This window comes from Niveibacterium sp., from assembly GCF_041909475.1.
Lineage (GTDB): Bacteria > Pseudomonadota > Gammaproteobacteria > Burkholderiales > Rhodocyclaceae > Niveibacterium.
Genome location: NZ_JAYRDJ010000012.1, coordinates 1 through 43455, shown reverse-complemented (window position 1 = coordinate 43455; position 43455 = coordinate 1). Strand labels below are relative to the sequence as shown.

Genomic DNA, 43455 nt, shown 5'->3' with positions numbered 1-43455 from the left:
TCACGAGGTAGGGCTTGATCGAGTGGTACTGCTTGAAGAACTGGGTCATATCCACGATCAGGTCGCGGATCACCGGCAGCCCTGGCAGCGGGCGCAACTGCACCGGCTCCTTCAGCGAATCGATGTCCGTGAGGCACGCCAGACCGTTCTGGCCGTTGATGTTCATCGCGTCCGAGCCGCACACGCCTTCGCGGCAGGAGCGGCGGAACGAAACCGAATCGTCCTTGGCCTTGAGCTTGACGAGTACGTCCAGCAGCTTGCGGTCGGTTGCGTCGACTTCGATCGACACGTCCTGCATATAGGGCGCTGCGTCCTTGTCCGGGTCGTAGCGATAGATCTGGAATTTCATAGTACGGTTTGCCACGCGTAGTTCCTCCGATGGCAGATCAGTACGCGCGCTTCTTCAGCGCGATGGTGTCGACGGTCAGCGGCTTCATCACCACCGGCTTGTAGTCGATGCGATTGCCGTCGCGATGCCACAGCGTGTGCTTGAGCCAGTTGGCGTCGTCGCGGCCGTCCGGCGTTTGCGGTGTATCGGTCGCATCGTCACGCACATGCGCGCCGCGCGATTCGGTACGGTTGTTCGCCGAAATCATGGTCGACTTCGCGACCTCGATCAGGTTCTCAAGCTCCAGCGCTTCGGTCAGTGCGGTGTTGAAGACCTTGGACTTGTCCTTGATCTCGGTGCGCTGCACCAGCTTCTCGACTTCGAGGATCTTCTCGACGCCGGACGCCAGCATGTCCTTGAAGCGGAACACGCCGCAGTGCTTCTGCATCGTCTGCTGCATCTGGGCACGTACCTCGTGCACGTTGGTGCCGCCGGTCTGCGTCAGCAACCGATCGACACGCGCCACCGAGCGGTCGATCTCCGCCTGCGGAATGTCGGGCTGTGCGTTGCTCTGCCCCTTGATGTACTCGACCATCGTCTCGCCCGAACTCTTGCCAAACACCAGCAAGTCGAGCAGCGAGTTGGTGCCAAGGCGGTTGGCACCATGCACCGAGGCGCACGCGCATTCGCCAGCAGCGTAGAAGCCAGGCACCGAGCCACCATCCACGACAACTTCGCCACGGTAGTTGGTCGGAATACCGCCCATCTGGTAGTGACAGGTCGGCACGACGGGAATCGGCGCGCGGATCGGGTCCACATTCGCGAACTGGATCGAGATCTCGCGGATGCCCGGCAGACGCTTGTTGATGACGTCCGGATCGAGGTGGGTGATGTCGAGCAGCACATGGTCCTTGTTCGGACCACAGCCGCGCCCCTCGTTGATCTCGGTGACCATTGCGCGGGAGACGACGTCACGCGAGGCAAGATCCTTCGCGTTCGGCGCGTAGCGCTCCATGAAGCGCTCGCCCGATGCGTTGCGCAGGATGCCACCCTCGCCGCGCACACCTTCGGTGATCAGCACGCCGGCGCCGGCGACGCCGGTCGGGTGGAACTGCCAGAACTCCATGTCTTCCAGCGGAATGCCGGCCCGTGCAGCCATACCGAGGCCGTCACCGGTGTTGATGAAGGCGTTGGTCGACGAGGCGAAGATGCGACCCGCACCGCCGGTTGCGAACAACGTCGCCTTGGCCTGGAACACCACGATTTCCGAGGTTTCCATCTCCATCGCGATCACGCCCAGCACGCGACCATCTTCGCCGCGCAGCAGGTCGAGCGCCATCCATTCGACGAAGAACTGGGTGTTCGCTTTGACGTTACGCTGATACAGCGCATGCAGCATCGCGTGACCGGTGCGGTCGGCCGCCGCACAGGCGCGGCGAACCGGCTTGTCGCCAAAGTTCGACATGTGGCCGCCGAACGGGCGCTGGTAGATCTTGCCCTCGTCGGTGCGGTCGAACGGCATGCCGAAGTGCTCAAGCTCGACCACCACTTCCGGCGCCTTGCGGCACATGAACTCGATCGCATCCTGGTCACCCAGCCAGTCCGACCCCTTCACGGTGTCGTACATATGCCAGTGCCAGTGATCCGGCTCGGAATTGCCGAGCGAGGCCGAAACGCCGCCCTGCGCTGCAACGGTGTGCGAACGGGTCGGGAAGACCTTGGACAGCACGGCGGTCTTCAGACCAGCCTCGGAGAGCTGGATCGCGGCGCGCATGCCGGCGCCGCCAGCGCCAACGATCACCGCATCAAACGTACGCTTAGCGACTTTCACTTACAGCCTCCAAAGAATCTGGGCTGCCCAGCCCGCATAGCCGATCAGCAGGAAAGCGACGACCGAGTGCGCAATCAGGCGCACGCCGACCGGCTTGATGTAATCCATGAAAATGTCCCGCACGCCAACCCAGGCGTGGAAGAACAGTGCAAGCCAGAACAAGAAGGTCGCGAAGCGCATGAACCCGCCTGCGAACATCGCACGCCAGGCTTCTGCAGAGAACTCCGGCAGACAGAACAGATTGACGACGAAGAAAACGGTGTAAAGCGCCATCACGGTGGCGGTCACGCGCTGGGCAAGCCAGTCGCGCAAGCCGTAGTGGGCACCAACGACGATTCGGTTTTGCATGGCTTACCCCAGGAAAATCTTGGCGCCGATCAGCACCGTCAGTGTCAGGCTCACGGCCAGCACGGCACCGGCACTCTTGCGCGCCGTCGGCAGATCGAGCCCCTTGTGCATGTCGAGCAGCAGGAAGCGGATGCCGGCGCAGAAGTGATGCAAATAAGCCCACAACAGGCCAAACAACACCAACTTCACCAGCGGATTCGCAACGACCGACTTCGCTTGTGCGACGGCCTCTGGCCCGCCAACGCTTGAACCAAAGAGCCACAGCAGCACCGGCAGCATCAGGAACAGCCCGGCACCGCTGACGCGATGCAGGATCGACACGAATCCGGGCAGCGGCAGGCGGATCACCTTCAGGTCGAGATGCTTGGGTCTCGGTTTCTTGATTGTTGTATCTGACATGCTTCACCTCTCACAGGGGCGCGTCACTCGACCCGCCGTTCTCTTGCCTGCAACTGGCCACGGGCCAAGCTGCAGCCTCAACTCAGTTCGTTCAGGTAGTAATGCTCCGCCGTGGAATACAAACCACGACGCCATTCCACCGGTTTATCCCCATAGGTATAGGCCACCCGCTCGACCGACAGCAGCGGGGACGCCTCAGCCACGCCCAGCGTCTCAGCGACATTGCGATCGGCTGCAACGGCACGGATCTTCTCGCGGGCGTGCAACATCCGTACGCCGAAACGCGACTCGAACAGGCCGTAAATCGAGCCCTGCCAGTCACGCAACATTTCGATATTCAGGCCGGAGAAGATCTCACCCGGCAGGTAGATCTCATCCACAACGATCGGCTTGGATTCGTGCTTGAGCACGCGGCGGATGATGATGATCGGCGCGGACAACTCGATGCCAAGGTTGCGCGACGCTTCCTGGCCCGCCTTGGCACGCCAGCAGTCGAGCGGCTCACTCTTGAGCGGGACGATTTCACCCGACAGCGGCGTCAGGCGCAGAAAACGGAACAGTGCGCGCGGGTCGGCGTGCGAAGCAACGAAGGTACCTTTGCCCTGACGGCGGATCAGAAGGTTGTCCGCAGCCAGCTCGTCGATCGCTTTGCGAACGGTTCCCTGACTGACCTGGAAACGCACGGCGAGCTCTTGCTCGCTCGGGATAGCTTGACCGGGGCGCCACTCCCCCGACTCAAGCGCCTGAATCATCAGGCGTTTGATCTGCTGGTAGAGCGGGCTGAAGGTGGGCGACAGGTTCACCATGACCGCATTCAAGCACAGAAAAACCAGTGTGTCTATAATGCATCTCCTGTCTTATATAAGACATAAGTTAGCTTTTGACACTGTCTGAATTCTGGCCTAGGATGATAGCCACATTGCCGACGGCAGGCGCCGCGGCGCCCTCTCAGAACCTGCGCGCAGGGCCGCGCTCTCCAGCATAGATAAAGGAGTCACACATGGCCAAAGCTCCCGTTCGCGTCACCGTCACCGGTGCCGCCGGTCAGATCGGTTACAGCCTGCTGTTCCGCATTGCCTCGGGCGAAATGCTCGGCAAGGATCAGCCGGTGATCCTTCAGTTGCTGGATCTGCCCCAGGCCCAGAAGGCGGTCAAGGGCGTGATGATGGAGCTGGAAGACTGTGCGTTCCCGCTGCTCGCCGGCATGATCGCAACCGACGATCCGGCCGTCGCGTTCAAGGACACGCAAGTCGCGCTGCTGGTCGGCGCACGCCCGCGTGGCCCGGGCATGGAGCGCAAGGATCTGCTGACCGAGAACGCCAAGATCTTCACCGTGCAAGGCGCAGCGATCGGCCAGTACGCCGACCCGAACGTGAAGGTGCTGGTCGTCGGCAACCCCTGCAACACCAATGCCTACATCGCCAAGGCGACCGCCACGAAGTACGGCCGCGTCAAGCCGGGCAACTTCACGGCCATGCTGCGTCTGGACCACAACCGTGCGCTGTCGCAGCTGGCTGCCAAGTCGGGCCGCGATGTGTCGAGTCTGAAGAGCCTCGTCGTGTGGGGCAATCACTCGCCGACGATGTACGCCGACTATCGCTACGTCACCTCCAACGGTGACAACGTGAAGGCGCTGATCAACGACGAAGCCTGGAACCGCGACACCTTCCTGCCGACCGTTGGCAAGCGCGGCGCCGCGATCATCGAAGCGCGTGGCCTGTCGTCCGCCGCTTCCGCCGCTAACGCCGCTATCGACCACATCCGCGACTGGGTGCTTGGTTCGAACGGCGAATGGGTCACCATGGGCATCCCGTCCGATGGTTCCTATGGCATTCCGGAAGGCATCATCTACGGCTTCCCGGTCACCACGGCCAATGGCGAGTACAAGATCGTGCAAGGCCTGGAGATCGACGAGTTCTCGCGTGATCGCATGAACTTCACGCTGAAGGAACTCGAAGAAGAGCGCGCCGGCGTCGCCGACCTGCTGGTGTAACGCGGAAGGCGTCTGGTCAATGGACAACACGCGCCCCGGCTCTTCTCACTCACCCTCCGCGGGTGAATCGCCGCTTGGCGAACGAGGGGGCGCGCCATTACATCCTGATGCAGTGCTGTTCGCCGGCAGCCGACCGCTGCCGGCGATTCCCGCAGTCGATCACTACTGCGGGTCGGAAAAGAACATGCGCAAGGCGATCGCCTTGCAGCAACAAATGGGGCCGGTCTTCGACATCACGCTCGACTGCGAAGACGGCGCGCCCACTGGCGCGGAACGCGCGCACGCCGAACTTTGCGGCAGCCTGATCGCAGGTGCCGATAATATTTTCGGACGCATCGGCGCACGCATTCACGATGTCACGCACCCGAGCTGGCACGACGACCTTGAGATCATTCTCGGTCGCGCGGCAGACCGGATTGCCTTCCTCACCGTGCCGAAGGCACGCGGTGCGGCAGATATCGAAACCGCGCTGGCAGCCCTGCGCAACATCGAATCGCGCCTCGGGCTCAAACGCGAGATCCCGCTGCACGCGCTCATGGAGACGCACGGCGCCTTGCACCAGGCATGGCAGATCGCCGCCCTGCCCGGTATCGAAACCCTGGACTTCGGCCTGATGGATTTCGTGTCGGAACATCACGGTGCGATTCCGGGTACTGCGATGCGTTCCCCTAGCCAATTCACGCATCCAATAGTGGCGCGTGCGAAGTGCGAAGTGGTCGCCGCTGCGATTGCGCACGGTGTGATTCCGACGCACAACGTGACCACCGTGCTCGACGATGCGCAAGTCGCCTTCGACGATGCCCGGCGTGCACGTAACGATTTTGGTTACCTGCGGATGTGGAGCATTCACCCCGCACAGATCGAACCGATCCTGCAAGGCATGCGGCCGGCCGCCGATGAAGTCACCGAGGCCGCTGGCATCGTTTGTGCTGCGCAGGATGCGAACTGGGGACCGATCCGGGTCGGCACACGCCTGCACGATCGCGGTTCGTTCCGCCACTACTGGAATTTGCTCGTGCGCGCCCGGTCTACCGGGATGACGCTGCCCAGCGAGGCCGAGCAACGGTTTTTCACCCCCAACCCCAATTAACCGAATGCCGAACGGCATCCTGACAGCAAACCGGAGGACCTCACCGTGCTAGAAGCCTACCGCCAACACGCCGCCGAACGCGCCGCCCTTGGAATCCCGCCGCTTGCGCTGGATGCCAAGCAAACGGCCGACCTGATTGAACTGATCAAGAATCCGCCGGCAGGTGAAGAAGCCTTCCTGGTCGACCTGCTCACCTACCGTGTGCCGCCGGGCGTCGACGACGCAGCCAAGGTGAAGGCCAGCTTCCTCGCCGCCGTTGCGCACGGTGACATCAAGGTCGCTCTGATCTCCAAGGCCAAGGCAACCGAGTTGCTGGGCACCATGGTCGGCGGCTACAACGTGCATCCGCTGATCGAACTGCTCGACGATGCCGAAGTCGCCAGCGTGGCCGCCGAAGGCCTGAAGAAGACGCTGCTGATGTTCGACTTCTTCAACGACGTGGCGGACAAGGCTCGCGCTGGCAACGCCAAGGCGAAGGAAGTGATTCAGAGCTGGGCCGATGCGGAGTGGTTCACCAGCCGCCCCGAAGTCGACCAGAAGATCACCGTCACCGTGTTCAAGGTGCCGGGCGAGACCAACACCGATGATCTGTCGCCGGCGCCGGACGCCTGGAGCCGCCCGGACATTCCGCTGCACTACCTCGCGATGCTGAAGAACACCCGCCCGGATGCGGCCTTCAAGCCCGAGGAAGACGGCAAGCGCGGCCCGATCCAGTTCATCGAAGACCTGAAGAAGAAGGGCAACCTGGTTGCCTACGTGGGCGACGTGGTCGGTACCGGTTCGTCGCGCAAATCCGCCACGAACTCGGTGATCTGGGCAACAGGCCAGGATATTCCGTACGTGCCGAACAAGCGCTTCGGTGGCGTTACGCTCGGCGGCAAGATTGCACCGATCTTTTTCAACACGCAGGAAGACTCGGGCTCGCTGCCGATCGAAGTCGACGTGTCGAAGCTGGAGATGGGTGACGTCGTCGACATCCTGCCGTACGACGGCAAGATCCTAAAGAACGGCGAGACGGTTGCCGAGTTCAAGCTCAAGTCCGACGTGCTGTTCGACGAAGTGCGTGCCGGCGGTCGTATCAACCTGATCATCGGCCGTTCGCTGACCGGCAAGGCGCGCGAGTTCCTCGGCCTTGGCGCTTCGACCTTGTTCCGCCTGCCGAAGCCGCCGGCCGAATCGAAGGCTGGCTTCACGCTGGCGCAGAAGATGGTCGGCCGCGCGGTCGGCCTGCCGGAAGGCCAGGGCGTGCGCCCCGGCACCTACTGCGAACCGAAGATGACGACCGTCGGCTCGCAAGACACCACCGGCCCGATGACGCGCGACGAGCTGAAGGATCTGGCCTGCCTCGGCTTCTCGGCCGACCTGGTGATGCAGTCCTTCTGCCACACCGCGGCTTACCCGAAACCGGTTGACGTGAAGACGCACCGCGAGCTGCCAGCCTTCATCAGCAGCCGTGGCGGCGTTGCGCTGCGCCCGGGCGACGGCGTGATCCACAGCTGGCTCAACCGCCTGCTGCTGCCCGATACCGTGGGTACCGGCGGCGACTCGCACACGCGCTTCCCGATCGGTATTTCGTTCCCGGCGGGCTCGGGCCTCGTCGCCTTCGGCGCCGCCACTGGCGTGATGCCGCTGGATATGCCTGAGTCGGTGCTGGTGCGCTTCAAGGGCCAGATGCAACCCGGCATCACGCTGCGCGACCTGGTGCACGCGATCCCCTACTACGCGATCAAGGCCGGCCTGCTGACCGTTGCGAAAGCAGGCAAGAAGAACGTGTTCTCCGGCCGCATCCTCGAAATCGAAGGCCTGCCGGATCTGAAGGTCGAGCAAGCCTTCGAGCTCTCCGACGCGTCGGCTGAACGTTCGGCCGCCGGCTGCACGGTCAAGCTGAACAAGGAACCGATCATCGAGTACCTCAACAGCAACATCGTGCTGATGAAGAACATGATCGCCGACGGCTACCAGGACAAGCGCACGCTTGAACGCCGCATCAAGGCGGTCGAGGCATGGCTGGCCAACCCGAACCTGCTCGAAGCGGACAAGGATGCCGAGTACGCCGCGGTGATCGAGATCGACCTCAACGATCTGAAGGAGCCGGTGCTCTGCTGCCCGAACGATCCGGACGACGCGAAGCTGCTGTCCGAAGTCGCCGGCGCGAAGATCGACGAAGTGTTCATCGGTTCGTGCATGACCAACATCGGCCACTTCCGTGCCGCGTCCAAGCTGCTCGAAGGCAAGCGAGATATCCCGGTAAAACTGTGGATTGCGCCGCCGACCAAGATGGATGCTGCCGAGCTGACCAAGGAAGGCCACTACGGCGTCTTCGGGAGCGCCGGCGCACGCACCGAAATGCCCGGCTGCTCGCTGTGCATGGGTAACCAGGCACAGGTACGTGAAGGTGCGACGGTGGTCTCCACCTCGACGCGTAACTTCCCGAACCGCTTGGGCAAGAACACCAACGTGTATCTGGCTTCGGCCGAGTTGGCCGCGATCGCATCTAAGCTCGGACGCATCCCGACGGTCGAGGAGTACCACGCTGACATGGGCGTGATCAACGCTGACGGCAGCAAGATCTACAAGTACATGAACTTCGATCAGATCGCCGAGTACCAGGACGCAGCAAAGGCCGTCGAAGTCTGACCGCCAATGACCTGAGCCTGAACGCCCTGCATCGCGAGATGCGGGGCGTTTTTCTTTTGTTCCTTCAGATCACGCCTTGCTCGTGCAATGCATCGAGCAGCGGGCGCTCCTTGCCCAACAGCCGCGCCAACAGATCGCGCGTATCGCTACCGAGGTTTGGCGGTGCGCGGCGGTAGGTGGGCGGCGTTTTCGACATACGGATCGGGCTCCCTACCAGCGCTACCTTGCCAGCGGACGGATGCGCCATTTCGATGCGCATGCCGCGGTGGCGAACTTGGGGATCATCGAAGACCTGCGGAATCGTGTTGATCGGGCCGCAGGGCACGCCCGCCGCCTCCAGCGCTGCGATCCACTCCGCCGTGGTGCGCCTTCGGGTGACGTCATGTATCAGTGGAACCAGTACATCGCGATGGCGTACCCGCGCCGCGTTACTCCCGAAGCGTGCGTCACCGAGCCAATCGGTGCGGGCCTCGATACAGAAGCGAGCAAACTGAGCGTCATTACCGATCGCAAGGATCATGTGGCCATCGGCGGTTGGGCACGCGTCGTAAGGGACGATGTTCGGATGGGCGTTGCCGACACGTGCAGGCGCTTTGCCGCTTGAAAGGTAATTGAGCGCCTGATTGGCCAGCGCAGCCACTTGCACATCCAGCATGCCGAGATCGATATGCTGCCCTTCCCCGCTGCGCTCGCGCCACGCCAACGCGGCGAGAATCGCGTTGCTGGCATAGAGCCCGGTCATGACATCGGCCAGTGCGACACCGACCTTGGTCGGCGTGCCATCCGGCGCGCCCGTGACGCTCATCAGCCCGCCCATGCCCTGAATCAGGAAGTCGTAGCCCGAACGCTCCGCGTAAGGCCCATCCTGACCGAAGCCCGTGATCGAGCAGTAGATCAGGCGCGGGTTGATTGCCGCGAGCGTTTCGTAATCGAGGCCGTAGCGCGCGAGCGTACCGACCTTGAAGTTCTCGACCAGCACATCGGATTGCGCAGCCAGTTCGCGCAGCAGTGCCTGACCCTCCGCGCGGGTGAAGTCGACAGTGATCGATTCCTTGTTTCGGTTCGCGCACAGGTAGTAGGCGGAGACATCGGTGTCTTCGCCCGCTTCGTCCTTCGCCCACGGAGGCCCGTAGGTGCGCGTGTCGTCGCCGCGGCCGGGCCGTTCGATCTTGATGACCTCGGCGCCAAGATCGCCGAGCAACTGCGTCGCCCACGGGCCCGCCAGCACGCGTGACAGATCCAGCACCCGCACGTGCGAGAGGGCGCCGACCGGGCGCATCGGCGCGCTCGCCTGCGCGCCCTTCTTGCGCACCCCTTTACGGGGCAAGACACCCCTGAGTGCCGGATCAGTCTCCAACATGCTTACCTCGTCTTCCGCGTTCGCGATGCAGTTGTCTTCTCAGCGTCGCGCACCATCACTCCAACATTGCGATGGTCTTGCCGGCGGGGTCCTTGATGCGCTGCCACGCGGCGCCGAGCTGGTTCACCGTTTCGCCCGGCAGCGGAACATAGCCGCCGTCCAACGCAAACTTGCCGCCGTTCTGGCAAGACCAGCCAAAGAACTTCACAACGGCGGCCGCCTGCGCAAGCTTGTCCGTCGTACGCTGCAGCATCACGAAGCTGGCGCCTGCGATCGGCCAGGCCTCGGGTGCCGACTGGTCGCTCAGCACCTCGCCGAAGGCGCTCTTCTCCCATGCCGCGCTACGCGCTGCGGCCGCAAGGCTCTTCTCATCCGGGGCAACGAACGTACCGCTGCGGTTCTGCATGCTCACGTAGGCCAGTTTGTTCGCGCGGGCGTATCCGTACTCCACATAGCCAATGGCACCCGGCAAACGCCTGACGAAGTTGGCGACGCCTTCATCACCCTTACCCCCGAGGCCAACGGGCCACTGCACGGCGCTGCCCACCCCAATGCTGTCGCGCCACTCCGGGCTCACCTTGGCGAGGTAGTGCGTAAGGAAGTACGAAACGCCGGCGCCATCGTCACGCCGCACGACAACGATCGACATGGCCGGCAAGGACACGCCCGGATTGATGTCTACAATGCGCGGGTCGTCCCAGCGGGTCAGGCGGCCGCGGAAAATGTCTGCCAGTAGCGGGCCGGTCAGGCGCAGTTCGCCGGCCGCCACTTTGGGCAGGTTCACGAAGGGCACCGCGGCGCCAACGAGTACTGGAAACTGCACCAGGCCACGTTTGTCGAGTTCAGATTCGGTCAGCGGAATATCGGACGCGCCGAAGTCCACGCTCTTCGAAGTCACTTCCTTCACGCCGCCGCCAGAACCGATCGATTGGTAGCGAATGGTGTTGCCGGTTGCCTTGCCGTAGGCCTCCGCCCACTTCAGGTACACCAGCCGCGGCGACGATGCGCCGGCCCCCGTCACCTCCGCCGCCTGAACGATGATCGAAACCCCGGCGATCGCGCATGCCGCGACGGCCCGACACAACAGCGTTTTCATTGTCGTTCCTTTCCGTTTCCGTTCCACCCGGCCTGCCCGATCGCGCGCTTACGACGCATTGCGATACGGGTCGTAGACCTGATCCAGCACGCCACCATCGCTGAAGTGCGTCTTGAACGCCTGCTGCCAGCTGCCGAAGACCTCATCCACCCGGAACAGGCTCAGGGGCTTGAAACGTTTGCTGTACTTCTCGGCGATTGCGGCGTCTGCGGGCCGGTAGTAGTACTTCACCAGCAGCTCTTGCGCCTCGGGCGAGTACAGGTAGTTGAGGTAGGCGTCGGCAAGCTTCCGCGTGCCCCGTTTCTCGACCATCTTGTCGACCAGCGCAACCGGCGGCTCGGCCACGATCGATACGCTCGGGACCACGATCTCGTAGTCGTCCGGCGCAGCTGCAACGAGCTGAAGCGCCTCGCTCTCCCACGTGATCATCGCGTCACCGATCTTGTTTTTCGTGAAAGCGTTGTTGGCGCCGCGCGCGGTGTACTCAAGTACACGGTTGTTGCCGTACAGGCGCTTGAGGAAGAGCTTCGCGCTCGCATCGTTGCCACCCGGCTGCTTGAGCGCATAGCCATAGGCCGCCAGATGCCCCCAGCGCGCAATGCCGGAGCTCTTGGGATTCGACGTGACGACGTTGATGCCCCAGCGCACGAGGTCGTTCCAGTCCTTGATCTGGCGCGGATTGCCGCGGCGCACGAGGAACACCACGGTCGACGTGAAGGGCGACGAGTGGTTAGCCAGCCGGCCTTGCCAATCGCTCGGCATAAGGCCCGCGGCGGCGATCGTGTCGATATCCAGTGACACCGCCAGCGTCACCACATCCGCCTCTTCGCCGTTGCGAATCCGTGCGACCTGGTTCGTGGATTGCGCGTGTGTCTGCTTGATCGTCACCGCCTCGCCGGTCTTCCCGCGCCAGTAGCGCGTGAACGCGGCGTTGTACTCCTGGAACATCTCCTGATTGATGTTCGACGAAGCGTTGATCAGGGTGGTGTCGGCACGGGCAGTTGCGCCCGCGCCGCACACACCCACCAGCCCCAGTACCAACCCAACCTGCCACACCCCTGCTCTTGCTGCCCAGCTTGTCATGTTCCGTCTCCTGGCTTGACCCTGCGCGTTGCCCGACTACTGAAGGCTCACGACCAGTGCCGCCTCAAACTTGTGCCACCGCAGTGGCAGGATGTAGGCCTTGACGCTGCGCGGCACCTGGATCGCACGCGCGTTGCCCGACACGACGACCGGCACCGAGATCATGAAATCCGGCCCGAAGTAACGACGTGCGTTGCCCGAAATGGTGTTGGCCACCTCGCCAACGAGATCGCAGAGATTGGTATCCGACACATCGGCCTCGCCCACGTGCAGCAACAGTTGCCGCAGCAGATCGCGATGCGCGGTGACGTACACGCAGCCCTGGCGCTCGCCGGAGATACCGATCACGCCGGTAAAGTCGTAGATCGGCAGCGCGCTTGCATCGCCCAGATACGGGCTTCCGACCTCCGGCGCCTTGCCCGTCTGGCGCTCGAAGTACTGGCTCACGATGTCGATGAAGACACGCAGTTGTTGCTCATCCATGAGCGTCCTCCCCCAGAAGTTCCTCCATCGCCTCGGTGAGGTCGGTTTCGGAGAACGGTTTGCACAGGAAGCCCTGAGCACCTTCCTTCAGGGCCTGGATCGCCGTGGCCTTGTCCGCCAGCGCTGAGACCACAAGGATGCTGATGCCCGGATCGATCTTGCGTAACGCGCGGATGCACTCCAGCCCATCCATGCGCGGCATGGTCAGATCCATCGTCACGACATCCGGTTTGTGGGTGCCGAACAGCTTGACGGCCTCCTCGCCGTTGCTTGCCGTCGCTACCACTTGCATATCGTGTTGCGTGAGCGTTCGGGTGATCTTGCTGCGGATGATGTTCGAGTCATCCACGATCATGAGCTTGAGTGCCATCAGGCCACCTCCTTGATCGGGGCATCAATGTGGTCGTCGCGCGGCTCCACTTTGACCGGCAGCTGCACACGGAAATGGCAGTACTCACCACTGGTCGTGCCGATGCGGATCCGGCCGCCGAGCCGGGTAATCAGGTCTTTCACTGCATCAAGGCCGACGCCGCGCCCTGCGTCTTCGTCCACCTGATCGCGGGTGGAAAGGCCGGGCTCAAAGATCATCAGCGTCAGCTGGCGCGCATCAAGCGCCTTCGCCGCGTCGGCCGCGATGCGCCCGGAGCGGATGGCAGCGGCGCGGATCTTTTCAGGGTTGATGCCGCGTCCGTCATCCCGGAAGCTCAGCTCGATCGTGCCGTCGCCTTGGTCGGAGACGTACACCGACAGCCGCCCCGCCTCGGACTTGCCACGCATCTTGCGATCCGCCGGCTTCTCGACCCCGTGCACCACGGCGTTGCGGATGAACTGATTCACCGTGGTATTCACCGCGTCGCGCAACTGCGGGTTGAGCAGTTCGATATCGAGGCCTTGATAACTCAGCTCGACTTGCTTCTCGTGCCGCTGCGCGAGCTGTTGCGCGAAGCCGCGCCACTGCCGCACGAAGGCCTGGGCCGCCAGTTCGGGGTCATGCGCCGGTTTGGGCGGCTCGACACTGACGACGCCACGCACCTGACCGATGCGTGCAATCACATCCTGGATTGCCGCGATCTCGGCATACAGCCCCTTTACCCGCACCGCGACGGGCAGCAAGTCTTCACTGGAGCGGCGAGTCAGCACGCGCAACTCCTGAAGCACATTCTCGAAGGCGTGCAGTGACTGCGACACCGCTTCGAGCTGCAACGCCGCGGCGTCGCCCTTCAAGCGGTGGGCGATGCGCATCATGGCGTCGACCCGCGGCGTGGATACGCCGGTCGTCGGGCTCGCGGTGCGCAGATCCTCGTTGATCTGATTGAGACCGTCGCTCGCAGCCCGCAGGAAGTCCTGCAACTGCCGCGGATCAGCCTGGAGGATGTTCACCATCATGCCCATCTGATCCTGCACGCGGCGCTCGCTGTCCTTCAGTTCGCGCTCGAGCTTCACGCGGCGAGTAATGTCGTTGACCGTAACCAACAGGTGCGTGACCTTGTTGCCCTGCAGCACCCGGTTGAAGCGGATCTGCAGGAAGCGCGACTCCACCGCCCCGCTCGGCTTCACAGCGCTGATTTCAATGCAGTCGAGCGGGTTGAGGCTGGCGACGAGCTTTTCCTTCACGTCGTGCCGCAGCAGCAGCTCGATGTACTCCTTGGTGGTGTCATAGGCCTTCGGTGTCACCAAGGGCTTGAGCAGATCGAGGAAGTTTTCGCCGCCCTTGGCCTCCACGCCGATGATGCGCGACAGCGCATGGGAGGTTTGCGACCCCATGCGGAAATCCGGGTCGAGCAGGAAGAGCCCCTCCTGTGTGGTCCGCAGGATGTCTTCGGTTTCACGCTGCGCGCGCTCCACCGCCTGGTCGCTCTTGCGCAACTGGCCGAGGAAGCTGTAGAGGATGAAGGCGAAGTTGATCAACGCGGCCGCCATGCCGGCCATCTGCACCGCGCGCAGCCTTGCGGCCTTTGCCGCAGACAGGGCTTCGAGGCGGCTCGTCAGCAGATGCGAGCTTGCCAGCAGGTTCAAGTTGTTCGGAATCAGCACCTGCAATAGCGGGCCGACATCCGGGCGGTGGCCATCCTTTGGCTGATTCAGCGACTGCACTTCGCTGTTGATCGGCGCCCAGAGATCCTTCACCAAGGCGAACATCGCGGCCGCCTGCTCGTCCTGGCTCGGGGTCAGCGCCAGTTCTTCGGCCATGTCCGGTAGCTTCGCGCCGCCATCAAACGTGTTGATGATCGCGTTGAAGCGATCGGCGGTTGCGATGAGGTCCTTGACCTCGTTCAGGCTCGATCGGCCGCTGCTGTCAAAGGTGCCCTGGGTGGCATCCTGATCGATCAACAGCGCTGTCTTGGCGAGCTTTTGCACCAGATAACGGTGCTGGCCAGCGAGGTTGATCGAGATCGCGTCCGCCGTCAGCTGGCGGGATATCACGAAGGTCATCCCGAGCACGCCAACGTCGAACACCAGAAACAGCGTGATCAGAATGACGATCGAGCGGTATTTGCCCAATCCAAGTTTCAGCATTGCCTACGCCCCTTCCATGAAGGCGGCGCCCTTGCGATTCGTCGTGCGCGGCAAAGTCCGTGCAGCGATCGAACCGCCCCATCCAACGGTTTATCGAAAGAAACCACCTTGCGAACCCGCCACGCAAAGTGCCTTCAATTGCAAACCGTCAGCTCAAACGGGCGCCTCCATTCTGATTTAGGCGTGAATATTTAACGCCGCTTGTCGAATTAATTGCGAAGCGACAAACGGCACTTTATGACAAATGAACGGTCGCGCTTTTGCACCACGAAATGACACAGAGCGTCATTCAATTTGAGCAATCCGGCACCGATCAAGGCTCGTGGAAGAAGCCATAAAGCACTGTTTTGCATGGCTGTTCTTGTCGTAATCAGCTTGGTAAAGCGACTTTGTACTGCACGGCAAATGAACACCAGGACCATAGATATGGGCGCATATCCCATTTAGATGTCATTTTCCGTTTTCTGAATTGGCATGTAGGTATTTATCCGTCATGCATGGATATCAATTCCTACAGTTGTTACTCAAAATCAGGAAGCACAAAGCACTAATCACCCTTATTCGTTTCGTTTGCACAACCAACCAATTCCGAATTACATCTCCTTAATTGCCAAAAAAAGGGCGCCGATGGCGCCCTTTTTTTCAGCAGAAGAACTGACAACGATCAGGGCAAACTGATCACCGTCGTGTCGTCCATCACCAGTGGATCAGTCGCTCCATTACCGCCCCAGAACGCCCATTCCTGGGTTGTTGGCGACAGGCCACGATAGCCACCGTCATAGTCCCAGGTCGTCACGTAGACCTTCACGCCAGACAGCGACGACAGCTTCCCAAGCGACGCGTCGGGCAGGATGAAGCTGACCGTATTCGTCGCGGTATCCACCTTCAAGCCGGCGGCGGGCGAGGCGTTCGTCCCCTCGTTACTGGCACTCGCGCCCGATGAAGTGAAGATGGCGTTCGACCACCCGTGCGCACGAAGGCGGTAATGCCACTTCATCCCGCCTGGCAACACAGCGTTCTGCAAAGGCATCGCTGTCACACCGCCCGCTTTTCCGGGCACTTCGATGAAGATCGTAAAGGCCACGTGATCAAAGCCGTTCGCCGGATTCCAGACGGTTGTGACCTTGTTCGTCTGCACGTCGATGCGCATCGCCCCGCCAGCGCCGGATACCGTGACTTTGCGCAAGTCGAGCTGGCGGTTGCTGCCCCAGGAATCGTTCGTCGGGTACTTGTAGACACCCGTCGGCCCAACATCATCACCGGCCGGGTCCACCACCTCGGCAAGCTTCACGAACGGACGATCGACGAAGAAGCTACCGCTGTTAGAGAGCACGGCGGAGGCTTCGCTCCAGGCGACGATGCTGTGGCGGATCGTCGGGTCGATCATCGTTGCGGTGTCCACCGTTGCCGACCAGCTGCCGTCGCCCGCCGGGGTAACGGTCTGAGCGTGCGCCACATCGCCGTCGATCACCAGTTTGAAGTTCGCGAGTTCGGTTGAGACACCGCTGACGGTGAAATCACCCGCCTCTTTCACGTCATTCAGAGCCGTCATGCTGATCGTGGCGGTCGGGTCCACCGCACTCGCTGTGTCCGCCGTCGCAAGCCAGACGTAGGCACTGCGGGCGGGCAGCTTCATCGAGAGGCGGCCGTTCTTGTCAGCGAAGGCCTGCGTTGCGGTGCCGCTTGCTGCAAACAGCGGCTTCAGCACGGCGTGAGCCGCAAGCCCGGTTTCAAGGTTGTCGAGCAAGGTTTCGCCGTCGGCGGTGTTGAACACCACAAAGGCGGTCGTGCCGTTCCAGCTCATCTTGTAGGCGAACACGCCAGCGGCAGCGCCGTTCTCCTTCAGCACCGTCGGCGTACCGCGCGAGAACACCTTGTTCGCCTTGCGCAGCGCACTGACTTGCGCGATGTACTGGTACAGCGGGGCGGTAGTGTCGAAGTTGTCCTTCCCTCCCGACTTGTAGCCCGCCTTGAACATCGCGGCGCGCTGTTCCTTGAAGGCTTGTTCGGTGCCGTAGTAAATCACCGGGATACCAGGCAGCGTCATCATCATCAACAGGTTCTGCTTGAGCCCGGCCTCTGAACCCCCTGCGAGGAATCGATCCACATCATGGTTGTCGAGGAAGCTCGGCATCAGGTGGGGCCGCTTGTGCGTGGTCATCACGTCGCGTATGCGGTAGCCGAGTTCCGCAGTCGGGCGACCACGCGCAAACACATCGCCTGCCGACGTGTAGAGCGGGAAGTTGATCATGCCCGGCAGGATCGTCTCGCCGGTGACCGGATCGGTCATGTAGCTGTCGATCTTCTTCGCCTTCGAGTCTTCATAGGCACGATCGGAAGCGAACCCCTCGCCGAAGGAGAGGAAGTTCTCGCGGCCCGTTGCCTTGGCGGCAGCGACGATGCCGGGGTTGGTCGTGTCGGTCGAGTACAGGAAGTCCTTGAAGGTGTCGGGGGGTACGTAGAACGCAGTGTCGATGCGGAAACCGTCGACACCCACCTCCTTGATCCAGTACGCGTAACTCTTGCGCAGCGCGTCGCGCACCGTAGGGCTCTCGGTGTTCAGGTCGTCGAGGTCGGAGAGTTGATAGTTCTTCTCCTGCGTCGCGTCCTGGAAGTCGCTGATGCTGGGCGTCCAGTGGTAGATGCCAGCCTTTACATGGTCCGCGTTGCGCGGATCGTTCAGATCAAAAGGCGACTGCGTTGGCGCGGCGCCGGGTTTGGACGCGGTGTTCATCACAAGGAACTTGGTCGGGTCTGCCGCGTCGTAGCCACCCCGATAGCTGAAGAAATTGCCGGTGTGGTTCAGCACAACGTCCTGAATCAGGTACATGCCCGACTTGTGCAATGAGGACGACAGGCTCTTGTAATCGGCCAGAGTCCCCATGTGCTTGTCGACTTCCATGAAGTTGCTGGCCCAGTAACCGTGGTAGCCGCCGTAGTTGTTGAGCGGATCCCACCACTGGTTCGCCACCGGCGGGGTCACCCACACCGCCGTTGCCCCCAAGCCCTTGATGTAGTCGATCTTGGCCTCCACGCCACGCAGGTCGCCGCCGCTGTACTTGGCGCCATCGGCCGGGTCGAACTCCCCCGCCCCCTGGTCGTTGTTGCTCGGATCACCGTCGTTGAAACGATCGGTCATCACGAAATAGACGATCTGATCCTGCCACTCCGGTGAAGCCACATGCAGCAACTGCGGCGGTGGCAGTGGATCACAGCACCCCGGGGGGTCGGTCTTGTCGTTGCCTCCGCATGAGGCAAGCAGCGCAGCGGCTACTGCGGTCATGGCCACTGCGGGCCAAGGATGGAAACGCTTCATTCAGCTTCACTCCTCTGGATTGAACGAAACGGGGCACAAGCCCCCGCGCGCCGCAGTAAGCGGCAGCGCTGCGCGTAATCGGGAGTGACAGCAAGCCGCGGCGATCCATGAGCCGCGAACGGGCCGGCAAGAACGAGCCGGACTGCGAAGGTGGCACGCAGGGTCGAAGCGCGAACTGAGGTTCGCTCCCGATACTCCGCGCGCCGGATATGCTTTTTAGATTATCAGAAGGATGTTAGTAGGTGCACGATGGGCTTGCAAGCACCTTACCCGGATTCTTGAACTTGAAGCGAAGCAGGTGTAAGGCCGGCGCGTTGCCGCCGGCCCGCGAGATGGATACGGATTCAGCAGCGGCCGATGACCGATGCGGTCGCGATCAGCTCGTCAAGCAGTGCAAGCGAAGCACGCCCAGAGCACGCAAACGGGTCGAGCACAGGGCGCTCGGCATACTTGAGCAGCAAGGAGGGGTTCACGCGCGCGATATTCACGTGCCCCATCGTCCATGCGCCAAAGCGGCGCTCCGGAATTTCCTCGAAGCTCAGGATGCGCACGTTCGTATGCCGATCGTCGCGCACGATTGTGTTGAACAGCTCGCACACCTCATCGCGGCCGCCCTCGAGCACTTGCAGGAACAAGTCGTCGCTGTAGCAGAGCATGCCGGTGATGCCGAGCTTGGGGTTGTGGTCGCGGGATTGGGCAAGAATCGCATCTACAACCGGGGCAGTCAGTGGTGATGCCGCGCGGCTGGCATAAAGCAAACGGACAAGCATCTGGGCCTCAGTTTTTCAGGTTGATGAGGGAGAGGAACTCGCGGCGCAGTGCCGCGTCCTTGAGGAAGGAGCCGCGCATCACGCTGTTGATCATCTTGGTCTCGGAATCCTTCACACCGCGCCAGTGCATGCAGAAATGATCTGCTTCCATGACCACAGCAAGACCGTCCGGGCTGACCTTTCGCATCAGAAGCTCAGCCATCTGGGTGATCGCCTCTTCCTGAATCTGAGGCCGGCTCATAACCCACTCAGCGAGTCGCGAGTATTTCGACAAGCCGATCAGGTTCGAGTGCTCGTTCGGCATCAGCCCGATCCACAGCCGGCCCATGATCGGGCAGAAGTGGTGGCTGCATGCGCTTCGCACCGTGATTGGGCCAACGATCATCAGTTCGTTGAGGCGTTCGGCGTTCGGGAATTCTGTGACCGAAGGCGCCGGCATGTAGCGGCCGCGAAACACTTCGGTGAGATACATCTTCGCTACGCGGCGTGCGGTGTCTTGCGTGTTGTGATCGCTCTCGGTGTCGATCACAAGGCTCTCCAGCACGCCTTTCATCTTGCCTTCCACTTCATCGAGCAGGGCTTCGAGATCGCCCGGCTCGAGAAAGGCAGAGATGTTGTCGTTGGCGTGAAAGCGCTGTTTGGCGCGATAGATCCGTTCGCGAATCCGCGCCGACACCGGCTGGATCGCAGCGGCATCAGGCTTCTGTGAGGCGTCGCTCATGATGGGCCGTTCTGGGGTAATGATGGATGGAGTGTCGTACAACGGCGCTTCGACCGCAAACCCGCGCCATTCGTTCCATCGCCCATCAGAACTCGCCAACCCGCAGATCCATTCATAAGGCGCCACGCTCGGCGTCTACCGCTGAGAGGCGTCAACTGGCGCTCACCGCAACCTGGCGCTGTGCCGCTTCGCGATCCAGAATCAAAGCGGAGGGCTGCCCGTCGTGGCGCCAACGCTCATCGTGGCAGCGCGCCCCGACCTCGGTTGGGTGGGTCGCTTTTGAGGGAGCTCGGGAGGCAGAGAGATGAGAGCAGTTCAACACGCTCAGCATCCGGAAATACTCCGGGATACGACGGACTTCTCGCTCGTACTTGGCGGCCCGTTGTTCCAGGCGCTTCGTCGCGCACATCTGTCGGATAACGAACTGCATCTTGTCGGGCAGCGGATTGGTGTTATCGCGCTGATCTGCTGGCTTCCGCTACTGATGCTGTCTGCGCTTGAAGGCAATCTGCTGCCAGGCAAGCTGGCAGTGCCCTTCCTGTATGACTTCGAAGCGCACGGCCGCTTCATGGTCGTCGTGCCCTTGCTGATCGTCGCAGAACTGATCGTGCATCAGCGTATGCGCACGCTGGTCAGGCAATTTCCGGAGCGCAAGCTGGTTCCAGAAGCTTCAATGGATCGCTTCCACGCGGCGATCGCCTCCGCCTTCCGGCTGCGCAACTCAAGCATCGCGGAAGTGGTACTCGTCGCAGTGGTTTATGGGCTGGGCATTGCGCTGATATGGCGCCACTTCATCGCATTGAATGCGAACACCTGGTATGCCACCCCAAGCGCGGGCGGTTCGGCGCTCACGCTCGCGGGTTTGTGGCTTGGCTGCATCAGCCTGCCGATCTTCCAGTTCCTGCTGCTGCGCTGGTACTTCCGGCTCTTCATCTGGATGCGCTTCCTGTGGCAGGTGTCGCGTATAAAACTCGCGTTGTCGCCAACTCATCCGGATCGGCTCGGCGGCTTGGGCTTTCTCTCCGGCACCGCTTTTGCGTTCATGCCCTTACTGCTGGCGCACGGCGCCTTGCTGGCTGGCAACCTGGCCAACCGCATCCTCTACCTTGGAGCCCCGCTGTTGTCGTTCAAGTACGAGATCATTGCGCTGGTAGTCGTATTGCTCGGGGTCGTGCTGCTGCCCTTGCTGGTCTTCGCACCGCAGCTTGCGGAAACAAAACGCAGCGGCCTGCTCGAATACGGCGCGTTGGCGCAGCGCTACGCGCGTGATTTCGAGACCAAGTGGCTGCGAGGCGGCGCACCGGCCGGCGAAACGCTGATCGGCAGCGCGGACATTCAGTCGCTCTCCGATCTGAACAACAGCCTGCAGGTGATTGCCGGCATGCGTGTTGCCCCCATCACGCGCGACACGCTGATCCGACTGGCCGCCGCCATCGTGGCACCGTTGAGCCCGCTGGTGCTGACGATGATGCCGCTGGAAGAGCTGATCACCCGTTTGATCAAGATACTTTTCTAGCGCCAGCAGCGCTCGCCGATCAATGGAAGTCACGGCTCGCTGTCGGTAGCGCGCCAAGCCACGGGGTCAGATCCACCAGCCGCTTGGCCTGCACGTGCACCACCTCACCGTCGCGCTGCAACTGACCATACACACCCAGTAGCCGCGCGCCGAGCAACTCTCGGCGTTGCCGCTCGGACAGATCAGCGTAGACGACGATATTCGCCTGCCCGGTTTCGTCCTCTAACGTCACGAAGATCACACCGCGCGCTGTGCCCGGGCGCTGGCGGCCGATCACGATACCGGCGGCGCGAACCAGTGCGCGATCCTGCATCTCGCGGATCGTACCGGCGGGCAGGAAACGCCGCGCAGAGAGGCGCTTGCGCAACAGCGCGAGCGGATGGCGGCCAAGCGACAAACCTGTGGCTGCGAAATCCGCGACGATCTCCTCACCTTCGCTCGGTGCGGTGAACCGTACCGGCACCTCGGCCGGCGGTGTGCTATCGAACAGATCACCCTGCCGCTGCACGCCGCTGACCTGCCAAGCCGCCTGCCGCCGATGCCCGGCGAACGCCTTCAATGCCCCTGCCCCGGCCAGCAACTCCAGCTCCCTCGCGCCCTGCATCGCACGATGCGCCAGATCGTCGACGCAGCTGAACGGCCCCCGTTCGCGGGCGGCAACGATGCGCGCCGCGGCCGCTTGCGGATAGCCGCGGATCTCGCGCAGGCCCAGCCGCACCATCGGCCTCACTTCGGACCGCCTCGCACCGGATGGATACTCGAAACCGCTATCCCAATCGCTGTGCATCACATCCACCGGCAGCACCTGCACGCCGTGGCGGCGCGCGTCCTGCACCAATTGCGAAGGCGCATAAAAACCCATCGGCTGGCTGTTGAGCAAGCCGCACAGGAAGGCCTCCGGCTCATGTCGCTTCATCCAGGCCGAGCTGTAAGCGAGCAGCGCAAAGCTCGCCGCATGCGATTCGGGGAAACCATAGTCACCGAAGCCCTCGATCTGCCGGCACAGCGCCTCGGAGAATTCGGGCGGATGGCCGCGCGCGGCCATGCCTGCGCGCAGCTTCTCCTTAAAGCGATCGATATGCCCCTTTTGCCGCCACGACGCCATCGCGCGCCGTAGCTGGTCCGCCTCACCCGGAGTGAAGCCCGCAGCCACCTCGGCGAGCTTCATCACCTGCTCCTGAAAGATCGGTACGCCAAAAGTGCGAGTCAGCACATCGGCCACCTCTTTCGGCAAGCGATTCATGGCGGCCTGCGCCATCGCTGGGTCAGCGCGATAGGCAAGATACGGATGCACCATGTCGCCCTGGATCGGCCCCGGTCGCACGATCGCCACCTGCACCACCAGGTCGTAGTAGGTCCGTGGCCTGAGGCGCGGCAGCATGCTCATCTGCGCACGCGATTCAACCTGGAAGACGCCAACCGAATCGGCGTGGCACAACATCTCGAAGGTGGCGGCATCCTTGTGCGGCACATCGGCCAGGCCAAACTTTCGCCCGCGCCGCTGGCTGACCAGATCGAGCGATCGCTTGAGTGCAGTGAGCATGCCCAGCGCCAGCACATCGACCTTCAACAGCCCCAAGGTTTCCAGGTCTTCCTTGTCCCACTGGATCACCGAGCGATCTTGCATTGCGGCGTTTTCCACCGGCACCAAGCGAGCCAATGGCCCCTGCGAAATCACGAAGCCACCCACATGCTGAGAGAGGTGGCGCGGAAAGCCCATCAGCATGTTGGTCAGTGCAAGCCATTTCGACACGCGCGGGCTCTTTGCATCGAGCCCGATTTCGGCGAGCCGCTCGGGCAGTTGCTCACGCTTGTCCCACCACGCCAGAGAGCCAGACAACGCATCGATCTGCTCGATGCCGAAACCCAGGGCACGCCCCGCGTCGCGCAACGCACCCTTGGTGCGGTAACGGATCAGCGTGGCGGCCAGTGCGGCACGTTCCCGGGTGTACTTTTCGTAGATGTACTGGATGACGATTTCGCGGCGCTCGTGCTCGAAATCCACGTCGATATCTGGCGGCTCGTTCCGTTCGCGCGACATGAAACGCCCGAACAACAGGAAGGCCCGCGTTGGGTCGACCTCTGTGATGCCCAGCGCGTAGCAAACCACCGAGTTGGCCGCCGAGCCGCGCCCCTGGCACAAGATACCTTCACGCTTCGCGAAGCAGACGATGTCATACACCGTGAGGAAGAAAGCTTCGTACTTGAGCTCTGCGATCAGCGCGAGTTCGTCTTCGACACTGCCCAGCACCGTGTCGGGCACCCCTTTGGGATAGCGCTGCGCGAGGCCCGCAAAGGCTTCGCGCCGCAGGTAGCTGGTCGGCGTTTCGCCGTGCGGCACGATTTCGTCCGGGTATTCGTATTTGAGTTCTTCCAGCGTGAACTTGCACTGCGCTGCGATACGGGTCGATTCCTCCAGCATCGCCGCCGGGTACAGGCGCGAGAGGCGCAACGGCTGCCGCAGATGACGTTCAGCATTGGGGTAGAGTTTGTCACCCGCCTGGAAGACCGTGGTGTTCAGGCGGATCGCCGTCAGCACATCCTGCAGCGGGCGGCGCAAGCGTGCGTGCATATGCACGTCGCCACTCGCCACGCAGGGCATGTCACAGGCGTCGGCAAGTGCTTGCAACGCAGCCAGCTTCGCTGCGTCGTCCGGCCCGCTGTGCAGTTCCACCGCCAGCCAGATGCGGCCGGGGAAGCGTTGCGCGAGCCAGCGACCGTCTTCCGCGCTCAAGCGCTCGTCCGGCACCCACAGCGCGAAGCAGTCCGGCACCGCGCCGCTCGGCGGTACCGATTCCAGATCGCCGCGCACCAGTCGATATTCGCCTTTCTCCGCACGCCGACGCCCGAGCGTGATCAGCGCCGAGAGGTTGCCGTAGCCGGCGCGGTTCTTCGCCAGCAGCACCAGCTTGAGGCCACACTCGAAGCGGAACTCAGCGCCGTAGATCAAGCGGAAAGCAATCTCGCCGCCCGCCGCGTCGCGCAATTGCCGCCAGGTATCGAAGGCCCTCACGGCACCGGCAAACGAACACTCATCGGTAATCGCCAGCGCGGTGTAGCCAAGCTGGTGGGCGCGCTCGACCAGTTCTTCCGGGTGCGATGCGCCACGCAGGAACGTAAAGTTCGAAATGCAGTGAAGTTCGGCGTAGGCCGGCAGCGATGTCATGCGAAAAGCCCCTGCAGCCACCAACCCGCGGCATCGCGGTAAATCCACAGCCACTCGCCACGTAAGGAACGGGCAACGTGGTAATCGCGCCGGATATCGCCGAGCCCTTCGCCGGCATCCCACCAGCCACTCTCGATCCGCTCGGGGCGGGTGAGCAGTTGCAGGGGGCCGTCGTGATGTGGGCGACCCGCGCGCTCTGGCAAGGAGCGCGGTTCGCGCAGCAGCCACAACGGGCGCAGCGGTGCATCGCCTGCCACCGCAGCCTGCGGCCAATCAACCGCGACGGTGCTGCATTCGGGGCGGTGCCCCGCTACCGTTGCAAGACCATGCACCGCTTCACGCCCCAATCGCGCGCGCAGGCGTTCGATCACTGGCGCAATGCCTTGCGCACCCGCCTCACCGAACATCGGCACGCTCTCACCCGGCATCGCCTCGATTCGTTCTGCCACGAGACGCAGGCCCACCACGGGGGCTGCAAGTTCAAGCCGATCGAGCCGTTCGCGCAGCACCCGCAGCAGCCGCTCGCCATCGCGAGTAGGCGCAGCAAAGCCGAGCACGAGTTGCGAATCCGCCACGTCCTCATGCTCCAGTTCCAGCGTGCATTGCTGCAGACCGGCCCCTCGCGCGTTGAGCCAACCAGCCAGCGCCTGCAGCAAGCGGCGCGCGCCAAATAGCAACATCGGCGCCTGCTCGACCCGCGCAGGCAATTCGAGGTATTCGGAAAAGCGTTCGGGGAAATCAAAGCCGCGTCGCAAATCAGGCAAATTGCCACGGGCTTGCGCTAGCTGCGCCGGCAAGGCGGGGCCGAAGCGGCGCGCGAGCGTTGCTGCCGGCAAAGCCTGCAGGGCCCCGATGCGCCCGATCCCGAGCACCGCCAACCGGCGCGCAGAACGCTCATCGAGCCCCATCACCGCTACCGGAAGCGCTGCCAGCTGCGCCTGCTCGTCGGCAAGTGTTTGCGTCAGCTCGGGCGGCACGCCCGCACGCGCAAACCACTGCGCTGCGAGCGGCGTACTCGCCAAACCAAGGCTGACCGAATAGGCCTCGGCCGCAACGCCCGCCTCGGCTTGCTGCAACAGGGGTTCGAGGCCGCCGAACAAGCGCAGGCTGCCGCCGATGTCGATCAGCAATTCGTCCGGTGGCGCCAGGCAGACTTGCGGGCTGAAACGCCCAGCCCAGCAGGCCAGACGCGCCAATGCGGCCGATTCGCGCAACGCATCGCGTTCGCAGGCGCTCAACTGCGGCGCCAGGCCCAGGGCGCTCGACAACTTCTGCCCCAACTGCACACCCAGCGCCTCGGCCGAGGCATCCGTCGCGATAACACGGCCGCGCGCCACCGCCACCGCCGGGGGCCGGGCCGCGAAAACTTCGATCGGAAGACGAAACATGCGTAGCGCTAGCCAGCGCATCGAGAGCCTCCCGGGAACCACGCCTGCGCGCAGTCATCACGCCCGGCAAATGTCCGCGGCGCCAGCGAGAACAGGCCTTCGGCCGCAAACGAAAATCGATTGCGAGCCGGGCACCGGCTAAACCCGGGCGCCATTCTTCACCCCTGCAAGCGGAACACCTGTGGCAACACCCTGCGCAACAGTTTGCAAAGGGCTTGGGGTCTGCCGCGCCGCCAAACGCGTCCAATTGATTGGCCGTTCGACCGGCAGGATCAGTGGCGCCGCCAGCGGTGGCCCACGGCGTTTGACGATATGCAGCGCCAGCCCGGTCGCCTCTGCCGCGAGCGAGATCCGGAGCGGCGCCGGCGATGCGCTGTCGACAAATCGATCGGGGCGAAAAACAAAAGCGAGCGCTTGCTGCCCCGCCATCGCCAGTTGCAGGCGGCGCAACGCCCGTGCATCCGATTCCGGCAACCAGGCCAGTAACGCGGCAACCGCGCCACTCGCGAGCAGTTGTTCGCACGCCCAGGCTGCATCGTCGCGTGCAGCCTCCACCACGATCAGGCGTGAAAGACCGGGGCCGAGACCTTGCCAGGCCGGTGCATGCGGCAACCAAGGCGGCGACACCAACAGCACCCAGCCGGCTTCCGCATCGAGCGCACGCAGCGCCGGTCGCAGCAAGGACAACTCTCCAAGGCCACCGCCCAACCCGGCCTGCGGCAACAGTAGTTCGGTCAACGCCCCCCGTGGCCAACCGCCGCCGGGCAGCAAGGCATCAAGGCTGGCAAAACCGCTCGCAAGCCCAGCCTGCTCTGCACAGCCCAGAGCGTCGCCGCGCCACAGATCGGCGCGCTGCAACAGGGCGGAAAGAGGAAACGGGGCGGCAGACATGGCAGAAAGCGCTGCAGACGTGGAAACGGTGGCTCAGTGGCATCGGCAAGGCAGGCCTGCTCATGGCACAAGCACACGCGCTCTCAGGGCAATGCTGCATGCGGCCGAGTGCCGAGACGCGGACCTAGCACCGCATGCCACGCCGGGGCAGCGGGGCGATAAGCGCGCTGCCGTACGCCGGGCAAACATGCAGGGGCTGTGCATTGGCGTTTGCATCAGAGGCATCGCCGATGCCTGCGAAACGCTTAGAAACTGCGCCCGTCGACCTGAACCCGCGGCACGCTGGCCAGATCAAGATCCTGCAGGCAGCGCAGGTTGACCGCCGCGGTTTCCTTGCCATCTGGCGAACGCCCAAACCCGAAAGGGGAGCAGCCGCAGATCGGGCAGAAGTGATGCTGGATCACATGCCGGTTGAAGGTATAGGTACTCATCGCGCTCGGCGGCGTCAGCAGGCGAACCTGCTCGCGCGAGACGAACCAAAGGCAATAGCCCTTGCGGCTGCAGTGCGAGCAGTTGCACTCGATACCCTGCTCGACTTCGCCTTCAACTTCGTAGGCAATCCGCCCACAGTGACAACTGCCGTGATAGTGCATGTTCGCTGCTCCGCTCGATGTCGCACCAAGGAGGCGGCGCGACAACTGTATTTTATTACAGTATTCGAGCGAAGCAAGCGGTCGTTTTTGGGGGTTGCCGCCCGCGCTACGGGTTGCCCGCTGTCACCGCCGCCCGCGGCAAGACCTTGGCGGCCAAGCGCGCATCACCCTTGAGCAGACCGACCTCGTCGCTCAGGATTCGCGCGCTTTCGGTCAGCAGCACATCCGGTTCTTCACGCTTTTTCTTGGCCTTGTCGGTGCGCGTCTTGCCCGCAGGGCGTTCGCTATCCAACAGGCCGTCATCGGCATCGTCCGGGTCGAGCGCGATAGCGCCACCTGCCACAGCTTTGCCTTTGCCGGCCTTGCCTGTCGCCTTTGCGTCTTCCGCCGCACGCTGTTTCTGGCGCGCATCCTGCGCATCGCGCTCGGCACGACGATCGGCTTCATTGAGCGAAACGGTCATGCGTTTGCGCAGCGCGGCGATCTCGTCCGCATCCTCACTCAGACGCTTGAGCGCACGGTCGCTGCTCAACCGCAACTGGTAGCGCGAACGCAGATCCGGAATCAGCCCACCGAGTTCGCCCGCCGGGGTGAAGCCCGCGGGTTTGATCTGGATCGCCGGCAAGGCGTTATCAAAGCTGGATTCGCCCAGACGCTCGACATCACTGAGCAGCGGGAAGGCAATGTCCGGCTTCACACCCCGCAGTTGTGTGGTGTCGCCATTGACGCGGAAGAACTCCGCCACCGTCAGTTTGACTTCGCCGTAGACCGGCTTCTCGGATTTGAGCAACTGGTCGAGGCTGACCACCGTCTGCACCGTGCCTTTACCAAAGCTCGGCTCGCCCAGCACCACACCGCGTCCATAATCCTGGATCGCTGCAGCGAAGATCTCCGATGCAGACGCCGAGAAACGGTTGATCAGCACCGCCATCGGCCCGCTCCAGGCAAAACCGGGGCGGGTATCCGACTCCACCACCACCTTGCCTTGCGCATCGCGCTGCTGCACCACCGGCCCCTGATCGATGAAGAGGCCGGTGATCTCCACCGCCTGCCGCAACGAGCCACCGCCGTTGTTGCGCAGATCGACCACGACGCCGTCGACCTTGTCCTTCTTCAGTTCGCCCAGCAGACGCGAGACATCGCGCGAAGCGCTGCGGAATTCCTTGTCGCCCTGGCGCCGCGCCTCGAAGTCCTCATAGAAAGAGGGCAGCGTAATCACGCCGATCTTGCGCACCGAAGCGCCCTCTTTCACCTCGATGATCGATTTGCGCGCCGCCTGTTCTTCGATGCTGATCTTCTTGCGCGTGAGCTGAATCAGCTTGCGCTTGCCATCGAGCCCAGCATCGCCCGGCAGCACATCGAGCACCACCACGGTATCGAGCTTGCCGCGGATCTGGCTGACCACGTCATCCAGCCGCCAGCCCAGCACCTCCGTCACTGCCGCATTCGTACCCTGCCCCACGCCGACGATCCTGTCGCCCACTTTGAGCTTGCCCGACAGCGCAGCCGGGCCGCCGGGCACCAGTTCGCGAATCGTCGTGTATTCGTCGCGCGTCTGTAGCACCGCGCCGATCCCGACGAGCGAGAGCTTCATCGAAATATCGAACTCTTCCGATGCGCGCGGGCCGAGATAGTTGGTGTGCGGATCCACCGCAGTGGCGTAGGCATCCATGAAGACCTGGAACACGTCGTTCGCGTTGGTCTTGTCGATGCGGCTGAGGAAGCCTTCGTAACGCTTGTCCAGCGTGGCGCGGATCGCGTCGTCCTTCTGCCCGGCCAGGCGCAGCCTCAGCCAGTCGTTCTTGACGCGCTTGCGCCACAGATCGCGCAACTCGTCCTGCGTGCGCGGCCACTCGGCCGCCTTGCGGTCATAGTCCAGCGTCTCCTTCTCGGTAAAGTCGAAGCCCGCCTTCAGCAACTGCCGCGAGTAGGTGTAGCGCTCGATCTGGCGATCGCGATAGGTGTTGAACAGCGCGAACGGAACGCGCATGTCTTCGGCGAGGATCGCGTCGTCCAGCCGCTTGCGCGCGGCGGAGTAGAGATCCACATCGCGTTGCAGGAACAGCACCTTCTCCGAATCCAGCGCATCTAGGTAGTGGTCGAACACCTTCACCGACAGCGCGTCGTCCAGCGGCGGCGCCGAGTAGTGATAGCGCGACAGCAGGGTCGCAACCATCTTCGCCGTCGAAGCCTGATGTTGCTGCGGCGTCAGCGGCGTTCGCGCAGGCGACTCCAGCGCCCAGGCAACGGACAGCGAGCACAGCCACAGCACGACACACATCAGGGTTTTCTTCATTCAGTTTCTCCGCTTTCGCACCGGCCCACCGCCGGTCTTTCACTGTCACCTGCTACCCGACACCGGATTTCAACGATGCCTGAGCGCCGAGCGTATCGCAGTTCATGAACACGCCCCAAGGGCAGTCAGCACAGACTACCCAAGCGCCCACGGCGCAGAGCTTACCCACTTTGGTAAATCGAAGTTCCCGCGGGCACAGTCACAAACGTAACGTCTTGTCGTAGCCGGTGAGTTCAAGGTAGCCACGCCCGATTTCACGGCCACCCTCCAGCGCCCGCACAGCGCCTTCCCAGTAAATCGCACCGGTCGTGCTGCGGGTGTCGAGTTCCTGGTCGTCCATCAGCGGCGTCAGGCTGATGGTACGGCCGGCAAAGCGCACGCTCTGGCTCACCGGCCAGCGCACGCCCGAACGCGGGCTGTGCCATTCGCGCTGCACCTGCCACGCAACGTCCGCCGGGCCGAAGTGCTGGATCACGCCATCGGCGCGCTGCAGCGTGCCGCCGTGCCACAGCGCGCCACCGTCGTGGCGGCGCATGCGGAACAGCATCAGCGCCGATCCGTCGTGAAGATTGATGCCGGTCCAGTCCCAACCCGCTGCATCGGGGTGCATCAGGCTGCTGGACCATTCATGGTCGAACCAGGCCTTGCCGGATACGTTCAACGCCCGTTCGGCGACGCGTACCCGCCCGCGAACCGGCAGTTGCGGCAGGCTCACATACTGGCTGGCGTGTTCCGCCCCCGGCGCTTTCTGGCTGTAGCCGCCCTCGCCGTGCAGCAGCGGAGCCCCGGTCGGGCCGAAAGCAAGCTGCAGAGCGAACTCGCCTGCATCGACATCCGCCTTGAAGTGGGCCGCCTGTCGCCACAGGCGCCAACGGTCGAGCCGCACATCGCAATCGCCCTCGCTCGCCCCAACCAGGCCAGACATGCTGCGTGCGGTGCGGGCGGCATGCAGCAGATGGCCCGCTTGAGGCCTGGCCAGCGCCGCATGCGCAACGACGAGGTGGTGCGGCGCGAAGCGGCTCGGGTTGGCCTCGGCGATGCCGGGGCGAATCTGGAAGAAAGTCAGCTGGAAGCCGAAGGGCGCCAAGCCCACCGCTTCAAGCCAGCCGGTGAGATACCACCATTCGATGCGGTGCGCGGGGTGAGCACCGTGATCCTCCGGAAAGCGCAGCGTCTGCGGCTGCACCGCCGGGTACGCCACCGCGGCAACCGCAGGCGCGATGGGCACGATCGGCGCGGCTGCGATCAAGCCCAGCATGCGACGACGCAGCGGCTGCATCAGGCATCCTCCCGCACTGCGCGCACCGCATCGAGCCGCATTGCCTGGCCGCCCGCGAGGCGCGCTGCCAGTGCGGCGAAGCCGAGCATCGCGACGGCGAACAGCGCAAGGCTGGCGCCGGGGACCGCAAAGTCCATGCTCCAGTGAAAGCTCTGCCGATTCACCACGAAAATCAGCAGCACACTGATCGTCGCCCCCGCCAGCATGCCGCCGAGCACACCGATACCCGCCACCAGGGCGCCTTCCAGCGCAAGCATGGTGCCGATCTGCCCACGCGTAACGCCGATGTGGCGCAGCATGCCGAACTCGCGCCGCCGCGCGGCCGCCAGCGCCGCGAAACTCGCCGCAATGCCGAAGAGCCCGATCAGCACCGCGCAGGCCTCCAGCGCGTAGGTCACCGCGAAAGTGCGGTCGAACAGCGCGAGGCTGCTGCGCCGGATCAGCTCGGCGCTGGCGATCTCGACACCGGGCCCGAACAGCGCTCTGACGCGCTCGCGCAGCGTATCCGGCGCCACACCCGGCGCGGCCCAGATGGCCACGTCGTTGGCACGCATATCGCCGGTCAGCGCCTGGTAGCGGGCGAGGTCGATCAGGATGGCGCCGCTTTGCCGCGCGTAGTCGCGCCAGATGCCAGCGACCTCAAAGCGGTGCTCACCGCCGCCAATCGGAATCCGCACCCGCTGCCCGGTTTGCCAGCCGTAGAGATCGCTCATCGCCTCTGAGACCCAGACACAATCGCCGCTGCAGGGCCGCAGTTCGCGCATCGGAAACACCCGGTCGGCGCCTTCCGCAGGCACCGCTCGGGCGACCAGAGCCACCGGAAGAGCACCCCCATCGAGGCGGATCTGTTCGTGCCGGATCGGCTCAAGCCGCGCGAGCCCCGGAAGCGCCGCGAGCCGCTTCAGCGCATCCGGCTCCAAGCCTACCGCGACTGCGCCCTGCGCGCTGCGCAGATACAGATCCGCCGGCAGCACCCGCGCCAGCCAGGCATCCACCGAATCGCGGAACGACGCCACCATGATGGCCATCGCCACCGACAAGGCGACGCTCGCCAGCACACCACCCGCCGCGATCACCGCATGGCTCGGCGCCGCGGCAACGCGGGCACGCACCAGGCCCAGCAACAGACCGGGCCAACGCGCAAGCCAGCGGGTAAGCAGATGAGCCAGCGCTGGCAGGCACACCACCGCACACGCCAGCACACAGGCAACCGCGAGGTAACCGCCGACCGGTAAGCCGCGAAATGGCGGTAGCGCAGCCAAAGCCACGGCCATCGTCGCCAACACCGCCGCCGCGCGATGATGCACGCGCGCCGGTGGCAGCAAGGCTTGATGGCTGCTTCGCAATGCCGGTGCGATGTCCGCATTGGCGGCGCGCCACGCTGGCCACCACGAGCCCAGCGCCGAAGCCGCGAGGCCCAGCAGCAGAAACGCGGCGCTCGCGAACGGATCGAACTGCAGGGTTGGGCGCGACCCGGCAAAGTACCCGGCCCCCAGGTCGCCACCCAGCGTGTGCAGCGCGAGCGCGGCAAGGCCGTGCCCGACAGCTACGCCGAGCAGGCCGCCGACCAGCCCCACCGCGCAGCCTTCCGCCAGCACACCGCGGAGCAGCTGAGCACGCGTCACGCCTAACGCACGCAGCAACGCGAACTCGGTCTGGCGCCGCACCACCGACAGGCTCTGCGTAGCGAATACCAGAAACGCGCCGGTCGCCAGCGCGATAACGGCCAGCATCGTCAGATTGGCGCGGTAGGCGCGCGACATGTCGGCGGCCTGCAATTCCCGCTGTGCGGGCGGCACCAGCTGCAAGCCAGGCGGCAGCAACGCCTTCAGCGCGGTGCGGGCGGCGGGTGTGTCGCCGCCGGTCGCCCAACGCAGGTCGATGCGCGTCAGGCGGCCAAGGTGGCCGAAGCGCCATTGCGCAGCGGCGATATCCATCAGCGCAGCAAGCTGCCCTGGGCCAAATCCGTTCGCCACACCGCCGATGCGAAGCACGACGGCTTCGCCGCCCAGCTGCAAGCGCAGCGTCCGCCCCGCACGCAAGCCGAAGGTCTGCAGCGCGGCGGGGGACAGGTAGATCGAATCCGGGTCGAGCAGTGCCCCGGCGTCCAGTGTCGGGCCGGTATCCGGGCGCAGCGCGGGCTGGATCTGAAGCGATCGAAGCAGATCAAGCCCGAGCACCCGCAGCGGCGCATCACGGCCGGGCAGGCGTACATCCAGTTCCACCACCGGGCTTGCAACCGCCACGCCCTCGCTGAGCGCGACCCGCGCGAACAACGCGTCGTCAAAGCCATTGCGAGGCCCGACGATCTGCAGGTCGGCCTCACCCGACAGCACGCGGACGCCATGCGCGAATTCGTCGAGCGCGGACCGATTGACCACGCTCACGGCCACACCCAAGGCCACGCCGAGCATCACCGCGAGCAGGCTCAAACTGGTGGCGAAGCGGCGCCGGCGCAAGCTCGATACGAAGAGGCCAAGCAGCAGTTTCATGCGGCGTGCAGCCCGCCATCGGCAAGCCGCAGCACGCGGTCCGCCACCGTCGCCGCGTGCTGCGAATGCGTCACCATCAGGCACATCGCGCCCTGCTCGCGCACCTGCTCGGCGAGCAGCGCCAGCACGCGAGTCGCGTTGTCCGGATCGAGGTTGCCGGTGGGTTCATCGGCCAGCACCAGCGCGGGCCGATGCACCAGCGCGCGCGCAATCGCAACACGCTGCATTTCGCCGCCCGAGAGTTCCGTCGGCATGCTCGCCGCACGCGCCACAAGCCCGACGCGGTCGAGCATCGCCGACGCCGCCACACCGGCCGCCCGCGCGCCGTGGCCGTTGAGCCGCAGCGGCAGCGCCACGTTATCGCCCACCGTCAGATGCGGCAGGATGTGGAAGGACTGGAATACGAAGCCGAGGGCATGTCGGCGCCACAGCGTCAGCGCCCGCTCGTCGAGCCCGCCGAGCGCCTGACCGGCGACAAGGATCTGACCGGCGTCCGGCGGTTCGAGCCCCGCAATCAAGTTCAGCAGCGTGGATTTTCCAGTGCCGGACTCGCCCATCACCGCAACGAACTCGCCGACCTTCATGTCGAGCGACAGCCCGGCGAACAGCACGCGCCCCGCAACGCGCTTGGTCAAGCGAGAAATTTCGAGTTGAACCGCCACCCTGCCCCCTGCCTGATTCCATATCCTGGCGCAGCAAGCGGTGCCACACGGCTCCGCTATACTGCGCCCCCCATGCCGGTCGATCACTACGAGAACTTCCCTGTCGCGTCCGTCCTGTTGCCGCGGCATCTGCGCCCGGCTGTGGAAGCCCTGTACGCCTTCGCTCGCAGCGCCGACGACATCGCCGACGAAGGCGATGCGCCGCCAATCCAGCGCCTTGCGCAGCTGAATGATTACCGGCGCGAGATCAACGCAATCGACCGCGGCGAAACGCCAAAGTTGCCGATGTTCGCACGGCTGGCCGATGCCGTACGCGCCCACCAGTTGCCCACCGTGCTGCTGCGCGATCTGCTCGATGCCTTCAGCCAGGACGTCGGCAAGACGCGCTACGCCGATTTTGCCGAGCTGCGCGACTACACCCGCCGCTCCGCCGACCCTGTCGGGCGCCTGATGCTGCGGCTGTTCCGCGCCGACACGCCGCAGCACATCAAGTGGTCCGACCAGATCTGCACCAGCCTGCAGCTGATCAATTTCTGGCAGGACGTTGCGATCGACTGGGCCAAGGGCCGCGTGTATCTTCCGGCCGAAGATCTCGCCCGCTTTGGTGTCGATGAGCACCAGATCGCTGAAGGTCGCATTGATGCCAACTGGCGCGCGCTGATGGCCTTCGAGGTCGAGCGCACCCGCGCGATGATGCGCGAAGGCGCCGCGCTGGCGCTGGCCCTGCCGGGCCGCTTCGGCTGGGAATTGCGCCTAGTGGTTCAAGGTGGCCTGCGTATCTGCGAGGCGATCGAGACCAATGATTACGACGTGTTCCGCCGCCGCCCCAAGCTGGCACGGACCGACTGGCTGCGCCTGATCTGGCGCGCGCTGCGAATGAAACCATGACGCCTGACGAATACTGCCAACAGAAAGCCGCTGCGAGCGGATCTTCCTTCTACTACAGCTTCCTGTTCCTGCCGCCAGCGCGGCGCCGCGCGATCACTGCGCTGTACGCCTTCTGCCGCGAAGTGGACGACGTGGTGGACGAAACCCTCGATCCGCAGTTGGCGCTAACCAAGCTCGCCTGGTGGCGCAAGGAGCTGGCTGCGGTGTACAGCGGCAGCCCGCAGCACCCCGTTGGCAAGGCACTGCAGCCGATGGTGCAGCAGTTCAACCTGCCGCAGGAGCACCTGTCCGAGATCATCGACGGCATGGAGATGGATCTCACGCAGTCGCGCTATCTCGACTTCAAGGGGCTATCGCTTTACTGCCATCGCGTTGCAGGCGTCGTGGGCCTGCTCGCGGCCGAGATCTTCGGCTACAGCAACCGGCAGACGCAGAAGTACGCACACGAACTCGGGCTCGCGTTCCAGCTCACCAACATCATCCGCGACGTGGGTGAGGACGCCGGCCGCGGCCGCATCTACCTGCCGGTGGAAGAGCTGCAGCGCTTCAATGTGACCGCCCGAGAGATCACCGATCGCAAGCATTCGGACAATTTCCGCGCCCTGATGGAATTCCAGATCGATCGCGCCGAACAGCACTACGAGCAAGCCATGGCGCTGCTGCCGAAGGAAGACCGCAAATCGCAGCGCGCCGGCCTGGTGATGGCCGCGATCTATCGCACGCTGCTGCGCGAGATTCGTGCCGATGGTTGCCAGGTGCTGACCCAGCGCACCTCGCTCGGGCCGATCCGAAAACTTTGGATTGCGTGGCGCACCGCAGTGCGCGCATGAGTCTCAGGCGCGCGCCGGACTAACCGTAGCGGCGCGCAGCGTCCACCGCGAGGCCGGCGCCGATGCTGCCGAACAAGTCGCCTTCAACAGCGCGCGCAGACGGGATTTCAGCGGCAATGCGCTGACGCAGCAGCGGCACGCCGCTGGAACCGCCGGTGAAGAACACCGTGTCGATGCGCGAACGCGGCACGCCGGCGCGGTCCAGCATCGTGCCAACCGTTTCGCCAACGCGGTCCACCAGCGGTGCGATCGCCGCATCCAGCGCGCCGCGCGAGATCGTCGGATGTACCGGCGAACCGCCTTTCCGGTGCAGGCGCGCCAGATCCAGCACCACCTCCGGCACGTCGGAGAGTGCGATCTTCGCCTCTTCCACCTGCAATGAAAGCCAGTGCCCCGCACGCTCGCCGATCAGGTTGAGCAAGAGCTCCAGCTTCTCGCGCTCGGCGCCGTCGCGATACATGTCCTGAAACTCGGTCCACGCCGCACGGGTGTAGCAGAAGTTGATCGTGTGCCAGGTCGCCAGATTGAAGAACGGCGTGGCCGGCAGTTCGGTGCCGTTCTTCTTCTTTGACCGGAAGCCCAGCAAGGGCATCACCTGCGCCAGATTGAACGCGCGGTCGAGATCCGTGCCGCCGATATGCACGCCGGCATTGGCCAGCAGATCCTCGCGCCGGTCATCCAGCTTCGCCCGTTCGGGTGAGAGCCTCACCAGCGAGAAGTCCGAGGTGCCGCCGCCGATATCCGCGATCAGCACCAACTCCTCGTGATCAAGCGATTGTTCGTAGTGGAAGGCCGCGGCAATCGGTTCGTACTGGAAGCTCACCTCGCGGAAGCCCACTGCATGCGCGATCTGCGCGAGGGTGTCCTGTGCGAGCTGATCGGCAGCGCTGTCGTCGTCAACGAAATGCACCGGGCGGCCGAACACCGCCTGGTCGAAGCTGCGGCCGGCCGCAAGCTCGCCGCGGCGCTTAAGCTCGGCAATGAACTGCCGCAACAGATCGCGGAAAGGCAGCAGGCGGCCGAGCACCTCGGTGTTGCCATCCATCAGGTTGGAGCCGAGCAGGGTTTTCAGCGCCCGCATCAGGCGCCCCTCGTAGCCGTCGAGGTATTCGGCCAGCGCAGCGCGGCCGAAGCACACGCTGTCTTCGTCCGCATTGAAGAAGACGGCAGACGGCAGCGTCGGCTTGCCTTCCTCCAGCGTCAGCAAGGCAGGCGCGCCGGGGCGCAACCAGCCAACCGTGGAGTTCGAGGTACCGAAATCGATGCCGCAGGCGCGGGCCGCGTGGTCAAACATGGTGGCGTCTATGCTGAAGGGGCGCGGATGCTACGCCAGCGCTGCGTTGAAGTCCAGCGAAGCGCCCGCCAACGCGCTGACGCGCGTCAAACCTGAGCGCACAGCGCCGGGTGTAGCGTCACAGCCAAGAAGACTCACAAAGGAGGCAGCCATGACGACCCCGCAAGATCTGAGGACTCTCGCCCTGCTAGGCCACGCGGGCGCCGGCAAAACGACACTGATCGAATCAGTCCTCGTTTCCGCCGGCGCGATTCCGCAGGCAGGCAGCGTGGACCGCGGCACCACGGTCTGCGATTACGATCCACTCGAAAAGGAACATGGTCACTCCGCCAAACTGGCGGTCGCAAACTTCGAACGCGCCGGCACGCTGGTGCATCTGCTGGACACCCCCGGTTTCCCCGACTTCGCCGGCCAGGCACTCGCAGCGCTGGACGCCACCGACACCGTGGCCACCGTCATCAACGCGCAGAACGGCATCGAGATCACCGCCCGCCGAGCGATGCTATGGGCGCAGACACGCAAGCTTTGCCGCCTCGTCGTGGTGAACAAGATCGATGCCGAGCGGGTGAACCTGCCCGCCCTGGTTGAAGAGCTGCAGGCTGCCTTCGGCCGTGAATGCCTGCCGATAAACCTGCCCGCTGATGGCGGCGGCCGCGTGGTCGATTGCTTCTTCAATCGCAGCGGGGACCGCACCGATTTCAGCTCGGTCGCCGACGCGCACCGCGCGTTGGTCGAGCAAGTCGTGGAAGTCGACGAGGCGCTGACCGAGCGCTACCTCGAAGGCGAAGAGATCGCCCCGGAAGCGCTGCATGATGCGTTTGAACGCGCACTGCGCGAGGACCATCTGGTGCCGGTGCTGTTCGTATCTGCCCGCACCGGCGCCGGCATTGCAGAGTTGATCGACTTCATGGTTCGCCTCGCCCCCAGCCCGCTGGAAGGCAACCCGCCGCTGTTCGAGAAATGGCCGGGCGGCAACGCCGACGCAGCCGAACCACTGACGGTGAGCCACGATGCGAACGACCACGCGCTAGCGCATGTATTCAAGGTCGAGGTGGACCCCTACATGGGCAAGATTGGCGTGGTGCGGGTTCTGCAAGGCACGCTCACCCCGGATACCCAACTGTACGCCGGCGAGGCCCGCAAGGCTTTCCGCGTCGCCCACCTGTTCCGCATCCAGGGCAAGCAGCTCACGCCGATCGACCGTGTCGGCCCCGGCGAGATTTGTGCAATCACGAAGATCGACGACATCACCTTCGATGCCGTGCTGCACGACGCGCCGGAAGATGCGGTGATCCACTTCCGCCCGCTGCCGATTCCGCACGCGGTGTATGGCCTCGCGGTGCGCGTAAAACGCCGCGGCGACGAGCAGAAACTCGCCGAGATCCTGCACCGGCTTGCTGCCGAAGATCCGGGCCTGCACGTCGAACATGACCTGACAACGCATGAAGCGGTGATCCGTGGGCAAGGCGAGCTGCATCTGAGCCGCATCCTCGAAAAGATGCGTGCTCAGTACAAGCTCGAAGTCGACAGCCACCCGCCAACGATTCCGTACCGCGAAACCATCACGTCGCCGGCCGAAGGCCACCACCGCCACAAGAAGCAAAGTGGCGGGGCTGGGCAATTCGGTGAGGTCTATCTGAAGATCGCCCCGCTCGCCCGCGGCGAAGGCTTCCGCTTTGTCGACGCAGTCAAAGGCGGCACGATCCCGGGCGTCTTCATTCCCGCTGTGGAGAAAGGCGTGCGCGAAGTGCTGGGTGGCGGTGCGATTGCCGGCTTCCCGGTGCAGGATCTGGAAGTGACCGTGTATGACGGCAAGACCCACCCGGTGGACGGCAAGGAAGTCGCCTTCATCACGGCCGGCCGCAAGGCATTTCTCGATGCGATCAGCAAGGCGCGCGGCATGGTGCTGGAACCGATCGTAAACCTTGAAGTGACGGTACCAGAAATGGCGATCGGCGACGTGAATGGCGAACTGGCGCTGCGTCGTGGTCAGGTCACGCAGACCGGCACAGCTCGCGGCGGCATGGTGACGATCAACGCACGCGCGCCACTGGCCGAGCTGAATGACTTCCAGGGTCGCCTGAAGTCAATCACTGGCGGACAGGGCAGCTACACGCTTGAGATGGCCGACTACGAGCCCGCGCCACCAAACGTTCAGCAAGCGCTGAGCGCAGCCTTCAAACCGGTCGACGACGAGTAATCGACCCACGCGCCGCGACGCTGCCGAGCGCGTCGCGGCGCGAATTCACCTCGCTCGGGCAAAATGGACACATGTCCTCGCCCTCCCGCCCCATCGCGCTGGTGACAGGCGCCAACGGTTTCGTAGGCAGCGCGCTCGTTCCACAACTCAAGGCACGCGGTTATCGTGTGCGTGCGGCCCTTCGCCAAGCCCGCCTTGGTGCATGGGATGAGTCCGTCGTCATTGGCGACCTGAACTCAACCGTCGATTGGCGCGTTGCAGTGTCCGGTGTCGACGCGATCTGGCACCTCGCTGCGCGCGTCCACGTCATGAACGAGACCGAGACCGATCCGCTCGCAGCGTTTCGCCGCGTGAATGTGGCACGCACCGCTGAACTGTGTAATGCGGCCGCCGCGGCCGGGGTGCGGCGTTTGGTCTACCTCAGTTCGATCAAGGTGAATGGCGAATCAAGCACGCCTGAACACCCATTCCGACCGGAGGACCCGCCCGCACCCGCCGATCCGTACGCGGTGTCGAAGTTAGAGGCTGAAGCAGCGGTCCTCACATCACGTGTCGACGCCGTCGTGCTGCGGCCACCGTTGGTCTACGGGCCCGGCGTCGGCGCCAACTTTGCGCGGTTGCTGGATGTCGTGCGAAAGGGCTACTGGTTGCCACTCGGTGCGATCGAAAATCGCCGCGATCTGGTGTTTGTCGGCAACCTGGCCGACGCCCTTTGCCTGCTCGGAGACCACCCGGACGCGGTCGGCAAGGTGTTCCTGATCAGCGACGGCGAGCCGCTCAGCACACCAGCGCTGATTCGTGCGGTCGGCGACGCGCTGGGTAAGCGGGCGCACCTGATCCCGGTACCGGCGACGCTGCTGCGCGGGCTGCTGTCGCTGCTCGGCAAATCGGCCGAAGCTGATCGTCTGCTCGGTTCGCTCGAAGTCGACGTCTCAGCGCTGACACACGGGCTTGGCTGGCGGCCGCGGTACTCACTTGCCACCGCACTGGCTGCGACGGTGGCCGGCGCCTGACCCTCAACGCCCGTCGCCGCTGACCTCAAAGGCAAGGTCGAGCTCGAAAGATGTGCCGCGCAGGCTGGTCGGCAGCTCGACCCGCGCCGCGGCCTTCATCAGCGCGTCGCGCAGGCGAAGCTCCAATTCGCGGCTGCCTCGTTCACCGCTGAAACTCACCGCCAGCAAGCGACCGCCGTCCCCGAACACCAGACGCGCTTGCGCGGCGGCACCGGCCGCATCCGCCGGCAAGGAGAGACCTGCAAGTCCGCTCGCCAGTGCGATGCGCACCCCGCGCAAGGCGCTGGCATCCAGCCCCTGAGCTTCGGGCGTCAGCGGCGCTGAGTCCGGTTGAGGTTTGGGCGGATCAGGCGAGCGAGCCGTTCGCGCCTTGCCTGAAGCTACGAACCGCTCCCTTTCGGTTTGCTTGGGCGCGCGAACAGTGGGCCCGCCCTCCGCCTTGCTAACCATACGCGGCGTCGCAGCATCGCCACTTGCACCCAGACCGGTCGCAGCCCCCTTCGCTGCAAGTCGAACCCGCAGACTGCGCGCCCCTACATCGATCGTCGGAAACAAGCCTAGCGCCGCGCCATGCACCACGAGCGACAGCAGCAACGCCCAATAAAACGGGCGGTCGTGGCGTATCGCGCGACGCAGCGAAGTAGTCATTGAAATCACACATGCAAGGCGTATGCTCTACAGGATTGTAGAGAGAGAGTCGCCGTGATCCTCGTTGAACGCGGCACGGTCGCGGGCAATTCGCGACGGCCGCTGATCCTCACGCTCGATGTGCATGGCCAGCCCTTCCGCTGGGTCAGCTGGCAGCATGCAGTGATCTACTACGCGCGCGATCAGGTCGCCTGGTCAGCCGGCGACAACGAATTCATGATCCACGGCGGCATGCGGCGCGACACCGGTCTGCGTTCAGTCATCACCGCCAACAGCATCATCGCAATCCGCGGCAAGGCCCTCAGCCAGCGCGCCTTGCAGCAAGTTCCGCCCCTCTCCAATCGCGAACTGTTCCACCGCGACCGCCAGGTCTGCGGCTACTGCGGCACCCACCTGCCAGCGGGCAAGCTGACGCGTGACCATGTGCTGCCGGTCTCACAAGGCGGACGCGACATCTGGATGAACGTCGTCACGGCATGCGACTTATCCCGATCAAAATCACTACCAGTACACGATGTGAGTGAGTGGTCTCCTGCTAAAACGTCGAGTAGGAGCGTCTCGCGAACCCGTAACCGTTACCAGTTGGCGCTACGAGTTCGCAAGGAGGCCCGATGACACCCCTACTTCTCGCCATTGACAGCGCCGGGTTCCCGGCACGCTGGCTGACCTGGCAGGAGGCCATCGTTGACGACGTTCTGGGGAAGTTCGCGTACGGCTTCGGAGACTTCGAGTTCGCCTTCCGGGGCGGTACGAACCGCCAGACAGGCCTGCAGTCGCAGATCGAACTGAAGAGCATCTTGGTGCTCAAGGGACGCACGCCAGAGGCCTGCAAGCAACCGACTATCGCGCTGACCAACGAGGCCTTGTTCCGCCGGGATCGCAACATGTGCGCGTACTGCGGCAAGGTGGGTTTGAGGGGCCTGACGCGAGATCACATCAAGCCACTGTCCAAAGGCGGGCTCGACTCTTGGCAGAACTGCTGCGCCTGTTGCTCGTCCTGCAATGCAGCCAAGGGTTCGCACACGCTGGACGAGTTAGGCTGGGACTTGCTGTACGTGCCGTACGCGCCGAGCCATCAGGAAGGCCTGATCCTCCAGAACAGGCAGATCCTGGCCGATCAGATGGAGCTGCTCCGGGCGATGCTGCCAAAGCACTCCCGCCTGGCGTCATAGACAGCCTGACAAGCCTAGACAAGTCTTGGCTCGTCAGGCAGCCACGGATCAGCGGCTAGAAGCTCGCCTCGATCGATTCCCACCGCTTGTCCTTGACCATCACGAATCGGCAGCGTCCTGCGGACAGGTTCGCCCATAGGCCGCCGATCAACCGGTCATCTTCCGCGCCAGCCCAACGATCTGCGCCTTTGTACTCGACGGCGAGGATCGGGCCGGGCTGGTCTGCGCTGCCCGACAGCTGACACAGGAAGTCAGGGTAGAAGCGCCCGTCCGCCTTCTGCAGGAAGAACGAGCTGCCTTCGCGCCGAACGAGGTTGCGCACCCAGAACTGGATGCGTCCCTGCTGCGCCTGAATGTCCAGCCAGCAGGCGCACTCGAACTCCTCCTTGCTGTCGAAGTCACCGATGCGGCCGTAGAAGTGCTTGCGGAAGTCGAAGTGCCCGAAACGGCCGTCGTAGTCACGGCTGGGCGCGTAGGCCTGCGCGTGGAATTCGAAGGCGTACTGATCCGTCACCGCGACGCGCGATGCCGCGTCGTCTCCGAACAGCGCCTGCTGAAACGCCTTGCCCACCGCCTGCCTGCGCAGGTCACGGATGCGCGCCTCTAGCAGATTGCGAGTCAAGAACTTTTGCAGATTGGCGCGGGCCAGCGTGAAGCCTTCCCGGCGCAACAGTTCGGTCAGCCACTTGGCAACGAAGGCCTGCTTGCTGGCATGGGTGAGTGACGGCTCCGGCAGGTTCCTGCACAGCCACGTGGCGAGACGTACCTCGTCCCAGTGCTCGGGCTGATAGACCAGCCCCAGGTCACGCTGCAAGTCGGGCAGGAAGCGCGAGACGACCTTGCCGCTCACGCCGTCGACATCGATCTCGCCGCCTTCGGACACCTTGAGGCCCGCGCCCAGCGCAGTGATATCGTCACCTGTCGGCGCGGCGTCATACGCCGACAAGTCCCATGGGTAGTCGAGCACCTCAGGGTCGTCGAACAGTTGCAGCTCACCCTGAACGCGCAAGGCCAGCTGTGGCACGCGGAAGCGCACCCCCAGCTCGGCCGGCTGTTGACGCTCGTTGAAAACTGACCAGAAAAGCGAGGTAGTGCGCGCTGAAAATTGACCAGGGTGATTAACTCGTCTGCTCATTTTTTGAGCAGGATTTTGGA

General features: G+C 63.9%; 34 protein-coding genes and 1 pseudogene. 10 read left to right on the top strand and 25 right to left on the bottom strand.

Annotation, left to right across the window (positions count from 1 at the left end; translation table 11 throughout):
- The 5 genes from ACE3P0_RS09995 to ACE3P0_RS09975 all read right to left on the bottom strand — a co-directional run.
- The coding region (locus ACE3P0_RS09995; protein WP_374402510.1) for a 2Fe-2S iron-sulfur cluster-binding protein at nt 1-349 on the bottom strand (349 nt) is incomplete at its 3' end.
- A 37-nt stretch (nt 350-386) separates the two neighbouring features.
- Nucleotides 387-2159 (bottom strand): succinate dehydrogenase flavoprotein subunit, encoded by a 1773-nt coding sequence (gene sdhA, locus ACE3P0_RS09990; RefSeq protein WP_374402389.1) that lies wholly within the window; start codon nt 2157-2159, stop codon nt 387-389.
- Nucleotides 2160-2507, bottom strand: a complete 348-nt coding sequence (sdhD, locus tag ACE3P0_RS09985; protein WP_374402387.1) for a succinate dehydrogenase, hydrophobic membrane anchor protein — start codon at nt 2505-2507, stop codon at nt 2160-2162.
- A 3-nt stretch (nt 2508-2510) separates the two neighbouring features.
- Nucleotides 2511-2906, bottom strand: a complete 396-nt coding sequence (gene sdhC / locus ACE3P0_RS09980; protein WP_374402385.1) for a succinate dehydrogenase, cytochrome b556 subunit — start codon at nt 2904-2906, stop codon at nt 2511-2513.
- Between the two features lie 77 nt (nt 2907-2983).
- Nucleotides 2984-3712: a GntR family transcriptional regulator gene (locus ACE3P0_RS09975; protein WP_374402383.1), complete on the bottom strand. Its 729-nt coding sequence runs from the start codon at nt 3710-3712 to the stop codon at nt 2984-2986.
- A gap of 194 nt (nt 3713-3906) precedes the next feature.
- Here ACE3P0_RS09975 and ACE3P0_RS09970 point away from each other — a divergent pair, with 194 nt between their 5' ends.
- From ACE3P0_RS09970 to acnB, 3 genes are all read left to right on the top strand, one after another.
- Nucleotides 3907-4899 carry a malate dehydrogenase gene (locus tag ACE3P0_RS09970; protein WP_374402381.1) on the top strand — a complete coding sequence of 331 codons (993 nt, stop codon included), beginning with the start codon at nt 3907-3909 and terminating at the stop codon, nt 4897-4899.
- Nucleotides 4900-5083: 184 nt separating this feature from the next.
- A complete protein-coding gene (locus ACE3P0_RS09965; RefSeq protein ID WP_374402379.1) occupies nt 5084-5989 on the top strand; it encodes a CoA ester lyase in 906 nt (301 codons plus the stop codon).
- 45 nt (nt 5990-6034) lie between these two features.
- Nucleotides 6035-8626, top strand: a complete 2592-nt coding sequence (gene acnB / locus ACE3P0_RS09960; RefSeq protein ID WP_374402377.1) for a bifunctional aconitate hydratase 2/2-methylisocitrate dehydratase — start codon at nt 6035-6037, stop codon at nt 8624-8626.
- A 64-nt stretch (nt 8627-8690) separates the two neighbouring features.
- Here the strand turns inward: acnB and ACE3P0_RS09955 are convergent, their stop codons facing one another.
- The 9 genes from ACE3P0_RS09955 to folE all read right to left on the bottom strand — a co-directional run bounded on the left by ACE3P0_RS09955 (nt 8691) and on the right by folE (nt 19972).
- Complete coding sequence (locus ACE3P0_RS09955; RefSeq protein WP_374402508.1) at nt 8691-9905, bottom strand: CaiB/BaiF CoA transferase family protein; 1215 nt, start codon at nt 9903-9905, stop codon at nt 8691-8693.
- Nucleotides 9906-10041: 136 nt separating this feature from the next.
- Entirely contained in the window at nt 10042-11082 is a 1041-nt protein-coding gene (gene pstS / locus ACE3P0_RS09950; RefSeq protein WP_374402375.1) for a phosphate ABC transporter substrate-binding protein PstS, read from the bottom strand.
- A gap of 48 nt (nt 11083-11130) precedes the next feature.
- Complete coding sequence (locus tag ACE3P0_RS09945; protein ID WP_374402373.1) at nt 11131-12165, bottom strand: sulfate ABC transporter substrate-binding protein; 1035 nt, start codon at nt 12163-12165, stop codon at nt 11131-11133.
- A gap of 36 nt (nt 12166-12201) precedes the next feature.
- Nucleotides 12202-12648: a chemotaxis protein CheX gene (locus tag ACE3P0_RS09940; protein WP_172199588.1), complete on the bottom strand. Its 447-nt coding sequence runs from the start codon at nt 12646-12648 to the stop codon at nt 12202-12204.
- Entirely contained in the window at nt 12641-13018 is a 378-nt protein-coding gene (locus ACE3P0_RS09935; RefSeq protein WP_374402371.1) for a response regulator, read from the bottom strand. Before ACE3P0_RS09935 ends, ACE3P0_RS09940 begins: the two co-directional genes overlap by 8 nt.
- Complete coding sequence (locus tag ACE3P0_RS09930; protein ID WP_374402369.1) at nt 13018-15165, bottom strand: ATP-binding protein; 2148 nt, start codon at nt 15163-15165, stop codon at nt 13018-13020. The genes ACE3P0_RS09935 and ACE3P0_RS09930 overlap by 1 nt, the downstream gene beginning before the upstream one ends.
- A gap of 664 nt (nt 15166-15829) precedes the next feature.
- The gene (locus ACE3P0_RS09925) at nt 15830-18481 is read right to left on the bottom strand and encodes an alpha-amylase family glycosyl hydrolase (protein ID WP_374402367.1); all 2652 of its coding nucleotides are present in this window, start codon (nt 18479-18481) and stop codon (nt 15830-15832) included.
- 344 nt (nt 18482-18825) lie between these two features.
- On the bottom strand, nt 18826-19251 hold the full coding sequence (locus ACE3P0_RS09920; RefSeq protein WP_374402365.1) for a BLUF domain-containing protein: 426 nt from the start codon (nt 19249-19251) through the stop codon (nt 18826-18828).
- Nucleotides 19252-19258: 7 nt separating this feature from the next.
- Nucleotides 19259-19972: a GTP cyclohydrolase I gene (gene folE / locus ACE3P0_RS09915; RefSeq protein ID WP_374402363.1), complete on the bottom strand. Its 714-nt coding sequence runs from the start codon at nt 19970-19972 to the stop codon at nt 19259-19261.
- A 304-nt stretch (nt 19973-20276) separates the two neighbouring features.
- Between folE and ACE3P0_RS09910 the strand changes: the two genes are divergently transcribed.
- Entirely contained in the window at nt 20277-21488 is a 1212-nt protein-coding gene (locus tag ACE3P0_RS09910; RefSeq protein WP_374402361.1) for a hypothetical protein, read from the top strand.
- A gap of 19 nt (nt 21489-21507) precedes the next feature.
- On the opposite strand, the gene ACE3P0_RS09905 is transcribed toward ACE3P0_RS09910, so the two are convergent.
- The 8 genes from ACE3P0_RS09905 to ACE3P0_RS09870 form a co-directional block, all read right to left on the bottom strand.
- On the bottom strand, nt 21508-24654 hold the full coding sequence (locus tag ACE3P0_RS09905) for an error-prone DNA polymerase (RefSeq protein ID WP_374402359.1): 3147 nt from the start codon (nt 24652-24654) through the stop codon (nt 21508-21510).
- Complete coding sequence (locus ACE3P0_RS09900) at nt 24651-26042, bottom strand: DNA polymerase Y family protein (protein WP_374402357.1); 1392 nt, start codon at nt 26040-26042, stop codon at nt 24651-24653. The genes ACE3P0_RS09905 and ACE3P0_RS09900 overlap by 4 nt, the downstream gene beginning before the upstream one ends.
- A gap of 138 nt (nt 26043-26180) precedes the next feature.
- Nucleotides 26181-26933, bottom strand: a complete 753-nt coding sequence (gene imuA / locus ACE3P0_RS09895; protein ID WP_374402354.1) for a translesion DNA synthesis-associated protein ImuA — start codon at nt 26931-26933, stop codon at nt 26181-26183.
- 245 nt (nt 26934-27178) lie between these two features.
- Nucleotides 27179-27526 carry a GFA family protein gene (locus ACE3P0_RS09890; protein WP_374402352.1) on the bottom strand — a complete coding sequence of 116 codons (348 nt, stop codon included), beginning with the start codon at nt 27524-27526 and terminating at the stop codon, nt 27179-27181.
- A 106-nt stretch (nt 27527-27632) separates the two neighbouring features.
- A complete protein-coding gene (locus tag ACE3P0_RS09885) occupies nt 27633-29822 on the bottom strand; it encodes a carboxy terminal-processing peptidase (RefSeq protein WP_374402350.1) in 2190 nt (729 codons plus the stop codon).
- Between the two features lie 199 nt (nt 29823-30021).
- Nucleotides 30022-31101 carry a lipocalin-like domain-containing protein gene (locus ACE3P0_RS09880; RefSeq protein WP_374402348.1) on the bottom strand — a complete coding sequence of 360 codons (1080 nt, stop codon included), beginning with the start codon at nt 31099-31101 and terminating at the stop codon, nt 30022-30024.
- Nucleotides 31101-33593, bottom strand: coding sequence for an FtsX-like permease family protein (locus ACE3P0_RS09875; protein ID WP_374402346.1), 2493 nt, complete (start codon nt 33591-33593; stop codon nt 31101-31103). Before ACE3P0_RS09875 ends, ACE3P0_RS09880 begins: the two co-directional genes overlap by 1 nt.
- Nucleotides 33590-34228, bottom strand: a complete 639-nt coding sequence (locus ACE3P0_RS09870; protein ID WP_374402344.1) for an ABC transporter ATP-binding protein — start codon at nt 34226-34228, stop codon at nt 33590-33592. The genes ACE3P0_RS09875 and ACE3P0_RS09870 overlap by 4 nt, the downstream gene beginning before the upstream one ends.
- A 99-nt stretch (nt 34229-34327) precedes the next feature.
- On the opposite strand from ACE3P0_RS09870, the gene hpnC reads away from it, so the two are divergent.
- Both hpnC and hpnD read left to right on the top strand, forming a co-directional pair.
- The gene (gene hpnC / locus ACE3P0_RS09865; protein ID WP_374402342.1) at nt 34328-35143 is read left to right on the top strand and encodes a squalene synthase HpnC; all 816 of its coding nucleotides are present in this window, start codon (nt 34328-34330) and stop codon (nt 35141-35143) included.
- A complete protein-coding gene (gene hpnD, locus ACE3P0_RS09860; protein WP_374402340.1) occupies nt 35140-35973 on the top strand; it encodes a presqualene diphosphate synthase HpnD in 834 nt (277 codons plus the stop codon). Before hpnC ends, hpnD begins: the two co-directional genes overlap by 4 nt.
- Nucleotides 35974-35992: 19 nt before the next feature.
- On the opposite strand, the gene ACE3P0_RS09855 is transcribed toward hpnD, so the two are convergent.
- Nucleotides 35993-37267 carry an Hsp70 family protein gene (locus ACE3P0_RS09855; RefSeq protein WP_374402338.1) on the bottom strand — a complete coding sequence of 425 codons (1275 nt, stop codon included), beginning with the start codon at nt 37265-37267 and terminating at the stop codon, nt 35993-35995.
- A gap of 151 nt (nt 37268-37418) precedes the next feature.
- Here ACE3P0_RS09855 and fusA point away from each other — a divergent pair, with 151 nt between their 5' ends.
- Both fusA and ACE3P0_RS09845 read left to right on the top strand, forming a co-directional pair.
- Nucleotides 37419-39467: an elongation factor G gene (gene fusA / locus ACE3P0_RS09850; protein ID WP_374402336.1), complete on the top strand. Its 2049-nt coding sequence runs from the start codon at nt 37419-37421 to the stop codon at nt 39465-39467.
- A 71-nt stretch (nt 39468-39538) separates the two neighbouring features.
- A complete protein-coding gene (locus ACE3P0_RS09845) occupies nt 39539-40480 on the top strand; it encodes an NAD-dependent epimerase/dehydratase family protein (protein ID WP_374402334.1) in 942 nt (313 codons plus the stop codon).
- 3 nt (nt 40481-40483) lie between these two features.
- On the opposite strand, the gene ACE3P0_RS09840 is transcribed toward ACE3P0_RS09845, so the two are convergent.
- The gene (locus ACE3P0_RS09840; RefSeq protein ID WP_374402332.1) at nt 40484-41128 is read right to left on the bottom strand and encodes a hypothetical protein; all 645 of its coding nucleotides are present in this window, start codon (nt 41126-41128) and stop codon (nt 40484-40486) included.
- Nucleotides 41129-41182: 54 nt separating this feature from the next.
- On the opposite strand from ACE3P0_RS09840, the gene ACE3P0_RS09835 reads away from it, so the two are divergent.
- Nucleotides 41183-41743 (top strand): HNH endonuclease, encoded by a 561-nt coding sequence (locus ACE3P0_RS09835; protein ID WP_374402330.1) that lies wholly within the window; start codon nt 41183-41185, stop codon nt 41741-41743.
- Nucleotides 41740-42300: an HNH endonuclease gene (locus ACE3P0_RS09830; RefSeq protein ID WP_374402328.1), complete on the top strand. Its 561-nt coding sequence runs from the start codon at nt 41740-41742 to the stop codon at nt 42298-42300. The genes ACE3P0_RS09835 and ACE3P0_RS09830 overlap by 4 nt, the downstream gene beginning before the upstream one ends.
- 55 nt (nt 42301-42355) lie before the next feature.
- Here the strand turns inward: ACE3P0_RS09830 and ACE3P0_RS09825 are convergent.
- Nucleotides 42356-43455, bottom strand: a pseudogene (locus tag ACE3P0_RS09825) (hypothetical protein); the annotation flags it as partial.

Bases quoted from the DNA above. Each gene is read 5' to 3' on its own strand.
- sdhD (WP_374402387.1), bottom strand. From the start codon at position 2,507: ATGCAAAACCGAATCGTCGTTGGTGCCCACTACGGCTTGCGCGACTGG.
- sdhC (WP_374402385.1), bottom strand. From the start codon at position 2,906: ATGTCAGATACAACAATCAAGAAACCGAGACCCAAGCATCTCGACCTG.
- ACE3P0_RS09975 (WP_374402383.1), bottom strand. From the start codon at position 3,712: ATGGTGAACCTGTCGCCCACCTTCAGCCCGCTCTACCAGCAGATCAAA.
- ACE3P0_RS09970 (WP_374402381.1), top strand. From the start codon at position 3,907: ATGGCCAAAGCTCCCGTTCGCGTCACCGTCACCGGTGCCGCCGGTCAG.
- ACE3P0_RS09965 (WP_374402379.1), top strand. From the start codon at position 5,084: ATGCGCAAGGCGATCGCCTTGCAGCAACAAATGGGGCCGGTCTTCGAC.
- ACE3P0_RS09955 (WP_374402508.1), bottom strand. From the start codon at position 9,905: ATGCGCCCGGTCGGCGCCCTCTCGCACGTGCGGGTGCTGGATCTGTCA.
- pstS (WP_374402375.1), bottom strand. From the start codon at position 11,082: ATGAAAACGCTGTTGTGTCGGGCCGTCGCGGCATGCGCGATCGCCGGG.
- ACE3P0_RS09945 (WP_374402373.1), bottom strand. From the start codon at position 12,165: ATGACAAGCTGGGCAGCAAGAGCAGGGGTGTGGCAGGTTGGGTTGGTA.
- ACE3P0_RS09940 (WP_172199588.1), bottom strand. From the start codon at position 12,648: ATGGATGAGCAACAACTGCGTGTCTTCATCGACATCGTGAGCCAGTAC.
- ACE3P0_RS09935 (WP_374402371.1), bottom strand. From the start codon at position 13,018: ATGGCACTCAAGCTCATGATCGTGGATGACTCGAACATCATCCGCAGC.
- ACE3P0_RS09930 (WP_374402369.1), bottom strand. From the start codon at position 15,165: ATGCTGAAACTTGGATTGGGCAAATACCGCTCGATCGTCATTCTGATC.
- ACE3P0_RS09925 (WP_374402367.1), bottom strand. From the start codon at position 18,481: ATGAAGCGTTTCCATCCTTGGCCCGCAGTGGCCATGACCGCAGTAGCC.
- ACE3P0_RS09920 (WP_374402365.1), bottom strand. From the start codon at position 19,251: ATGCTTGTCCGTTTGCTTTATGCCAGCCGCGCGGCATCACCACTGACT.
- folE (WP_374402363.1), bottom strand. From the start codon at position 19,972: ATGAGCGACGCCTCACAGAAGCCTGATGCCGCTGCGATCCAGCCGGTG.
- ACE3P0_RS09910 (WP_374402361.1), top strand. From the start codon at position 20,277: ATGAGAGCAGTTCAACACGCTCAGCATCCGGAAATACTCCGGGATACG.
- ACE3P0_RS09905 (WP_374402359.1), bottom strand. From the start codon at position 24,654: ATGACATCGCTGCCGGCCTACGCCGAACTTCACTGCATTTCGAACTTT.
- ACE3P0_RS09900 (WP_374402357.1), bottom strand. From the start codon at position 26,042: ATGTTTCGTCTTCCGATCGAAGTTTTCGCGGCCCGGCCCCCGGCGGTG.
- imuA (WP_374402354.1), bottom strand. From the start codon at position 26,933: ATGTCTGCCGCCCCGTTTCCTCTTTCCGCCCTGTTGCAGCGCGCCGAT.
- ACE3P0_RS09890 (WP_374402352.1), bottom strand. From the start codon at position 27,526: ATGCACTATCACGGCAGTTGTCACTGTGGGCGGATTGCCTACGAAGTT.
- ACE3P0_RS09885 (WP_374402350.1), bottom strand. From the start codon at position 29,822: ATGAAGAAAACCCTGATGTGTGTCGTGCTGTGGCTGTGCTCGCTGTCC.
- ACE3P0_RS09880 (WP_374402348.1), bottom strand. From the start codon at position 31,101: ATGCAGCCGCTGCGTCGTCGCATGCTGGGCTTGATCGCAGCCGCGCCG.
- ACE3P0_RS09875 (WP_374402346.1), bottom strand. From the start codon at position 33,593: ATGAAACTGCTGCTTGGCCTCTTCGTATCGAGCTTGCGCCGGCGCCGC.
- hpnC (WP_374402342.1), top strand. From the start codon at position 34,328: ATGCCGGTCGATCACTACGAGAACTTCCCTGTCGCGTCCGTCCTGTTG.
- hpnD (WP_374402340.1), top strand. From the start codon at position 35,140: ATGACGCCTGACGAATACTGCCAACAGAAAGCCGCTGCGAGCGGATCT.
- ACE3P0_RS09855 (WP_374402338.1), bottom strand. From the start codon at position 37,267: ATGTTTGACCACGCGGCCCGCGCCTGCGGCATCGATTTCGGTACCTCG.
- fusA (WP_374402336.1), top strand. From the start codon at position 37,419: ATGACGACCCCGCAAGATCTGAGGACTCTCGCCCTGCTAGGCCACGCG.
- ACE3P0_RS09845 (WP_374402334.1), top strand. From the start codon at position 39,539: ATGTCCTCGCCCTCCCGCCCCATCGCGCTGGTGACAGGCGCCAACGGT.
- ACE3P0_RS09840 (WP_374402332.1), bottom strand. From the start codon at position 41,128: ATGACTACTTCGCTGCGTCGCGCGATACGCCACGACCGCCCGTTTTAT.
- ACE3P0_RS09830 (WP_374402328.1), top strand. From the start codon at position 41,740: ATGACACCCCTACTTCTCGCCATTGACAGCGCCGGGTTCCCGGCACGC.